We start from the raw sequence: 52,744 nt of genomic DNA on the forward strand, positions 1-52,744 counted from the left end.
GCAAGCCCGCTCCCACATTAGTTTGGTATTGCCAATTCAAGATCCAGCAATGCTGAGCCCAGGCACTTGCCATGGGCGTCCAGCGCCAGCGACCGCGTCACCCCGCCTCGCAGGATCCCCGGCAACACGAAGTTCAGTGCCTGCACATTGGGCAGTTCATAACGCCGCACCGGTGCAGCTCCCGCCTCCAGCAACGGCGCAAAAAATGCCGCCACCACCTCAGCCGTCAATTGCTCGCAGAGCAGCGGATAGTCCTCGGCCCGATACGCAATGATCGAGATGTTCGAGGTGTCGCCCTTGTCTCCCGTTCGGGAGTGGGCCAGGGTGCGCAGTTTCATGACTCGATCCTCGGGTTGACCGCGTGACGAGGCAGCAGCAACGAGGCCACCGCCACCACCTGGCGCAGGCTCTTGCTGGCGCCACCGCCGCCGGACGGGCCGTTGGTGTAGAGGGTTTCCACTTCATTGCCGACACGCACCGCCTCGCTGCGTTCTGCGCAGCGGGCGGCTATGCGCAGGCGCACTTCCCACGGTTCAACCGTGCTGCGCGGGCCGTGCAGGGAGTCGACGCCGATCAATTCGGCACGCACGTCCTGCATGCGCACACCGGTCAACTCCAGGCGTTTCAGGACCACATCGCGAGCCAGTTGCGCACGAGCGACCGCGCCCGGGCCACCGTAGGAAATCTGCCCCTCACCGATCCAGCCGTCCAGATAACCGACGCTGACTTTCAACGCTTCGGGACGTGGCCGTCCGCTCGCGCCGTGGGCACGCACCCGGTCCACGGCTTCTTCGGTAAACGCCACCTGGGAAAAATCCGCGCACACGTCCGGTGTGAGGTAGGCCGCCGGGTCGTGCACTTCGTAGATCAATTGTTCGGTGCACGTGGCACGGCTGACCCGCCCACCGGAACCTGCGACCTTGGTGATCAAGGCCTCGCCGTCTGGGTCAATCTCGGCCAGTGGAAAGCCCAGGCGTGCCAGATCGTCCACGTCCTTGAAACCCGGATCGGCAAAGTAGCCACCGCTGACCTGCCCCGCACATTCCAGTAAATGCCCCACCAGCGTGCCGCGCCCCAGCCGTTGCCAATCATCCGCAGCCCAGCCGAATTCGAACATCTGCGGCGCCAGGAACAGCGAAGGGTCTGCCACCCGGCCGGTGATCACCACGTCGGCCTCGGCGCGCAAGGCGTCGATAATGCCGTCGGCGCCCAAATAGGCGTTCGCGGAAATCAACCGCTCGCCCAACGAGCCAAGGGTCTGGCCGTTGTCGAGCAGCTGCTCCGGCTGGGCACGCAAGGTCTCAAGCACGTCGTCGCCAACCACCGCCAGCACCTTGAGGTTAAGCCCCAGTTCACTGGCAATCCGCCGCACTTCAACCGCCGCCGCCACCGGATTGGCCGCGCCCATATTGGTGATTACCCGCAGGCGCCGGCGCCCGTCGGGCTGGCCGACAAAGGGCAGCACGCGGCGCATGCGCTCACTCAACAGCGGGTCGTAACCGCCTTGTGGATCGCTGATCCGCGCCTGTTGCGCCAGGGCGATGGTGCGCTCGGCCAGGCATTCGAAGACCAGGTAATCCAGGTCGCCCTGTTCGGCCAATTCCACCGCAGGTTCGATACGGTCGCCGGAGTAGCCGGCGCCGGAACCGATGCGCAAGGTTTTCATTTCAAATCACTCCCAGGAGCAAAGCCGTCAGAGTCATCAACACCGACGCGGCAAACAGAAAGGGGATGGTGAAGCGCTGGTGATCGGCCAATTCGATCTTGCACAGGCCCACCAACAGGAAGGTCGCCGGCGTCAACGGGCTGACCGGAAAGCCGGTGGTGTGCACGCCCAGCAACGAGGCCTGGGCCACTTGCAGCGGGTCGACGCCCAAGGCCTTGCCGACTTCGGCGATCACCGGCATCACGCCGAAGTAGTAGGAATCCGGGTCAAACAGCATGCTCAGCGGCATCGACAGGAAGCCCACCACCGCCGGGATCAACTTGCCGTGGCCCGCCGGAATCTGCGCCACCGCCACTTCGGCGATGGCCTTGAGCATGCCGGTGCCTTGCATGATGCCGGTGAACACACCGGCGGCGAGCAGGATGCTGGCCATGGTCAGGGCGGTTTTTGCGTGGGCGTCGATCCGCGCGCGTTGGGCGTCGACGTTCGGGTAGTTGATGCACAGCGCCACCACGGTGCCGAGCATGAACATCACCACCGGGTCGACCCAACCGGCGATCATCACCACCATCACCAGTACCGTCAGGATCAGGTTGACCCAGAAGAGCCGCGGGCGACGCAGGGCAATGTCATCGTCGCTGAGCACCCGTTGCGGCACGGCGTCCACGCTGGAACCAGCGCCCAGGCCCAGGCGTTTTTCTTCCCGGTGGCCCAGCCACCAGGCGCAGGCGAATACAAAGACCAGGCCGACGATCTGCACCGGGATCAGCGGCTGGAACAAGTCCGCCACCGGCACGTGCAGCGCCGCCGAGGAACGCAGTACCGGGCCGGTCCACGGCAGGAAGTTGACCCCGGCCGCCATCGCCGCCACACACGCGAGGATGCGTTTATCAATTCCCAGCCGCGTGTACAGCGGCAGCATCGCCGGCACCGTCACCAGGAAGGTCACCGCGCCGGAGCCGTCGAGGTGCACCAGCAGGGCCAGGGTCGCGGTACCGACGACAATCCTTGTAGGACGCGTCCCTACCGTGCGCAGGATGCGATCAATGATTGGATCCAGCATGCCGGCATCGGTCATGATCCCGAAGAACAGGATCGCGAACACAAACATCCCCACCACGGGGGCGACGTTCTTGATGCCGGTGATGATGAAGGCGCTGGTTTGCAGGCCGAAACCGCCCAGCAGCGCGGCGATGATCGGCAAGGCAATCAGGGCCACCAGTGGCGACAGGCGTTTGCTCATGACGGCAGTGAGCAGGCACAGGATGGTGATGACACCCAGGGTAGCGAGCATGGGGTAGCTCCAGAACGGCGTTTTCGGCCGGTTATTGTTTTCCCTGGAGTATTGGAATCGCGTTAGGCTTTGTAAATTGGAATATTCGGCACTCCACATTCGAAAAAACAAAACGCTCGAGCAAAATAAAAATGAAAAATTCGATCCAGCATATCCAGGCGTTTCTCGCCGTTGCCCGCACGGGCAGCTTTACCAAGGCCGCCAACGAACTGCATTTGTCGCCCTCGGCGCTGACCGTGCAGGTGCAGCAACTGGAGGAATGGCTGGGCGTCGCGCTGCTCGACCGCAGCCCGCGCCACGTCAGCATCACCGCCGCAGGGCTGGATGCACGCGGGCCGATGGAGAAGCTGTTGCTGGACCTGGACAACATTGTCACCGGCTCCCGTGACCTGGCCGCCTTGCGCCGGGGCGTGGTGACCATCGCCGCCCTGCCCTCCGTGTGCGCCGGCGCGTTGCCTCCCGCCCTGCGCCTGTTTCGCGAGCGTTTTGCCGGGATCGAGGTGCGCTTGCATGACCTGGTTGCTCACCGCATTCATGCGCAAGTGCGTTCGGGCGAGGTGGACTTCGGTATTGGTGTGCGGGCGCGGCTGAGTCATGGACTGGCGTTTGTGCCGGTGCTGAATGATCGGTTATGTGCGTTCGTGCCGCTGGATCATCCGCTGACTCGTTTTGCAAAGTTGAGCCTGGAGCAACTGGCCGACCAGCCGATCATCCTCACCGGCCGCGACAGCAGCGTGCGGGAACAGGTGGACGCGTTGTTCGATGAAACACGCCTGACGATGCTCGCGGGGATGGAGGCCAACTACATGTCGACCGTGTTGGCGTTGGTGCGGCAGGGCTTGGGGATCAGTGTGTTGCCGGAATCGGCGGCGGACAGTCTGGAGGGGTTGAAGCGGATTACCATTGATCATCCGGGGGTGAACCGGGAGATCGGGTTGATCAGTCGCAGTGGACAGCCGTTGAGCCCAGCGGCGCAGCGCTGTTTTGAGTTGCTCAGTGAAGAATTACCTGGCGCACCGCAAAACTAAATGTGGGAGCGGGCTTGCTCGCGAAGGCGGTGGGTCAGCCAATACATGTGCTGACTGGTACACCGCCTTCGCGAGCAAGCCCGCTCCCACATTACCGCATTTCAGCCCAGCATCGGCACATGCTTGGGATGGCTGGCCACGCGCTTCAACCACGCCTGCACGCCTGGATAGGCGCTCAGGTCAAAGCCACCTTCATCCGCCACATGGGTGTAGGCATACAGCGCCACGTCGGCAATCGAGAATTGGTCGCCCACCAGATACGGTGTCAATTGCAACTGGCGCTCCATCACCTTCAGGGCTTTATAACCGCCCTTGTGCAGCTTCTTGTATTCCTCCAGGCGATCTTCCGGCAGCCCCAGGTAAAACTGGATAAACCGCGCCACCGCGATGTACGGCTCGTGGCTGTACTGCTCGAAAAACTGCCACTGCAGAACCTGGGTGCGCAGGCGCGGTTCGCTGGGCAGGAACTCGCTGCCATCGGCCAGGAAGTTGAGAATCGCATTGGACTCCCACAGGCAGGTGCCGTCTTCCAGCTCCAGCACCGGGATCTTGCCGTTGGGGTTCTTGGCCAGGAACTCCGCGGTCTGGGTGTCGCCCTTCAGGATGTCGACATCGATCCACTCATAGTCGATGCCCAACAGGCTGAGCATGAGTTTGACTTTGTAGCAGTTGCCCGATTTGTAATCGCCGTAGACCTTGTACATGGAGGCTCCCCTATGCCGCTTGCGCGTGCTGTGCTTGACGGACCACCGCAGCGAGACGCTTGAGACCTTCGTCCAAGCGCGCCGGGTCGATATGGCTGAAATTGAGCCGCAGGTGACCGTGATGATTGTCCGGCTCGGAAAAGAACGGTTCACCGGGCATGAACGCGATGTCCTGGTCGAGCGCAGGTGCCAACAAGGTGCGGGTATCGAGCGGCTGTTTCAAGGTCAGCCAGAAGAATAATCCGCCCTGGGGTATTTGCCAGTCGGCCAGGTCGCTGAAATGCCGCGCCAGTGCAGCCTGGAAAGCGTCGCGCCGGCCCCGGTAAAAGCTGCGCAACGCTACCAGGTGATGCTGGTATTTCTCGGTGCCGATCCATTGCATCGCCTGCCACTGGCCAACGCGGTTGGTGTGCAGGTCGGCTGATTGCTTGAGTTTGAGCAGGTGCGGGAACAGGTCCGGACTGGCGATCAGGTAGCCGACCCGCAGGCCGGGCAACAAGGTCTTGGATACGGTGCCGGTGTAGATCCAGCTGGCCTTTTTCAGCCGGCTGACGATGGGTTGCGCGCTGCCGCCGTCGAAGGTCAGTTCGCGGTAGGGTTCGTCTTCGATCAGGGTTACGCCAAACTCGTCCAGCAACGCGGCGACGGCCTCGCGCTTGGCATCGCTGTAGCGCACCGCCGAAGGGTTCTGGAACGTCGGGATCAGGTAGACGAAGGACGGGCGATGCTGCTCAAGGCTGCTGCGCAAGGCTCTGAGGTCCGGACCGTCCGCCTCAAGCTGTACGGTCAGGCAATCGGCGCCGAACAATTGGAAAATCTGCAATGCCGCAAGGTAAGTCGGGCCTTCCAGGAGGATTTTGGTGCCCTTGTCGATGTACAGCTTGGCCGCCAGGTCCAGGGTTTGCTGGGAGCCGCTGACCACCATGACCTGGCGCGCATCGCAGGCAATACCCAGCACCCGCGCCTCGGCCGCCAGCAATTCACGCAACTGTGGCTCGCCTTCGCTCATACCGTATTGGCCGATATTCAGCGGCATGCCTTCCCAATCCAGCGTGGGCAGCATCACTTCGGCCGGCAGGCCACCGGCGAAGGACATCACCTGCGGCTTTTGCGCCGCCGCTAGGATTTCACGGATCAGGGAGCTTTTAAGACGCGAAACACGTTCTGAGAAGGCCATAAGGGTCACCGGTAGCAAAGCCTGGGGGAAATACGTCAAACTGCTTGACCGAAATTACGACGACTTGGGCGGATACGTCAATATGCTTGACCTTAAAAACCAGACCAGCCAGCAAACCGCCATGGAAGCCTTCTTCTTCGGCTACCAGGCGTTCACCGCCAAGGCTGACGAAATGCTGGAGCGCCGCGGCTTGAGCCGGGTGCATCAACGCATCGTGTTTTTTATCGCGCGCTACCCGGCCTTGAGCGTCAAGGAGCTGCTGGAACTGCTCGGCGTGAGCAAACAGGCGCTGAACATGCCGTTGCGCCAACTGCAGGAGATGCACCTGGTGGACAGCGTGGCGTCCGAGACCGACAAGCGTAAGCGCCTGCTGGAGTTGACCGAGGAAGGCCGGCGTTTCGAACAATCGCTGCGGCGCGAACAGGTAAAGCTGCTGCAACGGGCGTTTGCCGAGGCAGGCGAGACGGCGGTAGAAGGCTGGCTGGCGGTAAACAAGGCACTCAGTGGCCAATCCTGAATTGCCTTTCATCCCCTTTCGCACACAAAATAGAAAACATTATTTGCTTTATTTGTATACAAAAGCATAATTCGCTTCGTGCGAGTTCCTGACCTATTGGTCAACAAAACCCGCTGGTACCTCAAAGCGCTGCTGCCCACTCATGTGTCCGGCGCTGGAAATAACAATAAAACTCTTGAGGAGTACTTGCTGTGGAAAGCCGCAAATCCGAAGCCCCTACGCTCGACCTCTCGCCAACCCACAACGGTTGGCTGGAACGCCTGTTCAAACTCCGCTTGCATGGCACCACAGTGAAGACCGAGCTGATCGCTGGCCTCACGACCTTTATCACCATGGCCTACATCATCTTCGTCAACCCCAACATCATGGCCGACGCCGGCATCGATCACGGCGCGGCGTTTGTCGCCACCTGCATCGCCGCCGCGCTGGGTTGCCTGCTGATGGGCCTGTACGCCAACTGGCCAGTAGGCCTGGCGCCGGGCATGGGCCTGAACGCGTTTTTCACCTACACCGTGGTCGGGACCATGGGCTACAACTGGGAGACGGCACTGGGTGCGGTGTTTATCTCCGGTGTGTTGTTCATGATCCTGACGCTCTCACGCATTCGCGAGTGGCTGCTCAACAGCATTCCGGTGAGCCTGCGCCATGCCATGGGCGCCGGCGTCGGATTGTTTCTCGGGGTGATCGGCCTGAAAACCGCCGGCATCATCGTGCAAAGCCCGGCCACCCTGATCAAGCTCGGCTCCCTGCATGAACCCGCCCCATTGCTGGCGGCCATCTGCTTCCTGTTGATTGCGATCCTCAGCTACCACCGGGTATTCGGCGCGATCCTGATCAGCATCATCGCCGTGACCCTCGCCGGTTGGGGCCTGGGCCTGGTGGAGTACCACGGCATCCTGGCCACCCCGCCAAGCCTGGCACCGACCTGGATGGCCATGGACGTGATGGGCGTGTTCAACGTCAGTATGATCAGCGTGGTGTTCGCCTTCCTGTTTGTGCACATGTTCGACACCGCCGGCACCCTGATGGGCGTGGCCCAGCGCGCAGGCCTGGTGAATGCCGACGGCAAGATCGAAAACCTCTCCCGCGCCCTGAAAGCCGACAGCGCCTCCAGCGTGTTCGGCGCCATGGTCGGCGTGCCGCCAGTCACCAGTTACGTGGAAAGCGCCGCCGGGGTTGCCGCCGGTGGCCGTACCGGGCTGACCGCCGTCACCGTGGGTGTGCTGTTTATCGCAGCGATGTTTTTTGCCCCGCTGGCTGGCATGATTCCGGCCTATGCCACCGCCGGCGCGTTGATCTATGTGGCGATGCTGATGATGAGCGGCATGGCCCATATCAATTGGGACGACGCCACCGACAGCATTCCGGCGATCGTCACGGCGATCATGATGCCCCTGACCTTCTCGGTGGCCGACGGCATCGCCCTGGGTTTCATCACCTACGTGGCGCTGAAGGCCGGCACGGGTAAACACAAGGAAATTTCCATCAGCCTGTGGGTGCTTTGCGCGATCTTCATCGCCAAGTTCGCGTTCCTGTAGGCCAACCCGCTTGACCCTGCCTCACCCCGTCGGGTGGGGCTTTTGTACGAATGGAGGAATGCAATGAGTCTGGAAACCTGGCTGCTGTTCAGCGGCGCTGCGCTGGTGGTGATCCTGATCCCCGGCCCCCTGTCCTTGCTGATGATCAGCAACAGCCTGAACTACGGCCTGCGCCGTTCGTACCCGGCCTTTCTCGGCGGGGTGATTGCTTCCATCTGCCTGCTGAGCGCCTCGGCGCTGGGTTTGGGTGCGTTGTTGCTGGCATCGGAACAGCTGTTCAGCGCCCTGAAGATCGTCGGCGCGCTGTACCTGTTCTACCTCGCCTGGCAGAGCTGGCAGCAATCCCGGCAACCGGCCCACGTCGCCGACGTACCGCAAGTGGCCGCCACCCCGCGTTTTCGTGCGCTGTTTGGCCGGGCCTTTGTGCTGGGCGCCAGCAACCCGAAGGACATCCTGTTTTTCGCCGCCTTCCTGCCGCAATTCCTCAGTGCCCAGCAGGCCTTTTTGCCGCAGTTGCTGATCATGATCGCCACCTGGACCGTGCTCGACCTGCTGTGCAAACTGGCCTACGGCCTCGGCGCCCATGGTGCCGCGCGCTACCTGCGCAGCGGCAGGGGCCAGAGCTGGTTCAACCGGATCAGTGCGGGCTTGTTCACAGGCGCCGGCGCTGCGTCGCTATTGAGCCGCTGAAGATCCAGCCCCGATCGCACTGAAGATCGGGGCCGCCTTTATGGTGCAATCAGCAGGCGAAAAAAAGCCCGCAGTGTGAGCGGGCGAAAAACCAACGAAGAGCTTTGGGGGTGTGAAGCGCGGTGACGACTCAGCTACCGCGATAGGTGGAGTAGCTGTAAGGCGAAATCAGCAAAGGCACGTGGTAGTGATCCTGTTCGGCGCTGATGCCGAAGCGCAGCACCACCACATCGAGAAATGCAGGTTCGGGCAGTTGCACACCGCGGGCGCGGTAGTAATCACCGGCGTTGAACTGCAACTGATAGACACCGCTGCGGTAGTCATCGCCTTGCAGCAGGGGTGCATCGCAGCGGCCGTCGCTGTTGGTCAGGGTGCTGGCGACCAGCTCAAGCTGTGCGCCCTCGACACGGTACAACTCAACCTTGATTGCGCTGCCAGGGCAGCCATGCGCGGCGTCCAATACGTGTGTGGTCAAACGTCCCATAGCGTCTGCGCGCCTCCCGAAGTCAGTAAAAAGTGAAAGACCGCACCTTTTCAGGTCACTGAAAAAGTCGGCGATGGCTGATTAAGACACTTTTCAAAAAAATTGTACACAATAAATTCAACAAGCCTGCGTTCCGTTGCTGACACCGATACTGTAGGAGCGAGCTTGCTCGCGAAGATCGTTAACGATAACGCAGCGCTTCAGGGTTAACGAGGCGCTCTCAGGTTTTTCGCGAGCAAGCTCGCTCCTACAGTGAATGAGGTTTTTTTCAATTTAGCTGACCAGTCAGGCAGGTTTCTTGCAGTGCTATTCTGCAAAGACCCTGCGGAAAAAATGCAGAAATACAGGCTTACAAAGTGCACACTAAGTTGTATACAATCAGTCATCGTTGTGACGCCACCCAGTCTTTCCGCTGCCCGGCCGCCACACACACCGCTACCACGAACAAGAAGGAAGACTGCAGTGAGCGCTGACTACCCACGCGACCTGATCGGTTACGGCAGTAACCCTCCTCACCCACACTGGCCGGGCAAGGCCCGTATCGCCCTGTCGTTCGTACTCAACTACGAAGAAGGTGGTGAGCGCAACATCCTGCACGGCGACAAAGAGTCGGAAGCCTTCCTGTCCGAGATGGTCTCGGCGCAACCGCTGCAAGGCGAGCGCAACATGAGCATGGAGTCGCTGTACGAATACGGCAGCCGTGCCGGCGTGTGGCGCATCCTCAAGTTGTTCAAGGAATTCGATATCCCGCTGACCATCTTCGCCGTGGCCATGGCCGCCCAGCGCCACCCGGATGTGATCCGCGCGATGGTCGCCGCCGGCCACGAGATCTGCAGCCACGGCTACCGCTGGATCGACTACCAATACATGGATGAGGCCCAGGAACGCGAGCACATGCTCGAAGCGATCCGCATCCTCACCGAACTCACCGGCGAGCGCCCACTGGGCTGGTACACCGGCCGCACCGGCCCCAACACCCGGCGGCTGGTGATGGAGGAAGGCGGCTTCCTCTATGACTGCGACACCTATGACGACGACCTGCCCTACTGGGAACCCAACAACCCGACCGGCAAGCCGCACCTGGTGATCCCCTACACCCTGGACACCAATGACATGCGCTTCACCCAGGTCCAGGGTTTCAACAAGGGCGACGACTTTTTCGAATACCTGAAAGACGCCTTCGACGTGCTGTATGCCGAAGGCGCGGAAGCACCGAAGATGCTCTCCATCGGCCTGCACTGCCGCCTGATTGGCCGCCCGGCGCGCCTGGCCGCCCTCAAGCGCTTTATCGAATACGCCAAGGGCCATGACCAGGTGTGGTTCACCCGCCGCGTCGACATCGCCCGTCACTGGCATGACGTACACCCTTTCCAGGGAGCCGCCAAATGACAGCGTTCCAGACCTTGAAACCCTCGACCCTGAGCCGCGACGAATTCGTCGCAGCCTTCGCCGACATCTACGAACATTCGCCATGGGTGGCCGAAAAGGCCTTCGACCTGGGCCAGGCCCCTTCGATCGACGAGATCGAAACCCTGCACCAGCGCATGAGCGACATCCTGTTGAGCGCCGATCACGCAAGCCAACTGGCCCTGATCAACGCTCACCCGGACCTGGCGGGCAAAGCGGCCGTCCAGGGCCAGTTGACCGAAGCCAGCACTAATGAACAGGCTGGCGCCGGTATTCACCAATGCTCGAGCGACGAGTTTTCGCGCTTCACCGAGCTGAACGACGCCTACAAGGCCAAGTTCAAGTTTCCCTTCATCATGGCGGTAAAAGGCAGCAACCGGCATCAGATCCTCGCCGCGTTTGAAACGCGCATTCACCACTCGGTGGAAGCCGAGTTCAAATGCGCGCTGGCCGAGATCAATAAAATCGCGTTGTTCCGATTACTGACCCTTTAGCAGACCTGGCCCGAGCGATTCATGAACGCCCAGGGCCTGGCGAGCATCCCAAGCCACTTACTTTAAGGCAGACAAGAAGAATGAAAGCGCAACCCGTACCTTTCGAAAAGTTCGTCAACCTGGCCGACGCCCGCCTGGGCACCAAGATCATCTCTGTCACCGATGACTGGTTCGCCGACGCCAACCGTCTGTTCCAGCCGACCCCGGCCGTGTGGAAGGAGGGCGTTTTCGATGACAACGGCAAGTGGATGGACGGCTGGGAGTCGCGCCGCAAGCGCTTCGAAGGCTACGACAGCGCCGTGATCCGCCTGGGCGTACCGGGTTCGATCAAAGGCGTGGACATCGACACTTCATTCTTCACCGGCAACTTCCCGCCATCGGCGTCCCTGGAAGCCTGCTTCCTGGCGTCCGGCGAGCCGGATGACAACACCCAATGGGTTGAAGTGCTGTCGGCGGTGGAGCTGCAAGGCAACAGCCATCACTTCCACGAGATCAACAACGACCAGGCCTTCAGCCACCTGCGTTTCAACATCTACCCGGATGGTGGCGTGGCCCGTCTGCGTGTGTACGGCATTCCGTTCCGCGACTGGTCGGCGGTGGGCGACAACGAACAGGTGGACCTGGCTGCTGCATTGAACGGCGGCCGCGCACTGGCCTGCTCCGATGAACACTTCGGGCGCATGAGCAACATCCTCAACCCGGGCCGTGGCATCAACATGGGCGACGGCTGGGAAACCGCACGTCGTCGTACGCCGGGCAATGACTGGGTGATCGTCGCACTGGGCCACCCGGGCGAGATCGAGAAGATCGTGGTCGACACCCTGCACTTCAAGGGCAACTATCCGGACACTTGCTCGATCCAGGGCGCATTCGTGAAGGGCGGCACCGACAGCCAGATCGAAACCCAATCGCTGTTCTGGCGCGAACTGCTGCCGGCGCAGAAACTGGAAATGCACGCTGAACACACGTTTGCCGAGCAGATCAAGGCGCTGGGCCCGATCACCCACATTCGTCTGAATGTGTTCCCGGATGGTGGTGTGAGCCGCCTGCGGGTTCTCGGTAAGGTCTCGAAGTAACACCCGATCATTCCCACGCTCTGCGTGGGAATGCATACCGTGACGCTCTGCGTCACAAGAGCGGACGCAGAGCGTCCAGGGCGGCGTTCCCACGCAGAGCGTGGGAACGATCCATACACAAGATTAAGAAGACAGCCATGCGCACACTGATGATCGAACCCCTGACCAAAGAAGCCTTCGCCCCTTTCGGAGACGTTATCGAAACCGATGGCAGCGATCACTTCATGATCAACAACGGGTCGACCATGCGCTTTCATAAACTGGCGACGGTTGAAACCGCCACGCCAGAAGATAACGCGATCATCAGCATCTTCCGCGCCGACGCGCAGGACATGCCGCTGACCGTGTGCATGCTGGAACGACACCCGCTGGGCAGCCAGGCTTTCATCCCGCTGCTCGGCAACCCCTTTCTGATCGTGGTCGCGCCACTTGGCGATGAACCTGTATCGGGCTTGGTCCGCGCCTTCGTTACCAACGGCAGGCAGGGCATTAATTACCATCGCGGCGTCTGGCACCACCCGGTGCTGACGATCGAAAAGCGGGATGACTTCCTGGTGGTTGATCGCAGTGGCACAGGCAATAACTGCGATGAGCATTTTTTCAAAGAGGATGAGCGGTTGATCCTCGCCCCCCACCAATAAGAGAAGGTCTGATCACTCGACGACAGAGTGACAGGCGAGAGGTAAAGACTGTGGAAGCACATTTGATGGAATGGCTGAACCTGAGCGTGCGCTGGGTTCACATGATCACTGGCGTCGCCTGGATCGGCGCTTCGTTCTACTTCGTCTGGCTGGAAAACAACCTCAACCGCGTGAACCCCAAGGACGGCCTCGCCGGTGACTTGTGGGCGATCCACGGTGGCGGTATCTACCACCTGGAAAAATACAAACTGGCCCCACCGACCATGCCGGACAACCTGCACTGGTTCAAATGGGAAGCCTACTTCACCTGGATGTCCGGCATCGCGCTGCTGTGCGTGGTGTTCTACGCCAACCCGACCTTGTACCTGCTGGCCCCGGGCAGCAGCCTCAGCGGTCCGGAAGGTGTGTTGCTGGGCCTCGGCTCGCTGCTGGCCGGCTGGTTCATCTACTCCTTTCTCTGCGACTCGGCACTGGGCAAGCGCCCCGCCCTGCTCGGCCTGATCCTGTTCGTGCTGTTGATTGCCGCCGCGTACGGCTTCAGCAAGGTGTTCAGCGGTCGTGGTGCGTACCTGCATGTGGGCGCCGTGATCGGCACCATCATGGTGGGCAACGTGTTCCGCATCATCATGCCGGCCCAACGTGCGCTGGTGGCGGCCATCGCCGAAAACCGCACGCCCGACCCGGCACTGCCGGCCAAGGGTTTGCTGCGTTCGCGCCACAACAACTACTTCACCTTGCCGGTGCTGTTCATCATGATCAGCAACCACTTCCCGAGCACCTACGGCAGCCAATACAACTGGCTGATCCTCGCAGGTATCGCGGTGGCGGCGGTGTTGGTGCGTCACTACTTCAACACCCGTCACAACAGCCAGAAATACGCCTGGACCTTGCCGGTGGGCGCACTGGCAATGATTTGCCTGGCCTACGTGACCGGCCCAAAACCGGTGGCGACTGCACCGGAAGTGGCCAAGGCGCCAGCGGCCATCGAGTACCAGCCGCTGCCGGAAACGGCGTTGGGTGGCGGGCTTAAACCGGCTGCTCCAGTGGCACCGGCACCTGCACCGGCACCTGCCGAAGCAGCACCGGCCCAGGCCTCGATTGATTTTGACAAGGTCCACGGGGTGATCCAGGAGCGCTGCGCGGTGTGCCATTCGGCCAAACCGACAAGCCCGCTGTTCAGCACCGCACCGGCCGGGGTGATGTTTGATACGCCGCAGCAGATCCAGCAAATGGCCCCGCGCATCCAGGCACAGGCCGTGGCCAGCCAGATCATGCCGCTGGGCAATATCACCCAGATGACCCAGCAGGAACGGGACTTGATTGGCACCTGGATCACTCAGGGGGCGCGTACCAACTGACTGATTAACGCAGGACTAGTGTGGGAGCGGGCTTGCTCGCGAATGCGGTGTGTCATTCAACACTTCAGGTGACTGAACCACCGCGTTCGCGAGCAAGCCCGCTCCCACATGGGATCTGCGGTGTGCTTTGACGAATGAGTTCCACCCGGCAATTGAATGCCGAACAACACAACAATAAAAAGATCCGAGGTGTTGCATGTCCCAGCTAGAAACGCAGACTCCTGCCGCGCCCGCCATGGTGCGGCTGCCCCTCTTGCAACTGATTCTGGTAGGCCTGCAACACGTCTTGCTGATGTACGGTGGCGCCGTCGCCGTGCCTTTGATCATCGGCCAGGCCGCGGGCCTGAGCCGTGAAGAAATCGCCTTCCTGATCAACGCCGACCTGCTGGTGGCGGGCATCGCAACCATGGTCCAGTCCTTCGGTATCGGCCCGGTAGGCATTCGTATGCCGGTGATGATGGGCGCCAGTTTCGCCGCTGTCGGCAGCATGGTGGCCATGGCCGGCATGCCCGGCATCGGTCTGCAGGGGATCTTCGGTGCGACCATCGCCGCCGGTTTTTTCGGCATGGTGATCGCGCCGTTCATGTCCAAGGTCGTGCGCTTCTTTCCACCGCTGGTGACCGGTACCGTGATCACCGCCATTGGTCTTTCGCTGTTTCCCGTCGCGGTCAATTGGGCCGGCGGTGGCGCAGCGGCGTCCACGTTTGGCTCACCGATTTACCTGGCGATTGCCGCGCTGGTGCTGGCCACCATCCTGCTGATCAACCGTTTCATGCGCGGCTTCTGGGTGAATATCTCGGTGCTGATCGGCATGGCCCTCGGCTACGGGCTGTGCGGGATGATCGGCATGGTCGACCTCAGCGGCCTGGCGCGCGCCCCGTGGGTGCAAGTGGTGACGCCACTGCATTTCGGCATGCCCAAGTTCGAGTTGGCACCGATCCTGTCGATGTGCCTGGTGGTGGTGATCATCTTCGTCGAGTCCACCGGGATGTTCCTCGCCCTGGGCAAGATCACCGGCCAGGAAGTCACGCCGAAAATGCTCCGCCGTGGCCTGTTGTGTGACGCCGGCGCATCGTTTTTTGCCGGGTTCTTCAACACCTTCACCCACTCCTCGTTCGCGCAGAACATCGGCCTGGTGCAGATGACCGGCGTGCGCTGCCGTTCGGTGACGATCGTGGCCGGCGCGTTCCTGATTGTGCTGAGCCTGCTGCCCAAGGCCGCCTTTTTGGTAGCGTCGATTCCACCCGCAGTGCTGGGCGGGGCGGCGATTGCCATGTTCGGCATGGTGGCAGCCACCGGGATCAAGATCCTCCAGGAAGCCGACATTGCCGACCGTCGTAACCAGTTGCTGGTGGCGGTGAGTATCGGCATGGGATTGATCCCGGTGGTACGTCCCGAATTCTTTGCACAGTTGCCGCTATGGATGAGCCCGATCACTCACAGCGGCATCGCCATGGCCACGATCAGCGCGCTGTCGCTGAACCTGTTATTCAACATCCTGGGTGGCGCCGAACGCGCTGCCCCAAGCGCTCACGCACACCCACATTGATTCCTGCGTCACAACAAAAACAATAACGATCAGGGAACACACCATGTACGCCATTCACCCGGGGCCGGCCACGCGCCGTGCCCCATTCTCGCCCCGCGCGCTCTTTAACGGCGCACTTGAGCACAGGCCTGGGAGTCAGTATTCTCGGCGCCCGCTCAAATCGACTCAAAAAAAAACAGCGAATGTAAAAGCTGACTGCAAGGCCAACTTATCCCGGCCCCACGTCCGCAGCCAACGTGTGCAAAAACTCTCCGAATTCGACTGTGTTCATCACAGCCGACGGGGATTTTTTGGCTTTTTAAACACCTTGGCGCAGCTCTTGCTAAAAGCATCAAAGCTGACCGAACAGACGATTTTTGCGGCAAGCCAAAAGACGCCACACCAGAGCGTCCGCTTAGAAAAAAAACCAGAAACCTTTACCTCGGGAGCAACCGAATGAAACGTACCGTGAACAGCCTGATGCTGGCAGGATCCCTGCTGGCCGGGGGCCAGGCCATGGCCGGTGATCTGCTGCAGTGGCAGAACAACAGCCTGACTTATCTGTGGGGCAAGAACTTCACTGTTAACCCGCAGATCCAGCAAACCGTGACCTTCGAACACGCCGATGCGTGGAAGTACGGCGACAACTTCTTCTTCCTCGACCGCATCTTTTACAACGGCAAGGAAGACGGCAATGTCGGCCCAAGTACTTACTACGGCGAGTTCAGCCCACGCTTGTCGTTCGGCAAGATTTTCGACAAGGACTTGTCGTTCGGTCCGATCAAGGACGTGTTGCTGGCGTTCACTTACGAGTTCGGCGAAGGCGACAACGAGTCGTACTTGCTCGGCCCGGGCTTCGACCTGGCAATCCCTGGTTTCGACTACTTCCAGCTGAACTTCTACCAGCGCCAGACCGAAGGCAATCGCCCGGGTGACGGCGTATGGCAGATCACACCGGTGTGGTCGTACACGATCCCGGTGGGCAACTCCAATGTGCTGATCGACGGCTTCATGGACTGGGTGGTGGATAACGACAAGAACGCCCGCGGCACTTACCACGCCAACCTGCACTTCAACCCGCAGATCAAATATGACCTGGGCAAGGCGTTGCATTGGGGCGAGAAGCAGTTGTATGTCGGTATCGAATACGACTACTGGAAGAACAAGTACGGGATCCAGGACAGCGGCGCGTTCGAGACCAACCAGGACACTGCGAGCCTGTTGGTGAAGTACCACTTCTAACCACACCGCCTATCCTCTGTATGTGGGAGCGGGCTTGCTCGCGAATACGGTGGGTCAGTCAATACATCTGGCGACTGACACACCGCATTCGCGAGCAAGCCCGCTCCCACATTCAGTCCGGTGTCAGGCCTAGAAACCGCTGCAACTCTTCGCGCTTGGCCAGCGCATCCCGCCTTCCCAATTCGATCAATTCGCTGCAATACCCCGCCTCGAACAGCAGGTAGCTGAGCACACCCGCGCCACTGGTTTTGGTCGCCCCCGGCCCGCGCAGAAACAGGCGCAATGCCGCCGGCAATTCCTGGCGGTGACGTGCCGCGATTTCGTCGATTGGCTGACTGGGAGCGATCACCAATACTTCCACTGGCGCCAAACCTTGTATCGCCGCGTTGGCCGGCAACACGTGGCTGAACTGGTTCAGGCGCTCAAGCAATTCGATATCGCTTTCCAGGCTGTCGATGAACGTGCTGTTGAGCATGTGCCCGCCGATCTGCGCCAACGTCGGCTCCTGGCCGGTGAAGGTGCGCGCCGGGTTCGATGGATCGTTGCCACGCGGGTTGCCACTGACCCCCACCACCAGCACGCGGCTGGCGCCCAGGTGCAACGCAGGACTGATCGGCGCCGACTGGCGCACCGCCCCGTCACCAAAATATTCCTGCCCGAGTTTGACCGGCGCAAACAGCAACGGAATCGCCGAGCTGGCCAGCAAATGTTCAACGGTCAATTGGGTGGGAATGCCGATGCGCCGATGCCGCAACCAGGCATCGATGGTGCCGCCGCCCTGATAGAAGGTCACGGCTTGCCCGGACTCGTATCCGAACGCGGTCACCGCCACAGCATGAAGGTGTTTCTCGCGGATCGACTGCGCGATGCCTTCCAGGTGCAGTTTGTCGCGCAACAAGTCCCGCAGCGGCGAACTGTTGAGCAGCGCCACTGGCACCTGCGCCCCCATCCCCAGCAGGCTGTGGATAAGGAATCGACTCGCCTGGCTGATCACCCCGGGCCAGTCGCTGCGCAGCACCAGGTGGCTGCGAAAGCCCTGCCAGAAGGCGGTCAGGCGCTGGATGGCGGCGGTAAAGTCCATGGCGCCACTGGCCAGGCTCACCGCATTGATCGCCCCGGCCGAGGTGCCGACGATCACCGGAAACGGATTGGCCGCGCCCGGCGGCAACAGCTCGGCTATCGCCGCCAGTACCCCCACCTGATAGGCGGCCCGCGCCCCGCCGCCGGAAAGAATCAAGCCTGTGACCGGTTCAGCTGGACGCATTGCATCACTCCATGGTGCTTGGGGACTTCAGATCAACGGCGGCGTTTTTCATACAGTTTAGGTTCACCTGGCGGCCGGCTCTTGAAGCGGCGGTGCGTCCACAGGTATTGCTCGGGGCATTCACGCACGGAGGCTTCGACCCACTGGTTGATGCGCAGGCAATCGATCTCGTCGGTTTCACCGGGGAAGTCGGTCAGCGGCGGATGGATCACCAGGCGATAACCGCTGCCGTCGGCCAGGCGTTCCTGGGTGAACGGCACCACCAGTGCCTTGCCCAGGCGGGCGAACTTGCTGGTGGCGGTCACGGTGGCGGCCTGAATGCCGAACAATGGCACGAAGATACTTTGCTTGGCGCCGTAGTCCTGGTCCGGTGCGTACCAGATCGCACGACCGGCCCGCAGCAGCTTGAGCATGCCGCGCACGTCTTCGCGCTCTACGGCCAGGGAGTCGAGGTTGTGCCGCTCGCGGCCACGGCGCTGGACGAAATCGAACAAGGGGTTGCCGTGCTCGCGGTACATGCCGTCGATGGTGTGCTTCTGCCCGAGCAAGGCGGCGCCGATTTCCAGGGTGGTGAAATGCAGGGCCATGAGGATCACGCCCTTGCCTTCCAGTTGCGCCTGCTTGAGGTGCTCCAGCCCTTCGACATGGGCCAGGCGCGCCAGGCGCGGCTTGGACCACCACCAGCTCATGGCCATCTCGAAGAACGCGATGCCGGTGGAGGCAAAGTTTTCCTTGAGCAAATGTTTACGCTCTTTAGCGGACTTTTCCGGGAAGCACAGTTCCAGGTTTCGTGCGGCGATACGTCGACGTTCACCGGCCACCCGGTACATTCCCGCCCCCAAGGCACGGCCAATCCCCAGTAAAGCCCGGTACGGCAACTGCACAATCAGCCACAGCAAACCCAGCCCCAGCCATAACAGCCAGAAGCGCGGATGAAAAAATACAGCTCGAAAACGCGGGCGATCCATTCAAGATTCCGGTAAAGACAACGGCCGCGCATTCTACAACGGTTCGACCCGGCTTGCGGCTAGCGGATGTTCTCGTTATAAGTCTCGACACTTTTCGTGACAAGCCGCTTTGCCGACCATGAGCCAAACCGAACCGCTAGACCAAGATCCCGTGTTCCAGTTGAAAGGCAGCATGCTCGCCATTACCGTGCTGGAACTGGCCCGCAACGACCTTGATGCCCTGGACCGCCAGCTCGCCGCCAAGGTCGCCCTGGCGCCGAACTTCTTCAACAATGCACCGCTGGTGCTGGCCCTGGACAAGCTCCCGGCCGGCCAGGGCGCGGTCGACCTGCCCGGGCTGATGCGCGTGTGCCGCCAGCATGGCCTGCGCACCCTGGCGATCCGTGCCAGCCGGATCGAAGACATTGCTGCGGCAATCGCTATTGAACTGCCAGTACTGCCGCCGTCGGGTGCCCGCGAGCGTCCGCTCGACCCGTTGGTCGGCGAAGAGAAGAAAAAACCGGAGAAACCGCCGGAGCCGACGATCAAGCCGACAAAGATCATCACCTCTCCCGTACGGGGCGGGCAGCAGATTTACGCCCAGGGTGGCGACCTTGTCGTCATCGCCCCGGTCAGCCCGGGGGCGGAACTTCTCGCCGATGGAAACATCCATGTATACGGCCCCATGCGTGGTCGTGCCCTGGCCGGCATAAAAGGTGACACCAAGGCCCGTATTTTTTGCCAGCAGTTGACCGCTGAGCTAGTGTCCATCGCAGGCCAGTACAAGGTTTCGGAAGATTTGCGCCGCGATCCGCTGTGGGGGGCCGGGGTACAAGTCAGCCTGTCGGGCGATGTGTTGAACATCGTTCGTCTTTAACGGATACTGCCGCATTTTCCAAGCATCTCTGGACTCTGATAGCACAGCGAAAACGGCAAAACTTGTGTAGGAATAATTTTAAGGTGGGGTTTGCCCAGGCAAACCGTGCTTTCTCCTACAAGAGCTGCCCGCCTGCAGCGAGTGACAAGAGATGTTTTTCAGGGACTAAAAAGTCCTTTTTCCTTAGGGGTGAAACACCTTGGCCAAGATTCTCGTGGTTACATCCGGCAAGGGTGGTGTGGGTAAGACCACCACCAGCGCCGCTATCGGTACCGGCCTCGCTCTGCGCGGCCACAAGACAGTTATCGTCGACTTCGACGTCGGCTTGCGTAACCTCGACCTGATCATGGGCTGTGAACGCCGCGTGGTTTACGACTTCGTCAACGTCGTCAATGGCGAAGCCAACCTGCAACAGGCCCTGATCAAGGACAAGCGCCTTGAGAACCTGTATGTACTGGCCGCCAGCCAGACCCGCGACAAAGACGCGCTGACCAAGGAAGGCGTGGGCAAGGTCCTCGCCGAACTGAAGGAAACCTTCGAATACGTGGTGTGCGATTCCCCGGCGGGTATCGAGACCGGTGCTCACCTGGCGATGTACTTCGCCGACGAAGCCATCGTCGTGACCAACCCTGAAGTCTCCTCGGTACGTGACTCGGACCGCATGCTCGGCCTGCTGGCCAGCAAGTCCCAGCGCGCCGAGAAAGGTGAAGATCCGATCAAGGAACACCTGCTGCTGACCCGCTACAACCCTGAGCGCGTCAGCAATGGCGAAATGCTCGGCGTTGAAGACGTGAAGGAAATCCTCGCCGTGACCCTGCTGGGTGTGATCCCGGAATCCCAGGCCGTCCTGAAGGCATCCAACCAAGGTGTGCCGGTGATTCTTGACGACCAGAGCGACGCCGGCCAGGCGTACAGCGATGCGGTAGATCGCTTGCTGGGCAAGACCGTGGAACATCGCTTCCTCGATGTTAAGAAGAAGGGATTCTTCGAGCGTATCTTTGGAGGCAACTAAACAATGAAATTTCTCGACTTCTTTCGCGCCAACAAAAAGCCAAGTACCGCGTCGGTAGCGAAAGAGCGTCTACAGATCATCGTGGCGCACGAACGCGGCCAACGCAGCACCCCGGATTACCTGCCAGCCCTGCAGAAGGAACTGGTGGAAGTGATCCGCAAGTACGTCAACATCGGTAACGATGACGTGCATGTCGCCCTGGAAAATGACGGCAGCTGCTCGATTCTGGAACTCAATATCACCCTGCCTGATCGTTGATCGAAAAGGCGGTCGCCACGGCGGCTCGGTTACCTGGCTCCCCTCACGGGGCCGGGTGAGCGAGCCGCCGTTGGCGTTTGTTACGAGGCTGTTTTAATGCCGTTGTCCAATGTCCATATCCTTCATCAGGACGCTGCTGTCCTGGTGGTGAACAAGCCTACCCTGCTGCTCTCGGTGCCCGGTCGCGCCGACGACAACAAGGACTGCCTGATCACCCGCCTGCAGGAAAACGGCTACCCTGAAGCCCGCATCGTCCATCGCCTGGACTGGGAAACGTCCGGGATCATCCTGCTGGCCCGAGACGCGGATACCCACCGTGAACTGTCCCGCCAGTTTCATGACCGGGAAACCGAAAAGGCCTACACCGCACTCTGCTGGGGCCAACCGGAACTGGACAGCGGCAGCATCGACTTGCCCTTGCGCTACGACCCACCGACCAAGCCACGGCACGTGGTGGACCACGAGTTCGGCAAGAACGCGCTGACCTTCTGGAAAGTCCTGGAGCGTTGCGGCGACTGGTGTCGGGTTGAGCTGACACCGATCACCGGCCGCTCCCATCAACTGCGCGTGCATATGCTGTCCATCGGGCATCCGTTGCTGGGCGATGGCTTGTATGCCCACGAACAGGCCTTGGCTGCCTGGCCACGTCTGTGCCTGCACGCCAGCATGCTGAGCTTCACCCATCCCCAGAGCGGCGAGCGTCTGCGCTTCGAGTGCCCCGCGCCGTTTTAACCTGTAAACGCAATTAAAATGTGGGAGCGGGCTTGCTCGCGAATGCGGTGGATCAGTTAGCCCATTCGGCGACTGACACACCGCATTCGCGAGCAAGCCCGCTCCCACATTTGTTCTGTGCACTTATCCCGTCGGACGGTAAACTCGCGCCATTGCTGTCTGGAGCTACTTATGCGCGAAGAGTTGAACCAAGGCCTGATCGACTTCCTCAAGGCCTCCCCTACCCCGTTCCATGCCACCGCCGCCCTTGCACAGCGCCTGGAAGCGGCCGGTTTCCAGCGTCTTGACGAGCGCGAGACCTGGACCACCGAGGCCAACGGGCGCTACTACGTGACCCGCAACGACTCCTCGATCATCGCCTTCAAGCTCGGCCGCCACTCGCCCCTGCAAGGCGGCATCCGCCTGGTCGGCGCCCACACCGACAGCCCGTGCCTGCGGGTCAAGCCACAGCCTGAACTGCAACGCCAGGGCTTCTGGCAACTGGGTGTGGAAGTGTACGGCGGCGCGCTGCTGGCGCCGTGGTTCGACCGCGATCTGTCCCTGGCCGGCCGCGTCACTTTCCGCCGCGACGGCAAGGTCGAAAGCCAGCTGATCGACTTCAAGCTGCCCATCGCGATCATCCCCAACCTGGCCATTCACCTGAACCGTGAAGCCAACCAGGGTTGGGCGATCAATGCCCAGACCGAACTGCCGCCGATCCTTGCGCAGTTCGCCGGTGACGAGCGCGTAGACTTCCGCGCAGTGCTGACCGAGCAACTGGCTCGTGAACACGGGTTGAACGCCGATGTGGTGCTCGACTATGAGCTGAGCTTCTATGACACCCAGAGCGCGGCCGTGATCGGCCTCAATGGCGACTTTATCGCCGGTGCCCGCCTCGACAACCTGCTGTCGTGCTACGCCGGCCTGCAAGCCCTGCTCACCGCCGAAACCGATGAAACCTGCGTGCTGGTATGCAACGACCACGAAGAAGTCGGCTCGTGCTCCGCCTGCGGTGCCGACGGCCCGATGCTGGAGCAGACCCTGCGTCGCCTGCTGCCCGAGGGTGATGAATTCGTACGCACTATCCAGAAGTCGCTGTTGGTGTCTGCCGACAACGCCCACGGCGTGCACCCCAACTACGCCGAGAAGCACGACGCCAACCACGGCCCGAAACTCAATGCCGGCCCGGTGATCAAGGTCAACAGCAACCAGCGCTACGCCACCAACAGCGAAACCGCCGGGTTCTTCCGCCACCTGTGCATGGCCGAAGAAGTGCCGGTGCAAAGCTTTGTGGTACGCAGCGACATGGGTTGCGGCTCGACCATCGGCCCGATCACCGCCAGCCACCTGGGCGTGCGCACCGTGGATATCGGCTTGCCGACGTTTGCGATGCACTCGATTCGCGAGCTGTGCGGCAGCCACGACCTGGCGCACCTGGTGAAGGTGTTGAGTGCGTTTTACGCGAGTCGCGACTTGCCGTAATTGCAGGATGAACACAAATCAAATGTGGGAGCGGGCTTGCTCGCGAATGCAGAGGGTCAGTCAATACATCGGGTGACTGATCCACCGCTTTCGCGAGCAAGCCCGCTCCCACATTTTGATCTTCATTGTTTGATAGATCGGGCTCAGTTCAACACTTCACTCAGCGGAATGAAGTTGACCCGGTCACCGATCTCCAGCGTCGTCCCCTCCAGCACTTCTACCAAACCTTCGGCCCACGCCGCGCTACGCAGCACACCCGAGCTCTGGTTGCGGTAGATGATCGCCTTGCCCTGCTCCAGCCGCCCGCGCAAATACTCGCGGCGATTCCCCGGCTTGGGCCAGACAAATCCCACGGGCACTTCAATGCGCAGCGGCTGCACGTCTTCCACGCCCTGGCGGCGCAACAGGTAAGGCCGCGCCAGCAAGGCAAAGGTCACCAGCGTCGACGCCGGATTGCCCGGCAAACCGATCACCGGTACACCACGGAAATGCCCGAACGTCAGCGGCTTGCCCGGCTTGATCGCCAGCTTCCACAGCGCCAGCTCCCCTTCTTCCCGCAGCGCAATCCCGAGAAAATCCGCCTCCCCCACCGACACACCGCCGGTGGACAGAATCAGGTCTACCGAGCCCAATGCGCCCAGGCGTTCGCGGGTTTGTTCCAGGTCGTCCGGCAGGATCCCGGCATCCACCACTTCGCAGCCCAGGCGCTCCAGCCAGCTGCACAGCACCCGGCGATTACTGTTGTAGATCTGCCCGGGGCCCAGCGGCAGGCCCGGCTCGATCAACTCGTCGCCGGTGGACAGCACAGCCACGCGGGCGCGTCGTACCACCTCCAGCCGATCACGACCCAGCGAAGCCGCCAGGCCCAACTCGATCGGGCCCAGGCGTGTACCTGCTGGCAACACCCACTCGCCCACCGTGGTTTCCTGGCCTTGGGGACGGATGTTTTGATCCACCTGCAACGCTTCGGTGAAGTTCACCCGCTGATCGGCATGGACCACGGCGTTTTCCTGCATCTCGACGCAGTCCGCGCCCTCCGGTACCGGGGCTCCGGTGAAGATCCGCGCGCAGGTACCGGCAGCCAAGGGCTCGGGTGCCGTGCCCGCAAAAATGCGCTGGCTGACTACCAGTGGCTCACCGGTCCAGTCCGCCAGGCGCAGGGCGTATCCGTCCATGGCGCTGTTGGGCCAGGGCGGCAAGTCCAGCGTGGAGATCAACGCCTGGGCCAGCACCCGACCATCACACTCGGCCAGCGGCAACGTTTCCGGCTCGCGAATCGGCGCTGCCTCGGCCATCGCCAGCAATTGTTCGAGAGCGTCTTCCACCGGCATCAACGCGCCGGTCTTGCCCGGCTTACCCACGGGATTCACAGGGCTCGGCCTGTTTCAAATGCGGGACGAAGTTGCACGGGCGGTGACGGTTATCCAGTTGCTCGGCGAGAATCCCGTCCCAACCGGTGCGCACCGCGTTGGTGGAGCCCGGCAGGCAGCACACCAGTGTGCCGTTGGCCAGGCCGGCCAGGGCACGGGATTGCACGGTGGAGGTGCCGATATCGGCCACGGAGATTTGCCGGAACAGTTCGCCGAAACCATCCACCTGTTTATCCAGCAGGCAGCTCACCGCTTCCGGGGTGCTGTCGCGGCCGGTGAAGCCGGTGCCGCCGGTGATCAACACCACCTGCACCACGTCTTCGGCAATCCAGTGCGCCACTTGCGCACGGATTTTGTACAGATCATCTTTAAGCAAAACTCGCTCGGCCAGCAGGTGACCGGCGGCGGTCAGGCGGTCGACGAAGACCTGGCCCGAGGTGTCGGTTTCCAGGGTGCGGGTGTCGCTGACCGTCAATACAGCGATATTCAGGGGTACAAAGGGCGCATCAGCCTTGGCTTTCATGGCTCGGTCCGGTTGTCGAAGGAACAGCCCGATGTTATATCACAGCCCCCCATTTCACTGCCCGCAGGAGCCGTCATGCCAAGCCGTTCTTCCCCACTGCCCTGCTCGATCCTTTTGCTGGCCGGCGGTCGTGGCCAGCGCATGGGCGGCCTCGACAAGGGCCTGCTGGACTGGCACGGGCAGCCGCTGATCGCGCACCTGCATCGCCTGGTGCGGCCGTTGACCGACGACCTGATCATCTCCTGCAATCGCAATCAGGCGCAGTACGCGGCCTACGCCGACCGATTGGTCTGCGATGACAGCCCCGACTTTCCAGGGCCACTGGCCGGCATTCGCGCGGGACTGGCGGTGGCGCAGCATGGGCATCTGCTGGTATTGCCGTGCGATGTGCCGCAGATCGATGCACGATTGCTCGCCGACCTGCGCAGCACGGCGCAGCAAAACCCGTTGCTGCCGGTGATGGTGCGCCACGGCGATTTCTGGGAACCGCTGCTCTGCGTGATCCCCACTTCGCTGCGCGAGCCCTTCGAACGGGCCTGGGCAGCCGGCGAGCGCAGCCCGCGCCAGATCATGCAGGCGCTGGGGGCCAAGGCCCTGGATTGCCCCGCCGACGATCCGCGCCTGGCCAACCTCAATACACCGGAGTTGTTGCACCGCCCGCCCAGCGTGTCAGAATGAGCGTCGAACAAGGAACTTTGCCGACGTTACACACGTCACAAGGTCAGTACTCAACAAAGCATTCTCTCGGAGACAAACTCATGACTCAACGGACCATCGCCGCTCTCATGCTTGCACTGGGCCTCGCTACCCTTGCCGGTTGCGCCTCGCCGACAGTGATCACCCTGAATGACGGTCGCGAAATCCAGGCCGTCGACACTCCTAAATTCGACAAGTCCACCGGCTTCTACGAATTCGAACAGCTGGATGGCAAGCGCACCCAGATCAACAAGGATCAGGTTCGCACCGTTAAAGACCTGTAAGTCTTAACGCCAGATACAAAAAAGCCCGCGTAATGCGGGCTTTTTCGTTGCTGGGATTTACCAGTCCAGGCTGATCTCGCTGCGAAAGTCGCGCTCAAGGCCGGTGACCGGGTCGATGAAACGCACCCCCTGGGCCAGCAGCTTGAGCGGGTTGGCGTAGTCGTCCTCGGCATCCTTGATAACGTCGGGGTAGAACGGATCGTTGCAGATACTCGCGCCCAGGGCCGTCATGTGCACCCGCAACTGATGCTTCTTGCCGGTCACCGGAAACAGGCCATAGCGCCACAGGTCGCCATTCTTTTCCCGCACCTCGACCGCCGTCTCGGTGTTGCTCGCCCCCTCGCCTTCCTGCATGCGAAAGAACGGCTCGCCATCCACCAGCCGGCTTTTGTGCACCAGCGGAAAGGTCAGCCCAGGCAATGCAGGGGCAATGGCTTCGTAGAACTTGTCGATCTTGCGCGTGGGAAACAGCTGTTGATACGCCGAGCGCGTCTGGGGGTTGGCCGAAAACAGCACCAGCCCTGCGGTATGCCGATCAATGCGATGCAGCGGCACCAGCGCCGGGTTGTCCAGGCGACGGATCAAACGCCGCAACAGGGTCTGCTCGACGTATTCACCGGCAGGCGTGACCGGCAGGAAATGCGGCTTGTCGGCTACCACCAGGTGTTCATCGGCGTACAGGATCGTCTCCTGCACCGGGATTACTTTCTCGTTCGGTACTTCGCGAAAGTAGTAGATGCACAGGCCTTCGCGGTAGGCGAGGTCCTGATTGATGGGAGTGCCATTGATGTCCAGCACCCTGCCCCGGGCGATGCGGTCCAGCCATTGCTCACGGCTGATGGCCTGGAAGTGCTCACACAGGCAATCCAGCACGGTGGCCCAGGCGCCTGGCGGCAGGTACAAGGTGCTGGCTTGGTGCTGGGCAGCGGAAAAAACGGACATGGCAGGCTCAAGACGTGGACATACAGGCGCACATTATCCCGCATGCACCCGGATCAGGCCCAGCACAGATTCAGGCCTTGGCCAATTCCACGCGCAACACCGGTGAAGCACTGGCCGCCTCGGTGAACTCCTTGAGCCAGCGCAGCACATCCACCGCTTCCCAGCGGCCCGGGTCGTAAAGCGCATACAGCAAGCCCTGGTAACCCACCACATCCAGCTGCTTGTGATAACCCGCGCGCTGGAACAGCGCCTCGATCTCGGCAAAGCAGGTGTTGAAATGCACTTTGTTAAACGGCGTCTTGCCTTCCGTGACTAGGCCATCGAGGCGCAGCTCGTTCACCGCGTCGCGCACGACGTCGGCGGACATGCGATTGACGCTGCTTTTCAGTTGTTCAACATTCACCACGGGCGTTCCCTCTCATTCAATCGCTGTACAAACATACAGTAACCGAATAATCGGGAACTCGCCATCGCCGAGTGCTAGCTAAGAAAGTTCACTATCTGCGCTTCGTCGAACGGCCACTCCAGCTCCGCGCCCGTGTCTACCCGGCGCAGCACCGGAATACGCAGGCCGTAGGCTTCATACAGGGCCTCGGAATCGGCGATATCCACCAACTCCACCAGCAGGCCGTGTTCGACCAACGGCATGATTTCGGCTTCGGCAATCTCACACAGATGGCAGCCCAGGGTGCCGAACAACTGACATTCAGGAAGCATGGCAAAGGGTCCGAGAAGAATCAGGCACCTATTCTAACAGCGTCGGGACACTGCAAAAGCCTGACCCAGATCAGCATGGCGTATAACTGATTCAGTGACTCTCGCGACTTTTTTCCCGTAATACCTGCAATGGAGCTGCATGTGTTTGCCAACCTGCTGATTATCCTGGCCTCCTCCCTGGTGGTGATTGCGCTGTTTCGTCGCCTGCAACTGCCGCCAGTGCTGGGCTATCTGTGTGTTGGCCTGGCCGTGGGCCCCACCGCCCTCGACTGGGTCAATGACAGCGAAGAGTTGCCAGACCTTGCCGAACTGGGTGTGGTGTTCCTGCTGTTTTCCCTGGGCCTGGAATTCTCCCTGAGCAAAATGCTCAGCCTGCGCCGGGTGGTGTTTGGCTTGGGCAGCCTGCAGGTACTGTGCTGCGGGTTGCTGCTGGGCGGTTTGCTGGCACTGTTCGGCCTGTCGCCGACCACCGCGCTGTTGCTCGGTGCGGGACTGGCACTGTCGTCCACCGCCATCGTCAGCAAGGAGCTGACCAGCCTCGGCGAAATCTTCAGCAGCCATGGCCAGAATGCGATTGGGGTATTGCTGTTCCAGGATGTAGTGGCCGTATTGCTGCTGACCCTCGTGCCAGTGTTCGCCGGTAACAGCGAGCAAGCCTGGTACTGGGCATTGCCACTGACCCTGGGCAAAACCGTGGTGCTGTTCCTCGGCCTGCTGCTGGCCAGCCGCTGGTTGCTGCCGCGTTTGTTCCGTGAGGTGGCGGCGTCCCATTCGGCCGAATTGTTCGTGCTGCTGGCACTGGTGATCGTACTGCTCACCGCCTGGCTGACCCACTTGCTGGGCCTGTCCCCGGCACTCGGTGCGTTTCTCGCCGGCATGCTGCTGGGGGAAAGCCATTACCGCCATCAGATCGAAGCCGATATCCGGCCGTTTCGCGACATCCTGCTAGGACTGTTTTTTGTCAGCATCGGCATGCTGATCGACCTGCAACTGTTCGTCAGTCATAGCCTGTTGATTCTCGGCCTGACCCTCACGCTGATGTTGATCAAAGGCTGTGTGGTCGCGCTATTGGTGCAACTGCGCGGCAGCGACGGTGAAACCGCCTGGCGCAGCGGCCTGGCGCTGGCCCAGGGCGGCGAGTTCTGTTTCGCCTTGATGGCGCAAATGCAGCAAAGCCGCCTGATGCCCGCCGACATCAGCGGCCTGCTGCTGGCTGCCACCTTCTGCTCGATGCTATTGACTCCGCTGTTGCTCAGGGCTGCACCCGCGATTGCCCTGCGCCTGCACCGCAAGCCCAACCAGCAAGTACAGCTTGAAGAGATTACGGCCCTGAATGCCGAGCTGCGCGACCACGCGGTGATCTGCGGCTACGGCCGGGTTGGCCAGTCCATCGGGCGCTTCCTGCACCGTGAACAACAGGCGTTCATTGCCCTTGATGACGACCCGGAGCGAGTCCAGGAAGCGTCTACCGAAGACAGCGCCGTGCATTACGGCGACTGCCGCCGTGGCGCCCTGCTCAGCGCGGTCGGCCTGGAACGTGCGCGCCTGGTGGTGATCGCGGTGGACAACAGCGACGTCGCCCTGGCCGTGCTCAACGAAGCGCGGCGGATCAACCTGACCGTGCCGATCCTGGTACGCACCCGCGACGACAGTCAGCTGGCCGAACTGAAAGCCGCCGGCGCCACTGAAGTGGTGCCCGAGTTGCTGGAGTCGAGCCTGATGCTCGCCTCCCATGCGTTGATCCTGCTGGGGTTGTCGGAGCAGCAGGTGCAAGGCCGTGTCGATGAAGTGCGCCAGAGCCGGTATCGGCTGTTACATGGCTGCAACCAGAACGAAGGGGACGCGCCCCTCAATCCTGACTGACCGCGCCAATCTTGTGGATCGACAAATCCGCGCCGTAATACTCCTCTTCCTGACTCAAGCGCAGGCCATGCACGCGTTTGATCACGCCATATACCAGGAAGCCACCGGCCAGCGCCACCACCACACCCAGCGCGGTGCCGATCAACTGGCTGATCAGACTGACGCCGCCCAAACCGCCCAGGGCGGTCTGGCCGAAGATCCCGCAGGCAATCCCGCCCCACACGCCGCACAGCCCGTGCAACGGCCATACACCCAGCACATCGTCGATTTTCCAGCGATCCTGGGCGGCAATGAAGAACCAGACGAACAAGCCGCCCGCCACCACGCCGGTCACCAACGCGCCCACCGGGTGCATAAGGTCGGAACCGGCACAGATCGCCACCAACCCGGCCAATGGACCGTTGTGCAAGAAGCCTGGGTCGTTACGGCCGATCACCAATGCCGCTACCGTGCCACCGACCATCGCCATCAACGAATTGACCGCCACCAGCCCGCTGACCCCGGACAGGGTTTGCGCACTCATGACGTTGAAGCCGAACCAGCCGACGATCAAGATCCACGAGCCCAACGCGAGAAATGGAATGCTCGACGGCGCGAACGCCACCAGGCGCCCTTCCCGATAACGCCCCTGCCTTGGCCCCAGCAACAGCACCGCCGCCAGCGCCAGCCAGCCGCCCATGGCGTGCACCACGACGCTGCCGGCAAAGTCATGGAAGCTGGCGCCGAAGGTGGCCAGCAACCAGGCTTGCAGGCCGTAGTTGCCGTTCCACACCATGCCTTCGAAAAACGGGTAGATGAAGGCTACGATCAACGCAGTGGCACACAGTTGCGGAACAAACCGTGCACGCTCGGCGATTCCCCCGGAAATGATCGCCGGGATCGCCGCCGCGAAGGTCAGCAGGAAGAAGAACTTCACCAGGCCGTAGCCGTGGTCGGCGCTGATCACCGCCGCCGGTTGCATGAAGGTCACGCCGTAGGAGATCCAATAGCCTATAAAGAAATAGGCCAGTGTTGAAATCGCGAAGTCACTGAGGATTTTCGACAGGGCATTGACCTGGTTCTTCTGGCGCACCGTGCCGACTTCCAGGAAGGCAAAGCCGGCGTGCATGGCCAGGACCATGACCGCACCAATCAGAATGAACAGCGTGTTGGAGCTGTGGACGAGGGTGTCCACCGCGCTTTGCAAATTTTCCATGGAGGATGGCAGGCCTGCACATGCAGAAAAAAGCACCAAAGCAGTTCATGACCTTCATGATGCGCACTAAATTGGCACCAGCGGTCCGACCCTCGTTTGAGGCCGTGAACCGCTTTGGCGCAGCGATCATTGAAAAAGGCAGAATCCGACAGGGTTTTTCCGCGAGTTTTTAGTTATTTAGGGTAAGGTTTTTCAGGGTTTGAGCCCCAACCGCCCGGATTCAGCGCAAGGCCCCGGGCCTGCGCACCAAGGCAAAGCAAAAGCTGTACCAGACAATTGCAGTGAACCTTCACCGACACCGGTGACTCGAAACCAGAAGTAAACAGACCAGCCACTCACGGAGATAACCATGGCCAGAAAAACGGCAAAGACTGCTCAAGAAATACTGATGGCGGATTTTCAAACCCTGGTCAGCGATACCGAGAAGCTGCTGGACGACACGGCGATCCTCGCCGGTGACCAGGCTGACGAGCTTCGCAGCAAGATTCACGAAAGCCTGCTCAAGGCCCGTGAAACCCTGCAACTGACCGAAGACTCCCTGCGCGAACGCGGCCAGGCGGCGGTCACGGCCACTGAAGACTATGTGCAGGCCAACCCCTGGCAGTCCGTCGGCATTGCGGCCGGCGTGGGCTTTTTGATCGGCCTGCTGGCTACAAGGCGCTAATCATGTCTATCGGCGAATCCGGCTCGTCCACGGGCCCAAGTTCTACTTCACGGCGCCTGGGCGCGGCTGTTCTGGGTTTGCTGCACAGCCATGTCGAGCTGTTCGGCATCGAGTTGCAGGAGCAGAAAGCCCGCACCGTCAGCCTGTTGCTGTTCGCCGGCCTGGCGCTGGTGTTTGCCTTGCTGTTGCTGGTGGGTTTGTCGGCGCTGGTGATGATCCTGGTGTGGGATACCTACCGTCTGACCGGGATTATCAGCCTGTGTGTGTTCTACATACTGGCCGCAGCATTCTGCGGGTTGCGCCTGAAGGCGGCGGTGTTCGATGAGTCCACGCCGTTCCACGCCACCCTCGAAGAGCTGGCCAACGACCGGGAGCGCCTGCTGCCATGAGCATGACTGAATTGCCGCAAAACACTTCCCGGCGAGAAATGCGCAAGGCGTTGATCCGCCTGCGCATGGAAATGCACCGCCAGGAAATCCGTCACGAGTCCCAGCAACTGATGCTGCCGCTGCAAAAGGTCCGCAACATGGGCCAGAGCTGGCAGGACGGTTTTGGCATCAAGCACGCGCCGCTGTGGGGCGTGGGCGTGGTGACGCTGCTGGGGTTTCTCACCGGCAAAGGCGCCAAGGGCGGCGGAATCGGCACCATGACCCGCCTGGTGCGGCTGGGTGCCGGCCTGATCCCGCTGATCAAACTGGCCATGCAAGGTGCTTCGCGCAAAAGTTGAGCGTGCTGGCTGCATTCTTGCAAACAGATCAGGCCCGGCCCTCTCCATTGAGGGCCGGGCCTTTTTTATTTCCGGTCTTTTAAGGAGGCCCCGTGATCGACGGGCAACCGCTCGCCTGCTTCCAGCCATTCATCGACACCGCCACCGGCCGCATCGCCGGCGTAGAAGCCCTGGGCCGCCTACGCCAGGCGAATGGCCAACTGCGCTCGGTGGGTCCGCTGTTCGCCGACCCGCGCACGCCCTCGGTGGCCTTGCGCCGCCTGGACCGGCAGATCCGTGACAATGCCCTGAGCCGCCTGCATGAAGCCCCGCAGGAGTGGTTCCTCAGCCTGAATATCTCGCCACGCTGGATCACCCGCCTGCGCCCGGGCCAGGCACTGCCGAGCCTGAAGCAATTGCAACTGCATAACGTCGACCCGCGCCGCATCGTGTTCGAGATCACTGAACTGGGCGGCGATATCCTGCGCCTGGCCGAAGTCGTCGAGCGCTACCGCGAGGCCGGCGCGCGGATTGCCATTGATGACTTCGGCGCCGGCTATTCGCAGCTGGACCGGGTGCTGGCCTTGCAGCCGGACATTCTCAAGCTGGACATGCGCCTGTTCCAGGCCGCGGCCCGCGGTGGCCCGAGCGGTGAGGTGGTACGGGCACTGGCGCAAATGGCGGAAAAAACCGGCTGCTGGATCATCGCCGAAGGGGTGGAAACCGAGGCCCAACTGAATTTCGCCCTGGAATGCGGTTCGCGTTATGTCCAGGGCTACCTGTTCGCCCAGGCCCAACTGGACTGGTTCGACACCGACGCATTCGTGCCGCGCTTCGCCCAGTTGCGCACCGGCTATGTCCAACAGAAGCTCGCCGAACGTGGCCGGATCATGCAACTGCGCCAGCAACTGGCGGAGCTGATGCAGATCCTGCAAACCTGGGCCCACACCCGTGCACCGCTGAGCCACCTGCCGCAATTGCCGGCGTTTCCCTGGCTGCTGCGTTTTTACCAGTGCGACCGGCATGGCACGCAACTGACACCCAACTTCGAATGGCACCAGGGCGCCTGGCAAGCCGACAGCCGCTACCTGGGCCACAACTGGTCATGGCGTCCGTATTTTTATCATTTGCTGGCCGAAGGTTGGGAGGAGCGGCGGCTGACCCTATCCTCAACCTATCGCGATGCCACGACCAACCAGTACTGCCTGACTGCCGGACAATTCTTTGATAATGGTCAGCGCCTGCTGTTAATCGATATCGACGCCGCCGGCCTGTAGTTTTTCGCTTGCGAAGGCCTGGCTGAACCGGGAAGCTGGGAGCAGTCATTCACCGCACGGAGAGTACCCGCCTTGGATTGGCCCACCCTGCTTACCCGCGAACGCCTTGGAAAACCCCTGCACAGCCCGGAAGAACTGGGGCGCAGTCCGTTTCACAAAGACCATGACCGCATCATCTTTTCCGGTGCGTTTCGCCGCCTGGGCCGCAAGACGCAAGTGCACCCGGTGACCAGCAACGATCATATCCATACGCGGCTGACCCACTCCCTGGAAGTCAGTTGCGTGGGACGATCCCTGGGCATGCGCGTAGGCGAGACCATCCGCAGTGCCCTGCCCGACTGGTGCGACCCGAGCGACCTGGGCATGGTGGTGCAGTCGGCCTGCCTGGCCCATGACATCGGCAACCCACCCTTCGGCCATTCCGGCGAGGACGCGATCCGGCACTGGTTCCAGCAAGCTTCAGGCCGTGGCTGGCTGGATGACATGAGCAGCGCCGAACGCAATGACTTCCTCAACTTCGAAGGCAATGCCCAGGGCTTCCGGGTACTCACGCAACTGGAATACCACCAGTTTGATGGTGGCACCCGCCTGACCTACGCCACCTTGGGCACCTACCTGAAATACCCCTGGACCGCCCGCCACGCCGACTCCCTGGGCTACAAGAAACACAAGTTCGGCTGCTACCAGAGCGAACTGCCGATCCTGGAGCAGATCGCCCAGAAGCTCGGCTTGCCGCAGTTGGAAGAACAACGCTGGGCCCGGCACCCGCTGGTGTACCTGATGGAGGCAGCTGACGATATCTGCTACGCGTTGATCGACCTCGAAGACGGCCTGGAAATGGAGCTGCTGGAATACGCCGAGGTCGAGTCACTGCTGCTGGACCTGGTGGGCGACGACTTGCCGCAAACCTATCGGCAACTCGGCCCGCTGGATTCCCGGCGACGCAAGCTGGCGATCCTGCGAGGCAAGGCCATCGAACACCTGACCAACGCCGCGGCCCGGGCGTTCGTCGAACAACAGGACGCGCTGCTGGCCGGCACCCTGCCGGGGGACCTGGTGGAACATATGCACGGCCCGGCCAAGCGCTGCGTGCTGGATGCCAAGGACATGGCCCGCAAGAAGATTTTCCAGGACAAGCGCAAGACCCTGCATGAGATCGGCGCCTACACCACCCTGGAAATCCTCTTGAATGCCTTCTGCGGCGCGGCCCTGGAACAACATGGCGGTCGCACCCCGTCGTTCAAGAACCGACGCATCCTCGACCTGTTGGGCAATAGCGCCCCGGATCCCTCCTGGTCATTGCACGCGTCCTTCCTGCGCATGATCGACTTTATCGCCGGCATGACTGACAGCTACGCCAGCGAGATGGCCCGCGAGATGACCGGCCGCTCCAGCCCGCAATAAATCGGAGCCCTGGCTGATGGCCAGGGCGACTTTTCAAAGAATCGCCCTACGCACGGAACAGAGCGGCCTGATCGAAGTTCTTCCCCGCCGCGATGAATAATCGCGCGCCCTGACCGCAGTCTTTCGACCTGCTCCTGCGCCCGATAGCTGGCGGGCCCATTAACTTCTTACTACACGCCCTGGTGGAGCGTCTTCAGGGCTCTTGTCCATTCCATGGAAAAAACCATGCTCGAACAACTTCGCATCCTGTTGGTGGAGGATCACCCCTTTCAATTGCTGGCCACCCAATGCCTGCTACGAAACTATGGCTACCACGACCTGGCACTGGCCGAGAATGCAGAACAGGCAATGCGGCTGATGACACAAACCGACGTGCCATTCGATATTCTGCTCTGTGATCAATGTTTGCCCGACTTGCCCGGGCTGGAGTTGATTGAAATTGCCAACCGCAGAGGCTTTATAAGGTCCGCGATATTGCTCAGCGGCCTGCCCGTCAATGAACTGGAACACCTGATGGCCCAGGCATCCCGACGCAACTTTCCATTACTTGGCTATTTGTCGAAGCCGTTAAGCCACCTTGAGCTGAATGAACTCATACGCCAATCACGCCTTACTCGCTCAACAGAAAAGTAGGAAGTTAAACACCCGGGCAATCCGAAAACGCCTCTTTATAACGCTGCCCTCTCACGACCAGTTACTTTTAAATTCCACCCACGCAAAACTCTTACACCCAAACAACAAACACCTCACAGAGCGTAATCCCTTGCTTTTTTTGATGTAGGATTATTCTTGTTTTACGTTTGTTCCACATCAAGTTCATCCTCCTTCATTGCCATGTGAGCTAATGTGCCGACTTTATTTTCGCCTGTATGGAATTTGATCATGAACTCAGTTTTTATTATTGACGACCACCCCGTCATCCGACTTGCCATTCGGATGTTGTTAGAACACGAAGGCTATAAAGTAGTGGGAGAAGCCGATAACGGTTGTGATGCGATACAAATGGTCAAGGAGTGTCAGCCTGACCTGATTATCCTTGATATCGGCATTCCGAAACTCGATGGCCTGGAAGTGCTGTGCCGGTTCAACGCAATGAGTACGCCGACCAAGACGTTGATACTCACTGCCCAGACCCCCAAGCTCTTTGCTACCCGGTGCATGCGCTCCGGCGCGGATGGCTATGTGTGCAAGGAAGGTGACTTGAGCGAACTGCTCAGTGCCATCAGGGCGGTCTTGTCAGGTTACAACTACTTCCCGAGCCAGGCCCTTAACGGCAGCACTAACGAAACGGATAACAATGAAGAGCTTGAACTGTTCAAAGTCGTCAACGATCGTGAACTCATGGTATTACAACTTTTTGCCCAAGGCCGGACAAACAAGGAAATCGCCAAGGGCATGTTTCTCAGCAACAAAACCGTCAGCACTTACAAAAAAAGGCTCATGCAAAAACTGAAAGCCAAATCCTTGGTAGAACTTATCGAGATGGCAAAACGTAACGCGCTAGTGTGAGAAATCGGATGCCCAGGCGATTAAAGGACTATCTAATCATATTGAGTATCGGGGTGTGCCTCAGCACTTCCGTGCCTGCCGAACAAACTGTTCCCGAGCAATATGCCCTGCTGGGGCGTGCCGGTGCCGTTCAACTGGACACCCCCCTGAACAAGACACAGCGCCAGTGGCTGCAGAACAAACGGGAACTGATACTGGGCACCTCTGCACCCGACTATCCGCCCTTCGACATCACCTCCAGCGGGCGTGATTATGAAGGGCTGACTGCCGATTACGCCGGGCTGCTGGCCAGGACACTGGCGATACCGCTCACCGTGTTGCGCTACTCCTCCCGTGAAGCCGCGATCCAGGCGCTGGCAAACGGCGAAATCGATTTTCTGGGGTCTGCCAACGGTTTTGAAGCGGCGAATCCCGACATCGTCCTGTCACTGCCCTACGCAGTGGATCAGCCGGTACTGGTGACCCGTGAAGGTGAGAACCGCGACCTTGGCGACGGCCTGGCCGGCCTGCGCCTGAGTCTTGTCTACCATTACCTGCCCATGGACGAAGTGCAGGCGCTGTACCCCAAGGCGACCATCCACGCCTACCCGTCCTATCAAAATGCCTTGAATGCCGTGGCATTCGACCAGGCTGACGTATTCCTGGGCGACACCATTTCCACTCACTACATGATCAACAAGGGCTACCTGAAAAATATCCGCATGGCCAACTTCGGCAAGCACGAGGCCCACGGGTTCAGCTTCGCCTTGCGCAAGGATCAACCCATTCTCCTGAGTATCATCGACTCAGTGCTCGATGGCGTATCAACCTATGAACGTGACAGCATCGCCAAGCGCTGGAGTGCGGGCAGCGACATTCTGCTGACCGACCGCAAGCTGCAACTGAGCCTGCGCGAAGAGCGCTGGCTCAAGGACAACCCCGTGGTGAAGGTGGTGGTCAATGAAACCCTCGCCCCCCTGACGTTCTTTGATACCGACGGCAACTTCCGAGGCATCACCGCCGACCTGCTGGAGCTGATCCGCCTGCGAACCGGCCTGCGCTTCGAGATTCAACACGTGCGTGACGTCGCCAACATGATGGAACTGGTGCAGACCGGCGCAGCCGACATCATCGGCGCAATTACCCCCAGTACCGGGCGCGAGTCCCAGTTGAACTTCAGCCGCCCCTACCTGGAAAACTCCTACGTATTACTGACCCGTAAAGAGCCGGGCGCGCCCACAAGCCTTCAAGAACTGGCCGGCAAGCGCCTGGCGATTACCCAGGGCAATCAGCTGGAAAAATTCCTGCAGCAGGCATTTGCCCAGATAAACCTGGTGGAAACCGGGGATACCTTCAAGGCATCGGAATTGCTGGCACAGGGGCAAGTCGACGGCGCAGTGAACCCTTTGGTGATCGCCAACTACCTGCTTTCTTCTCCGGCATTCCAGGACAAACTGCAGATCAGTTCCAGCATCGGCACGTTGCCTGCGACGTTTGCCCTGGCGACGTCCCGACACGCCACGGAGCTGAGTTCGATCCTGGACAAGGCACTGCTGAGTATCGCCCCGGATGAGATGGCGGCGATCAACAGCCGCTGGCGCGGCTACAACGCAGCGTCCGATGGCTACTGGCGCAATTACCATCGCCTGATTGCCCAGATCATCATCGGCACCGGGCTGCTGCTGTTGATTTCCCTGGCCTGGAACGGCTACCTGCAGCGCCAGATCAAGCACCGAAAACTGGCCGAGCGCGCCCTTAACGACCAGTTCGAGTTCATGCGGGCGCTGGTCAATGAAACGCCCCATCCGATCTACGTACGCGACCACAACGGCTATCTGCAGACCTGCAACGACAGCTACCTGCAGACGTTCGACATCAAGCGTGAAGACGTCATCGGCAAAAGCATCACGCAGATGAGCATGGCCCTTGAGACGGAGGCGGCGCAGTACCATGCCGACTACCAGCGGGTAGTGGCCGAGGGTAAACCGTTGATCCTTGATCGCACCCTGCACGTGCACGGGAAAAAACTCACGATCTACCACTGGATCCTCCCCTACCGCGACTCCGTGGGCGAGGTCCAGGGCATCATTGGCGGCTGGATCGATATCAGCGAACGGCGCCAGTTGTTCGACGAGTTGCGCGCCGCCAAGGAACGCGCCGACGAGGCCAATCGCGCGAAAAGCACGTTCCTGGCCACCATGAGCCACGAAATCCGCACGCCGATGAACGCCGTCATTGGCATGCTGGAATTGACACTCAAGCGCGCCGATCAGGGTCATCTTGATCGCCCTGCGATCGAGGTCGCCTACAACTCGGCCAAGGACCTGCTGGAGTTGATCGGCGACATTCTGGACATTGCACGTATCGAGTCCGGTCGATTGAGCCTGGCCCCGGAGCGGGTCAACCTGCGCGAAGTCATCGAGTCGGTGGTCCGCGTGTTCGATGGCCTGGCGCGCCAGAAAACCCTGAGCCTGGTGCTGGAGTTCACCCCCGATGTCGAGGATACCGACGTACTGATCGACCCTCTGCGGTTCAAGCAGGTGCTCTCGAACCTGGTGAGCAATGCGATCAAGTTCACTGAACGCGGGCAGGTGAAGATCAAGGTGCAGCTGAAGGCGACCGGGCAACCTCAACAGATCGAGATGAAACTGGTAGTGGAGGACACCGGCATCGGGATCAATCGCGAAGACCAGCTACGCCTGTTCGAGCCGTTCGCCCAGGCCGACAACTCCGGGCACCTGGCCAGGAGCGGCGCCGGCCTGGGCCTGGTGATCTGTCGCAGCCTGTGCGCCATGATGGGCGGGCAATTGAGCCTGAGCAGCGTGCCCATGGTAGGCACCCAGGTCCACGTCAGCCTGAAGATGACCAGCCTGCCGCCGGTCAAGGCCGTAGACAAGCTCGAACCGGCCGCGGCCACGCCGGCGCCAGTGCTCAACGTGCTGGTGGTGGATGACCATCCGGCCAACCGCTTGCTGATGTGCCAGCAACTGGGTTTCCTGGGGCATCAGTTCACCGCGGCCCATCATGGTGCTGCGGGGTTCCAGGCCTGGCGCCAGGAACACTTCGACCTGGTCATTGCCGACTGCAATATGCCGATCATGAACGGCTACGAATTGAGTCACTCCATTCGCGAGTATGAGGAGCGCGAGCAGAAAACTCCGTGCGTGATACTCGGCTTCACCGCCAACGCGCAGCCCGAGGAGAAACAACGCTGCTTTGACGCCGGCATGAATGACTGCCTGTTCAAACCCATCAGTCTTACTGCGCTGGAACAGCACCTGGCGCAGGTCGATCCGCTGCCCACCCGCAACGTGTTTACCCTGCAAAGCCTGGACGCGATGACGGGCGGTGACCCACAATTGAGCCGGCGTTTGCTCGAGGAGTTGCTCAGCAGCAGCCGGAATGATCGGGTCGAGCTGATGGCCATGCTGGCACGGCAAGCCGCGCCCGGCGACCTGATCGACCAGGCCCACAAGATCAAGGGCGCCGCCCGGATCATCCAGGCCGATACCTTGTCCGGACAATGCGAAGCGTTGGAGCAGGCGTGTGGCGAACGCGAGACACCACACGTTATCGAGGCGGGCATCAAGGCAATAGAGAAATCCATGCTTGAGCTGGAGAGGATGCTGCAGATGCAACTGGACGTGCTGGACTGTCGATAGCCTGCAGGAGCGAACTTGCTCGCTCCTGCAGGAGACTCACCCCATCAACAATCGGTCAACCGCAGGAAAATCGCCGCCAACTGCTCGATGCCGGCCTGATCCTGCGGGGTAAACCGCGACAGCGATGGGCTGTCCAGGTCGAGCACACCAATCAAGCGCCCGTCCTTGACCAACGGGACGACCAACTCGCTGTTGGACGCACTGTCACAGGCGATATGCCCCGGGAACGCGTGCACGTCTTCCACCCGCTGGGTTTGCCGCGAGGCCGCTGCCGCGCCGCACACACCGCGACCGAACGGAATGCGCACACAGGCGATCTGCCCCTGGAACGGCCCGAGCACCAGCTCTTCATTGCGGTTGAGGTAGAAGCCTGCCCAGTTCAAATCATCCAGCTGGTTGAACAGAAACGCAGAAAACTGCGCGGCATTGGCAATGAAATCCCGCTCATCCGCCAACAGCGATTCCAGCTGCGCATGCAGCATGGCGTAGCCATCGAGGCCGGTTCCAGCCTGTTGCAAATCAATCATGGTTGACGCTCCAACAACTTGAGGCCCACCCAGTAGCGGGCGAACTGATAGGCACAACGGCCGTTGCGATTACCGCGCCCGGTGGCCCAGCGCACGGCGAGGATGTCCAACTCTTCATCGCGTTGCCACTGCAGACCGGCCTTACTCGCCAACTCACCGATCCAGTGCTCGACCACATCCAGGAAGTGCTCCTGATTGAACGGGTAAAACGACAGCCACAAACCGAAACGGTCAGACAGGGCAATCTTGTCCTCCACCGCTTCGTTGGGATGCAGCTCGCCGTCTATGGTCTTCCAGTTCTCGTTATCGCTCTGGTTCTCGGGCACCAGGTGACGACGGTTGGAGGTGGCATACAACAGGACGTTTTCCGGCGCCTGCTCCAGGGAGCCGTCGAGTACGCTCTTGAGTACACGATAATCGCTCTCGCCGGCTTCGAAAGACAGGTCATCGCAGAACAACACAAAGCGTTGTGGCAATTTGATCAGTTGCTCGACCACCCGCGGCAAGTCCGCCAGGTGATCGCGCTCGATTTCGATCAGGCGCAGCCCGGCCTTGGCGTGCTGGGCCAGCAAGGCGCGCACCATGGACGATTTACCGGTGCCGCGCGAGCCCCAGAGCAGCGCATGGTTGGCCGGCAGGCCGTCGAGAAACTGTTGGGTGTTACGGGCCAATTGTTCGCGCTGTTTATCCACGCCGATCAGGTCGGACAGGCGCATATCCAGGCTGACTTCCAGTGGCAATAAAAAGCCGCTGCGACCTTCGCGCTGCCAACGGGCAGCCAGGCAATGGTTCCAGTCAACGGCTTCACGCGGGGCAGGCAACAAGGGCTCCAGGCGAGCCAGTACCGCGTCGGCACGCTCAAGAAAGGCATTCAATCGAGAATCCACGACTATTCCTCTGGCAAGTTCTTGTAAAAGATGGCGTATTGGCAACCCTGAGGCAGACCGTGCAGGGCTGCACCGAATAAAATCGATTCATGCCGGGCAAGTTTGAGCCTGTGGATGTTCAGCTATGCTTGCCGGGCGAAAGGAAACGTAAAGTGGTACAGCACCCGATGGATATCAAGTTCGCCCACCGCTTGTCTTATAAACAAGCCAGACTGACAGTGCTGGTCGGATTCGTCTTGGGAACCTTGCTCAGCCTGATACAGATTGGGATTGATTATGCCAGCGAAGACGCTTCCATCAACCGGGAAATACGTGCGCTGATTGAAATCAGCCATAACCCGGCTTCGCGCATCGCCTACAACATCGACGCCGAGCTGGCCCAGGAACTGACGCTGGGCCTGCTGCACTCCCCCGCCATCACCCATGCACAACTGGTCGACAACAATGGTTTGGTGCTGGCCGATGTCCATCGCCCGCGCAAGGAAAGCACCTACCGGCCCATCAGCGACTTCCTGTTTGGCGCCAACCGCCAATTCGAAGATCGGCTCTACCTCGCCCACATGCCCAACGATTCCCTCGGTGTACTGCGTCTTGACGTAGACACCTACGCGTTCGGCAGCCGCTTCCTGCACCGCGCCGAGATCACCCTGCTCAACGGCTTCGCCCGCAGCCTGATCCTCACCGGCATTCTGTTGGCGCTTTTCTACGTGATGCTGACCAAGCCGCTGGTGCGCATTATCCGCGAGCTGAGCTCACGCAAGCACGAGCGCCTGGACTGCCCGCCGGGGCACGAGCACGACGAGATCGGCGTACTGGTCAACGTCGCCAACCAACAGTTTGAAAACATGGAGACTGAAATCCAGCAACGCCGGCATGCTGAAAATCGCCTGACCGAATACCTCGGCCAACTGGAAGACATCGTCTCCGCCCGCACCACCGAGCTCAAGGCGATCAATCATCGGCTGACGCTGTCGAACGACGAGCTGGAAGCGGCGAAGATGACGGCCCTGGGCATGGCCCAGGCACGGGCGGCGTTCCTGGCCAACATGAGCCATGAAATCCGTACACCGCTGAACGGCCTGCTGGGGATGATCGCCCTCTCCCTCGACAGCCCGCTGAACGCCGAGCAACGCCAGCAACTGTCGATCGCCCATGACTCCGGCAAAGTACTGGTGGAGCTACTCAACGATATCCTCGACCTGTCGAAGTTCGACGCCGGCCAACTGGAACTGGAAAGCATCCCGTTCGACCTCGGTTCACTGGTGGAAGACACCGCCAACCTGCTCTCGCAAAACGCCGCGCCCAGCGTGGAGCTGACGTGCCTGATCGACCCGCAGTTTCCCGCCCAGGTGCTGGGCGACCCGACGCGGGTACGGCAGATTGTCAGCAATTTGCTGTCCAACGCCCTGAAGTTCACGCGTTTCGGCCGGGTGGATGTACGCCTCAGTGCCCAGGCCGGCCGGGTCAGGATCGAGGTGTGCGACACCGGTATCGGGATCGCCCAGGATGCCCAGGTCAAGATTTTCCAGCCGTTCACCCAAGCCGGTGCGGGCATCACCCGCCAGTTCGGCGGGACAGGCCTGGGCCTGGCGCTGACCCACAACCTGTGCGAAGCCATGAAGGGCCGCCTGAGCATCAGCTCGGAAGCTGGCTTTGGCAGCCAGTTCTGTGCCGACCTGCCCTTGCCGACCCACTTGCCGGCGGTGCGCCTGGCGCCTTTGGCTGGAGATGTAATCGCCATCACCAGCACCAGCAGCGGGCTGGCAGAACTCCTCACCAGCCTGCTGCCGAGTTGGGGCCTGGCTCCGCGCTGTTATTCCATCGACGATGACTTGAGCGGGCAGAATCCCGACCTGCTGATCACCGACTGCCCCGAATGCCTGTTCCGCCTGCGCCCGATGATCACCGCCCCGATCCTGGTGGTAACCGCCTACGGCAACTTCATGCCCAGCGAAGAAGTCGCGGCCCTGGCCCCCTTGCAGCAACAGGCCCGCCCCCTGAGCCGCACCGCGCTGTACCAGGTCCTGCAACGCAACTTGCGCACCGATCCGGACCTGGTCCTGGACCTGATCCAGCTGGAAACCGGCCCCCTCGCCCACCGGGCGCGCATCCTGCTGGTGGAGGACAACCCGGTCAATCAACTGGTGGCCAAGGGCATGCTCGGCAAGCTCGGGTGCGAGGTAATCGTCGCCGCCCACGGTGGTGAAGCCCTCAAGCTGCTGGAAGAGCAAAGCTTCGACATGGTGTTGATGGACTGCAATATGCCGGTGATGGATGGCTATGAGGCCAGTCGGCAGATCCGCCGCAGCGGGCGCTGGCCGGACTTGCCGATCGTCGCCTTGACGGCCAACGCCATGTCCGAGGAACGCGAGCGCTGCCGGGCTGCGGGCATGAACGATTACCTGGCCAAGCCGTTTCGCCGGGAAGAACTCAAGGCCTTGCTCGATCTGTGGGTGCCGACTACGACAAGTCTTTGATCTGGCGCAACAGCTGATCCAGACCGTCACGCAAGGCATCGGCCTGGTTCAGATCAACGCCGCTGTCACACAACAGGCGGGCCTTCAGCGGCTGCACCCGGTCGCGCAGGTGCCGGCCTTCATCGGTCAGGCTCAGGTGCACTTCACGCTCATCCAGCGCACTGCGCTGACGCCGCACCAGGGTAAGCTGCTCCAGGCGCTTGAGCAGTGGCGTCAGCGTGCCGGAATCCAGCAGCAGGCGCTCGCCCAGGGCCTTGACCGTAGGCTGCGACACCGCTGCAGCCTGCCATTCCCACAGCACCAGCATCACCAGGTATTGCGGATAGGTCAGGCCCAACTGATCGAGCATCGGCTTGTAGGCCCGGGTGACTGCGCGGGAGGCGGCGTAGAGCTTGAAGCACAGTTGGTCGTCGAGGGCCAGGGACAGGTCGGTCATTTGAGCAGGGCTTCGATCTCTTGGGTCAGGTCCTGGGGCTTGGTGGTCGGGGCGAAGCGCTTGACCACCTGGCCGTCGCGACCGATCAGGAACTTGGTGAAGTTCCACTTGATGCCCTTGGAGCCCAGCAATCCCGGGGCCTGCTTTTTAAGCTGTACGAACAATGGGTGGGCATCGCTGCCGTTGACGTCAATCTTCTTGAACAGCGGGAAACTGACACCAAAGTTCAGCTCGCAAAACTCCGAAATGGCGCCTTCGTTGCCCGGCTCCTGCTTGCCGAACTGGTTGCAGGGAAAGCCCAATACCACCAGGCCCTGGTCCTTGTAATGCTGCCAGAGCTCCTCAAGCCCCTTGTATTGCGGGGTGAAGCCGCACTTGCTGGCAGTGTTGACCACCAGAATCGCCTTGCCGGCGAAATCGGCCAAGGTCTTTTGCTCACCCTTGATGGTGGTGCAAGGGATGCTCAGCAGGTTGTCGCTCATGGCAGTGCCTCTACAGAGATAAGAAAGACTGAACGATAGTAGGCAATTCAATTGTGTGCAATTTAATTGGCGGGACTTATGCCTTGATATAACGGCCCCTGCGGGCACGAAGCCCGCAGGAGCCTGACGGCTCAGCGCGGTACCAGGTCCAGGCACACCGAGTTGATGCAGTAACGCAAACCGGTCGGTGGCGGCCCGTCCGGGAACACATGGCCCAGGTGCGCATCGCACTTGGCGCAGGTGACTTCGGTGCGGATCATGCCGTGGCTGATATCCCGAATCTCGACCATGGCCTGCTCGGCGATCGGCTCGTAGAAGCTGGGCCAGCCGCAGCCGGAGTCAAACTTGGCCCTGGAATCGAACAGCGGCTCATTGCAGCAGATGCAGTGGTAGACGCCGTCGGTCTTGGTGCCGTTGTACTTGCCGCTGAACGGTCGCTCGGTGCCTTTGAGGCGGCACACGTTGTACTGCTCCGGGTCGAGCATGGCTTTCCATTCTTCAACGGTTTTCTGCAACTTTTCCATCGGTACACCTCGGCAACTGAAAAAGCCTGATCTGTGTCTTTTCCATGGATCAGGCGGCACGTATGATTGCGCCTCTTCAAAGCGCCAGTCTGGCACCCGCGTTACCGGCATTCAAACGTATTTATGGGTCAGGCCAACGCAGGATTCTCAGCACGGTAGTCTTCACACCGTCTGGATCGTTCATTTTCAGGATCACATCGCCATGCAGGTCAGCAAATCGAACAAGCTCGCCAACGTCTGCTACGACATTCGCGGCCCGGTGCTCAAGCACGCCAAACGCCTGGAAGAGGAAGGCCATCGCATCCTCAAGCTGAACATTGGCAACCCGGCACCCTTTGGTTTCGAAGCGCCGGACGAAATCCTCCAGGACGTGATCCGCAACCTGCCTACCGCCCAGGGCTACAGCGACTCCAAAGGCCTGTTCAGCGCGCGCAAGGCCGTCATGCAGTACTACCAGCAGAAGCAGGTTGAAGGTGTCGGCATCGAAGACATCTACCTGGGCAACGGCGTGTCCGAGCTGATCGTCATGTCCATGCAGGCCCTGCTCAACAACGGCGACGAAGTGCTGGTTCCGGCTCCCGACTACCCGCTGTGGACCGCCGCCGTAACCCTGGCCGGTGGCCATCCGGTGCATTACCTGTGTGACGAAGGTGCCGACTGGTTCCCGGACCTGGCCGACATCAAGGCCAAGATCACCCCGAACACCAAGGCCCTGGTGATCATCAACCCGAACAACCCCACCGGCGCCGTCTACTCCAGGGAAGTGTTGCTGGGCATGCTCGAACTCGCGCGCCAGCACAACCTGGTGGTGTTTTCCGATGAGATCTACGACAAGATCCTCTACGACGACGCCGTGCACATCTGCACCGCCTCCCTGGCGCCGGACCTGTTGTGCCTGACCTTCAACGGGCTGTCTAAATCCTACCGGGTGGCGGGCTTCCGTTCCGGCTGGATCGCCATTTCCGGCCCCAAGCACAATGCCCAGAGCTACATCGAGGGCATCGACATGCTGGCCAACATGCGCCTGTGTGCCAACGTGCCGAGCCAGCACGCCATCCAGACCGCACTGGGCGGCTACCAGAGCATCAACGACCTGGTGCTGCCACAAGGCCGCCTGCTGGAGCAGCGCAACCGCACCTGGGAACTGCTGAACGCGATTCCCGGCGTCAGTTGCGTCAAGCCGATGGGGGCGCTGTATGCGTTCCCGCGGATCGACCCGAAAGTGTGCCCGATCCTCAACGACGAGAAGTTCGTGCTCGACCTGCTGCTGTCGGAAAAGCTGCTGGTGGTCCAGGGTACGGCGTTCAACTGGCCGTGGCCGGATCACTTCCGGGTGGTCACCCTGCCGCGGGTGGATGACCTGGAGATGGCCATCGGTCGCATCGGCAACTTCCTGAAGTCCTATCGCCAGTAATGGGCATTGCGCTGTACGGCCCACCCGTGGTCGTACAGCGATTATCTGGCAACACTTCTCTGCCCTGCGCGGGCGGTATCGCCTTTTACGCCTGCCGGCTCCACCCTTGCTCGGGCATCACCCTATAATTACAGGGCTGCAAGGTAATGGGGCGAGGCTGCCGAGCCACACCAGGCCTCGGAAATTCCCTTCAAGGCTCTACATTCAGGCTGTAGGACACAGTTTGAAATAGTCCCCCGGTTGAATAGCCCCATGCCGCACCTTATATACCCCGCAGTACGCGACATATTAAGCATGAGGAGAATTCTACAACCATGATGCGCATTCTGCTGTTCTTGGCCACTAACCTGGCGGTCGTGCTGATTGCCAGCATCACGCTGAGCCTTTTCGGCTTCAATGGGATCATGGCGGCCAACGGGGTTGATCTGAACCTCAATCAGCTGCTGATCTTCTGTGCGGTCTTTGGTTTTGCCGGGTCGATTTTCTCGCTGTTCATCTCCAAGTGGATGGCGAAGATGAGCACCAGCACCCAGATCATTACCCAGCCACGCACCCGTCATGAGCAATGGCTGCTGCAGACCGTCGAGCAACTGTCCCGCGAAGCCGGGATCAAGATGCCTGAAGTCGGGATCTTCCCGGCCTATGAAGCGAACGCCTTTGCTACCGGCTGGAACAAGAACGACGCCCTTGTGGCCGTCAGCCAGGGCTTGCTGGAGCGGTTCTCGCCCGACGAAATCAAGGCGGTGCTGGCCCACGAGATCGGCCACGTGGCCAACGGTGACATGGTCACCCTGGCGCTGGTCCAGGGCGTGGTGAACACCTTCGTGATGTTCTTCGCGCGGATCATCGGCAACTTCGTCGACAAGGTGATCTTCAAGAACGAACAGGGCCAGGGCATGGCCTACTACGTGGCGACCATCTTCGCCGAACTGGTACTGGGCTTCCTCGCCAGCTCGATCGTGATGTGGTTCTCGCGCAAACGGGAATTCCGCGCAGACGAAGCCGGCGCACGCCTGGCCGGTACCGGCGCGATGATCAGCGCCCTGCAGCACCTGCGCTCCGAACAGGGCTTGCCGGTGCACATGCCGAACACCCTGACCGCCTTTGGCATCAACGGTGGCATCAAGCAGGGCATGGCTCGCCTGTTCATGAGCCACCCGCCACTGGAAGAGCGAATTGACGCACTGCGTCGTCGCGGCTGATAGCGACAAGAAGAAGGGGCGATTCAATCGCCCCTTTTTTGTGGGCGCTCTTCAGCGCCTGGCCAACCGGTACACCCGCTCGTCCAGGCGCGTGACGCCGCCCTGAACAAACTTCCAGCTGTCCCCCAGGATGTCCTGCTCCTGCAGCACATCCAGGCTCCACCGGCCGCCCAGGAGCAATTGCACTTCCTCATCGCTCACCGCGAACGGCGGGCCGGCCTTCTGCGATTGTTCATAGTCGAGGGTGATCAACAGGCCACGACTGCCTCCCGCCAGAATCCCATTCAAGTGCGCCGCATACTGCTCGCGCATCAACGGTGGCAGGGCAATCAGCGCCGCCCGGTCGTAAAGCGCTGTGCAACCAACCACGGCACCGGCATCCAGGGCGAAGAAATCCCCGCACCACAGCTCGATGGAACCCGCCTGGAAAACTTTGAAAGCGCCGCGCTGGCTGACCTGCGGCATCAGCTCCTGCTCGCTGAAAAACTCTTCAACGGCCTTTTCCGACAACTCGACCCCGATCACCCGATGCCCGATGCTCGCCAGCCACACCAGGTCCAGGCTCTTGCCGCACAACGGCACCAGCACCTGCGCCCCGTTCGCCACGCCCAGGCCGGGCCAGTGACGCAGCAGGTAAGGATTCACTTCGGGCAAGTGGAAACCCGTCTGATTGCGCGCCCAACGCTCATGCCAAAATCCAGGTTCCATGATTCACCCTAAAACTTGATCAAATAGCGCTAAAACTTATATTAGATTTAGATCAATGATCTGATTGAAGATGGTCCCATCTTAACCCTCAGGACCCTACTCATGCTGCCCAGCCTGTTTATCTCCCACGGTTCGCCCATGCTTGCCCTGCAACCCGGTGCCAGTGGCCCGGCACTCAAGCGCCTGGCAGCCGAGCTGCCACGCCCCAAGGCCATTGTGGTGGTCTCGGCGCACTGGGAAAGCCAGGGGCTGCTCGTGACTGGCAGCGCCGCACCAGAGACCTGGCACGACTTTGGCGGCTTCCCACGGGAACTGTTCGCGGTGCAGTACCCGGCACCCGGTGACCCGCAGTTGGCCGCCCAAATCGTGCAGTTGCTCAAGGCTGACGGCCTGGAAGCGCGCATTGATGATCAGCGCCCCTTCGACCACGGCACTTGGGTGCCCCTGTCGCTGATGTACCCGGCGGCCGATATCCCGGTGGTGCAGGTATCGCTGCCAAGCCGCATGGGCCCTGCCCTGCAAACCCGTGTCGGCCACGCACTGGCGAGCCTGCGGGAACAGGGCGTGCTGCTGATCGGCTCCGGCAGCATTACCCACAACCTCGGCGAACTGGACTGGCATGCCGGGCCGGAGAGCATCGAGCCTTGGGCGCGGGATTTTCGCGATTGGATGGTCAGCAAACTGGCAGCCAACGATGAAGCCGCGCTGCACGACTATCGTCGCCAGGCACCTCATGCCGTGCGCAGCCACCCCAGCGACGAGCATTTGCTGCCGCTGTATTTCGCCCGGGGCGCCGGCGGTGAATTCAGCGCAGCCCACCAAGGCTTTACCATGGGTGCGCTGGGCATGGACATCTACCGTTTCGCCTGATTGCAGGCAAAAAAAATCCCCGAACCAGTCGGGGATTTTTTATGTTCGATCAATCAGCCCAAGGGCGGATCAATCTTCGCGGTAGCGACGCAGCTTCAACTGCTTACCGGCAACGCGGGTGTCCTTCAGCTTGGTCAGGAGTTTCTCCAGGCCATCTTCCGGCAGTTCCACCAGGGAGAAGCTGTCACGCACCTGGATGCGACCGATTGCTTCACGTGCCAGGCCACCCTCGTTGAGGATAGCGCCCAGCAGGTTCTTGGCAGCGATGCCATCACGCGCGCCCAGCGCGGTACGGCAGCGAGCACGGCCTTCAGCCAATGGAACCGGAGCACGACGCTCACGATCACCACGGTCCGGACGGTCGCCAGTACGCTCTGGACGATCACCGCGCGGAGCGTTGTTCGGCACCAGTGGACGTTCTTTCTCGATGGCAGCCAGGGTCAGGGCCTGACCGTTGGTAGCCTTGCGCAGCAGGGCTGCAGCCAGGGCACGCGGGGTGCAACCGATATCGGCAGTCAGGCGGTCCAGCAGATCGCCGTGGGTCGATTCAGCATCAGCCACCAGTGGCGACAGGCTGTTGGTCAGTTTCTTGATGCGCGCATCGAGAACGGCCTGGGCATCCGGCAGGCGGACTTCGGCAACTTTCTGACCGGTTACACGCTCGATCACTTGCAGCATGCGGCGCTCACGTGGAGTCACCAGCAGCAATGCACGACCTTCGCGACCAGCACGGCCGGTACGGCCGATACGGTGAACGTAGGACTCTGGATCGTAAGGCATGTCAACGTTGAACACGTGGGTGATACGTGGAACGTCGAGGCCACGAGCGGCAACGTCGGTCGCCACAACGATGTCCAGACGGCCATCCTTGAGGGAGTCGATCACGCGCTCACGCTGGTTCTGGGCAATGTCACCGTTCAGCGCAGCGGCTTTGTAGCCTTTGGCTTCCAGGGCGCTGGCCAGGTCCAGGGTCGCTTGCTTGGTGCGCACGAACATGATCAGGGCGTCGAAGTCTTCGACTTCCAGCAGGCTCAATACAGCCGAGGTCTTCTGGTCAGCGTGAACCAACAGGTGAGCCTGTTCGATCGCGGTAACGGTCTGAGTCTTGGTCTGGATCTTCACGTGTTGCGGATCGCGCAGATGGCGTTCGGCAATGGCACGGATCGACTGTGGCAGGGTAGCCGAGAACAGTACGGTCTGACGGGTTGCTGGCAGTGCCTTGAAGATGACTTCCAGGTCGTCCATGAAGCCCAGCTTGAGCATTTCGTCAGCTTCGTCCAGAACCAGGTGGTTCACGGTCGACAGCACTTTTTCGTCGCGACGCAGGTGGTCGCACAGACGGCCCGGAGTGGCGACAACGATCTGTGCGCCGTTACGGATTGCTTTCAGTTGTGGGCCCATAGGCGCGCCGCCGTAAACGGCCACAACGGTAACGCCCGGCATTTGCTTGGCGTAGGTTTCGAAAGCGGTTGCTACTTGCAGCGCCAACTCACGGGTTGGCGCCAGGATCAGGGCTTGCGGCTCGCGCTTGGCAGGATCGATGCAGTGCAGGATTGGCAGGGCGAACGCGGCGGTTTTACCGGTACCGGTTTGCGCTTGGCCAATCATGTCTTGGCCGGCCATGATGATCGGGATCGATTGCTGCTGAATAGCCGAAGGTTCTTCGTAGCCAGTCGCGATGACGGCAGCAAGAATGTTCGGGTTAAGATTAAAAGCGGCGAAGCCGCCGGTTTCCTGGGTCATGGGTCTGCCTCTAAGTGCATCCGCAAAGACCCATGCTCCAAAGCTGCGCATGCCGTGTTGAGACTCAAGAGTCGCCCTGGCTGCTTTGTCGGCGGGGATTTGCGAAAACGAATGAATGAAAAAGATTCGTCAAGGAAGAGTCCGCTGTGCGGACGTGCAGCCGAAGCTGACTTCGGGGAATTGCGCTACCTAAACGCGGCCCGGTTAAAGGCCGGCGCGCACTATACCGGAAATCGCTGAAAAAGGGAGCTTTTTTTATCGCAAACCGCAGGTAAACGCCTCTGCATCAAAGGCTTTGCGCATCCAGGCAGCAGGGTCTATTTTTCAAAGGCCCGGCCCTGTTGGTCATGACGCTTAAACGGTTCACCCTTAACAGCGGGCCCTTCGGTCCGAAACCTCCCTTTGCGCCCGAGGGCACACCCCATGAACCAAGCCACCAACAGCCGCGTCAGCCGTGAACAGCAGGGTCATATCCTGTTGCTGGGGCTGGATCGCGTGGCCAAGCGCAATGCGTTCGACCTGGAATTGCTCAATGATTTGAGCCTGGCGTATGGCGAATTTGATCGCAATGAGCAAGCGCGGGTGGCCATTGTCTTCGGGCATGGCGATCACTTTACCGCCGGATTGGACCTGGCCAATGTGGGGCCCACGATGGCACAAGGCTGGCAACCGCCGTTGGGTGGTTGTGATCCGTGGGGCGTTTTCGCGGGGCCCCGGGTCAGTAAGCCGGTGATTGTTGCGGCTCAGGGGTACTGCCTGACCATTGGTATCGAGTTGATGTTGGCGGCGGATATCAATCTGTGTGCCAGCAATACCCGGTTTGCGCAGATGGAAGTGCAGCGCGGGATTTTTCCTTTTGGGGGCGCGACGTTGCGCTTTCATCAGATCGCGGGGTGGGGGAATGCCATGCGCTGGTTGCTCACGGGGGATGAGTTTGATGCCCATGAAGCGCTGCGGTTGGGGTTGGTGCAGGAGGTGATGGCCAGCGAGGATTTGTTGCCCCGGGCGGTGGCGCTGGCAAACCGCATTGCCCAGCAGGCGCCGCTGGGGGTGCAGGCCACGCTGATGTCGGCGCGCCAGGCACGGATCGAGGGGGAGACCGCGGCGGCGGCCGGGTTGCCCGTTTTGGTGGAGAAACTGCTGAATAGTGAGGATGCCAAGGAAGGTGTACGGGCGATGATCGAGAAGCGGCCTGGGGTTTTTAAAGGCTGTTGATTGTGGAGGGGGGCTTGGGGCGGGGTACATATCCGTTATTTAGGTAACGGCCACTATTGGTTCCGCTCTTACA

54 protein-coding genes are annotated in these 52,744 nt (G+C 60.9%); 33 read left to right on the forward strand and 21 right to left on the reverse strand.

Annotated elements, in window-relative coordinates; all coding sequences use genetic code 11:
* Window positions 1-17: 17 nt before the first annotated feature.
* Genes HX815_RS22565 through HX815_RS22575 form a run of 3 tightly spaced genes read right to left on the reverse strand, consistent with a single transcriptional unit; the run spans window position 18 to window position 2,960 of the window.
* Window positions 18-338 (reverse strand): hypothetical protein, encoded by a 321-nt coding sequence (locus tag HX815_RS22565; protein ID WP_177028915.1) that lies wholly within the window; start codon window positions 336-338, stop codon window positions 18-20.
* The gene (locus HX815_RS22570; RefSeq protein WP_177028916.1) at window positions 335-1,666 is read right to left on the reverse strand and encodes an acyclic terpene utilization AtuA family protein; all 1,332 of its coding nucleotides are present in this window, start codon (window positions 1,664-1,666) and stop codon (window positions 335-337) included. Before HX815_RS22570 ends, HX815_RS22565 begins: the two co-directional genes overlap by 4 nt.
* A 1-nt stretch (window position 1,667) precedes the next feature.
* A complete protein-coding gene (locus HX815_RS22575; RefSeq protein ID WP_087694787.1) occupies window positions 1,668-2,960 on the reverse strand; it encodes a CitMHS family transporter in 1,293 nt (430 codons plus the stop codon).
* A gap of 131 nt (window positions 2,961-3,091) precedes the next feature.
* Between HX815_RS22575 and HX815_RS22580 the strand changes: the two genes are divergently transcribed.
* Window positions 3,092-3,988, forward strand: coding sequence for a LysR family transcriptional regulator (locus tag HX815_RS22580; RefSeq protein WP_003213144.1), 897 nt, complete (start codon window positions 3,092-3,094; stop codon window positions 3,986-3,988).
* A 101-nt stretch (window positions 3,989-4,089) separates the two neighbouring features.
* Here the strand turns inward: HX815_RS22580 and HX815_RS22585 are convergent, their stop codons facing one another.
* Window positions 4,090-4,692: a glutathione S-transferase family protein gene (locus HX815_RS22585; RefSeq protein ID WP_008432197.1), complete on the reverse strand. Its 603-nt coding sequence runs from the start codon at window positions 4,690-4,692 to the stop codon at window positions 4,090-4,092.
* A 10-nt stretch (window positions 4,693-4,702) separates the two neighbouring features.
* Window positions 4,703-5,869, reverse strand: a complete 1,167-nt coding sequence (locus HX815_RS22590) for a PLP-dependent aminotransferase family protein (protein WP_134326011.1) — start codon at window positions 5,867-5,869, stop codon at window positions 4,703-4,705.
* Between the two features lie 82 nt (window positions 5,870-5,951).
* Between HX815_RS22590 and HX815_RS22595 the strand changes: the two genes are divergently transcribed.
* From HX815_RS22595 to HX815_RS22605, 3 genes are all read left to right on the forward strand, one after another.
* Complete coding sequence (locus tag HX815_RS22595) at window positions 5,952-6,386, forward strand: MarR family winged helix-turn-helix transcriptional regulator (RefSeq protein WP_003212841.1); 435 nt, start codon at window positions 5,952-5,954, stop codon at window positions 6,384-6,386.
* A 191-nt stretch (window positions 6,387-6,577) separates the two neighbouring features.
* Window positions 6,578-7,924 (forward strand): NCS2 family permease, encoded by a 1,347-nt coding sequence (locus tag HX815_RS22600; protein ID WP_003212843.1) that lies wholly within the window; start codon window positions 6,578-6,580, stop codon window positions 7,922-7,924.
* A 63-nt stretch (window positions 7,925-7,987) separates the two neighbouring features.
* Complete coding sequence (locus HX815_RS22605) at window positions 7,988-8,614, forward strand: LysE family translocator (RefSeq protein ID WP_008432192.1); 627 nt, start codon at window positions 7,988-7,990, stop codon at window positions 8,612-8,614.
* A gap of 130 nt (window positions 8,615-8,744) precedes the next feature.
* On the opposite strand, the gene uraH is transcribed toward HX815_RS22605, so the two are convergent.
* The gene (gene uraH / locus HX815_RS22610; protein ID WP_134326010.1) at window positions 8,745-9,098 is read right to left on the reverse strand and encodes a hydroxyisourate hydrolase; all 354 of its coding nucleotides are present in this window, start codon (window positions 9,096-9,098) and stop codon (window positions 8,745-8,747) included.
* A 462-nt stretch (window positions 9,099-9,560) separates the two neighbouring features.
* Here uraH and puuE point away from each other — a divergent pair, with 462 nt between their 5' ends.
* The 8 genes from puuE (at window position 9,561) to HX815_RS22650 (ending at window position 16,844) form a co-directional block, all read left to right on the forward strand.
* The gene (gene puuE / locus HX815_RS22615) at window positions 9,561-10,487 is read left to right on the forward strand and encodes an allantoinase PuuE (protein WP_093200029.1); all 927 of its coding nucleotides are present in this window, start codon (window positions 9,561-9,563) and stop codon (window positions 10,485-10,487) included.
* Window positions 10,484-10,999 (forward strand): 2-oxo-4-hydroxy-4-carboxy-5-ureidoimidazoline decarboxylase, encoded by a 516-nt coding sequence (gene uraD, locus HX815_RS22620; RefSeq protein WP_177028917.1) that lies wholly within the window; start codon window positions 10,484-10,486, stop codon window positions 10,997-10,999. Before puuE ends, uraD begins: the two co-directional genes overlap by 4 nt.
* Window positions 11,000-11,079: 80 nt before the next feature.
* Window positions 11,080-12,075, forward strand: coding sequence for an allantoicase (gene alc / locus HX815_RS22625; protein WP_003209112.1), 996 nt, complete (start codon window positions 11,080-11,082; stop codon window positions 12,073-12,075).
* A 137-nt stretch (window positions 12,076-12,212) separates the two neighbouring features.
* Window positions 12,213-12,716: an ureidoglycolate lyase gene (locus tag HX815_RS22630; RefSeq protein ID WP_003209110.1), complete on the forward strand. Its 504-nt coding sequence runs from the start codon at window positions 12,213-12,215 to the stop codon at window positions 12,714-12,716.
* A 50-nt stretch (window positions 12,717-12,766) separates the two neighbouring features.
* A complete protein-coding gene (locus tag HX815_RS22635; RefSeq protein WP_102606292.1) occupies window positions 12,767-14,074 on the forward strand; it encodes a urate hydroxylase PuuD in 1,308 nt (435 codons plus the stop codon).
* Window positions 14,075-14,270: 196 nt separating this feature from the next.
* Window positions 14,271-15,623: a nucleobase:cation symporter-2 family protein gene (locus HX815_RS22640; protein WP_087694784.1), complete on the forward strand. Its 1,353-nt coding sequence runs from the start codon at window positions 14,271-14,273 to the stop codon at window positions 15,621-15,623.
* A gap of 43 nt (window positions 15,624-15,666) precedes the next feature.
* The gene (locus tag HX815_RS22645; RefSeq protein WP_134326009.1) at window positions 15,667-16,062 is read left to right on the forward strand and encodes a hypothetical protein; all 396 of its coding nucleotides are present in this window, start codon (window positions 15,667-15,669) and stop codon (window positions 16,060-16,062) included.
* Window positions 16,059-16,844 (forward strand): outer membrane protein OmpK, encoded by a 786-nt coding sequence (locus HX815_RS22650; RefSeq protein WP_003209104.1) that lies wholly within the window; start codon window positions 16,059-16,061, stop codon window positions 16,842-16,844. The genes HX815_RS22645 and HX815_RS22650 overlap by 4 nt, the downstream gene beginning before the upstream one ends.
* 112 nt (window positions 16,845-16,956) lie before the next feature.
* Here the strand turns inward: HX815_RS22650 and HX815_RS22655 are convergent, their stop codons facing one another.
* Window positions 16,957-18,108 (reverse strand): patatin-like phospholipase family protein, encoded by a 1,152-nt coding sequence (locus HX815_RS22655; RefSeq protein WP_087694783.1) that lies wholly within the window; start codon window positions 18,106-18,108, stop codon window positions 16,957-16,959.
* Window positions 18,109-18,140: 32 nt separating this feature from the next.
* Window positions 18,141-19,076: a lipid A biosynthesis lauroyl acyltransferase gene (locus HX815_RS22660; protein ID WP_003209101.1), complete on the reverse strand. Its 936-nt coding sequence runs from the start codon at window positions 19,074-19,076 to the stop codon at window positions 18,141-18,143.
* Window positions 19,077-19,194: 118 nt separating this feature from the next.
* Between HX815_RS22660 and minC the strand changes: the two genes are divergently transcribed.
* The 5 genes from minC to HX815_RS22685 all read left to right on the forward strand — a co-directional run bounded on the left by minC (window position 19,195) and on the right by HX815_RS22685 (window position 23,395).
* Window positions 19,195-19,932: a septum site-determining protein MinC gene (minC, locus tag HX815_RS22665; RefSeq protein ID WP_003209099.1), complete on the forward strand. Its 738-nt coding sequence runs from the start codon at window positions 19,195-19,197 to the stop codon at window positions 19,930-19,932.
* A 199-nt stretch (window positions 19,933-20,131) separates the two neighbouring features.
* Window positions 20,132-20,944, forward strand: a complete 813-nt coding sequence (gene minD, locus HX815_RS22670; protein WP_003209098.1) for a septum site-determining protein MinD — start codon at window positions 20,132-20,134, stop codon at window positions 20,942-20,944.
* A 3-nt stretch (window positions 20,945-20,947) separates the two neighbouring features.
* Complete coding sequence (minE, locus tag HX815_RS22675) at window positions 20,948-21,202, forward strand: cell division topological specificity factor MinE (RefSeq protein WP_003175252.1); 255 nt, start codon at window positions 20,948-20,950, stop codon at window positions 21,200-21,202.
* Between the two features lie 96 nt (window positions 21,203-21,298).
* Window positions 21,299-21,934: an RluA family pseudouridine synthase gene (locus tag HX815_RS22680; RefSeq protein ID WP_008432172.1), complete on the forward strand. Its 636-nt coding sequence runs from the start codon at window positions 21,299-21,301 to the stop codon at window positions 21,932-21,934.
* A 171-nt stretch (window positions 21,935-22,105) separates the two neighbouring features.
* Window positions 22,106-23,395, forward strand: coding sequence for a M18 family aminopeptidase (locus HX815_RS22685; RefSeq protein WP_003209095.1), 1,290 nt, complete (start codon window positions 22,106-22,108; stop codon window positions 23,393-23,395).
* A gap of 143 nt (window positions 23,396-23,538) precedes the next feature.
* Here the strand turns inward: HX815_RS22685 and glp are convergent, their stop codons facing one another.
* Both glp and moaB read right to left on the reverse strand, forming a co-directional pair.
* A complete protein-coding gene (glp, locus tag HX815_RS22690; RefSeq protein WP_177028918.1) occupies window positions 23,539-24,765 on the reverse strand; it encodes a gephyrin-like molybdotransferase Glp in 1,227 nt (408 codons plus the stop codon).
* Window positions 24,749-25,288 carry a molybdenum cofactor biosynthesis protein B gene (gene moaB, locus HX815_RS22695; RefSeq protein ID WP_003209092.1) on the reverse strand — a complete coding sequence of 180 codons (540 nt, stop codon included), beginning with the start codon at window positions 25,286-25,288 and terminating at the stop codon, window positions 24,749-24,751. The genes glp and moaB overlap by 17 nt, the downstream gene beginning before the upstream one ends.
* Window positions 25,289-25,363: 75 nt before the next feature.
* Between moaB and mobA the strand changes: the two genes are divergently transcribed.
* A complete protein-coding gene (mobA, locus tag HX815_RS22700) occupies window positions 25,364-25,966 on the forward strand; it encodes a molybdenum cofactor guanylyltransferase MobA (protein ID WP_177028919.1) in 603 nt (200 codons plus the stop codon).
* Window positions 25,967-26,046: 80 nt separating this feature from the next.
* Window positions 26,047-26,268, forward strand: a complete 222-nt coding sequence (locus HX815_RS22705) for a YgdI/YgdR family lipoprotein (RefSeq protein WP_003209090.1) — start codon at window positions 26,047-26,049, stop codon at window positions 26,266-26,268.
* A gap of 57 nt (window positions 26,269-26,325) precedes the next feature.
* Here the strand turns inward: HX815_RS22705 and HX815_RS22710 are convergent, their stop codons facing one another.
* The 3 genes from HX815_RS22710 to HX815_RS22720 form a co-directional block, all read right to left on the reverse strand.
* Entirely contained in the window at window positions 26,326-27,210 is an 885-nt protein-coding gene (locus HX815_RS22710) for a pseudouridine synthase (protein ID WP_177028920.1), read from the reverse strand.
* Between the two features lie 70 nt (window positions 27,211-27,280).
* On the reverse strand, window positions 27,281-27,616 hold the full coding sequence (locus HX815_RS22715; protein ID WP_177009498.1) for a transcriptional regulator: 336 nt from the start codon (window positions 27,614-27,616) through the stop codon (window positions 27,281-27,283).
* Window positions 27,617-27,690: 74 nt separating this feature from the next.
* Window positions 27,691-27,927, reverse strand: a complete 237-nt coding sequence (locus HX815_RS22720; RefSeq protein ID WP_177020698.1) for a glutaredoxin family protein — start codon at window positions 27,925-27,927, stop codon at window positions 27,691-27,693.
* A gap of 141 nt (window positions 27,928-28,068) precedes the next feature.
* On the opposite strand from HX815_RS22720, the gene HX815_RS22725 reads away from it, so the two are divergent.
* Window positions 28,069-29,790, forward strand: a complete 1,722-nt coding sequence (locus HX815_RS22725) for a monovalent cation:proton antiporter-2 (CPA2) family protein (RefSeq protein ID WP_177028921.1) — start codon at window positions 28,069-28,071, stop codon at window positions 29,788-29,790.
* Here HX815_RS22725 and HX815_RS22730 read toward each other — a convergent pair.
* On the reverse strand, window positions 29,777-30,985 hold the full coding sequence (locus HX815_RS22730; RefSeq protein ID WP_003209083.1) for an ammonium transporter: 1,209 nt from the start codon (window positions 30,983-30,985) through the stop codon (window positions 29,777-29,779). The two genes, HX815_RS22725 and HX815_RS22730, sit on opposite strands and share 14 nt — an antisense overlap.
* A 349-nt stretch (window positions 30,986-31,334) precedes the next feature.
* On the opposite strand from HX815_RS22730, the gene HX815_RS22735 reads away from it, so the two are divergent.
* The 8 genes from HX815_RS22735 (at window position 31,335) to HX815_RS22770 (ending at window position 40,186) form a co-directional block, all read left to right on the forward strand.
* Entirely contained in the window at window positions 31,335-31,649 is a 315-nt protein-coding gene (locus HX815_RS22735; RefSeq protein WP_003209080.1) for a YqjD family protein, read from the forward strand.
* A gap of 2 nt (window positions 31,650-31,651) precedes the next feature.
* Window positions 31,652-32,038, forward strand: a complete 387-nt coding sequence (locus HX815_RS22740) for a phage holin family protein (RefSeq protein ID WP_003209078.1) — start codon at window positions 31,652-31,654, stop codon at window positions 32,036-32,038.
* Window positions 32,035-32,376, forward strand: coding sequence for a hypothetical protein (locus HX815_RS22745; protein WP_008432159.1), 342 nt, complete (start codon window positions 32,035-32,037; stop codon window positions 32,374-32,376). Before HX815_RS22740 ends, HX815_RS22745 begins: the two co-directional genes overlap by 4 nt.
* 92 nt (window positions 32,377-32,468) lie before the next feature.
* Window positions 32,469-33,632, forward strand: a complete 1,164-nt coding sequence (locus HX815_RS22750) for an EAL domain-containing protein (RefSeq protein WP_008432158.1) — start codon at window positions 32,469-32,471, stop codon at window positions 33,630-33,632.
* Between the two features lie 72 nt (window positions 33,633-33,704).
* Complete coding sequence (locus HX815_RS22755; protein ID WP_003209075.1) at window positions 33,705-35,036, forward strand: deoxyguanosinetriphosphate triphosphohydrolase; 1,332 nt, start codon at window positions 33,705-33,707, stop codon at window positions 35,034-35,036.
* A 225-nt stretch (window positions 35,037-35,261) separates the two neighbouring features.
* Window positions 35,262-35,669 carry a response regulator gene (locus HX815_RS22760; RefSeq protein ID WP_003209073.1) on the forward strand — a complete coding sequence of 136 codons (408 nt, stop codon included), beginning with the start codon at window positions 35,262-35,264 and terminating at the stop codon, window positions 35,667-35,669.
* Between the two features lie 249 nt (window positions 35,670-35,918).
* Window positions 35,919-36,545 carry a response regulator transcription factor gene (locus HX815_RS22765; RefSeq protein WP_003209072.1) on the forward strand — a complete coding sequence of 209 codons (627 nt, stop codon included), beginning with the start codon at window positions 35,919-35,921 and terminating at the stop codon, window positions 36,543-36,545.
* 8 nt (window positions 36,546-36,553) lie between these two features.
* Complete coding sequence (locus tag HX815_RS22770; RefSeq protein WP_177028922.1) at window positions 36,554-40,186, forward strand: transporter substrate-binding domain-containing protein; 3,633 nt, start codon at window positions 36,554-36,556, stop codon at window positions 40,184-40,186.
* Window positions 40,187-40,230: 44 nt separating this feature from the next.
* Here the strand turns inward: HX815_RS22770 and HX815_RS22775 are convergent, their stop codons facing one another.
* Together HX815_RS22775 and HX815_RS22780 are read right to left on the reverse strand one after the other, a co-directional pair.
* Entirely contained in the window at window positions 40,231-40,713 is a 483-nt protein-coding gene (locus HX815_RS22775; protein ID WP_003209067.1) for a GAF domain-containing protein, read from the reverse strand.
* Window positions 40,710-41,600 carry an ATP-binding protein gene (locus HX815_RS22780; protein WP_003209065.1) on the reverse strand — a complete coding sequence of 297 codons (891 nt, stop codon included), beginning with the start codon at window positions 41,598-41,600 and terminating at the stop codon, window positions 40,710-40,712. The genes HX815_RS22775 and HX815_RS22780 overlap by 4 nt, the downstream gene beginning before the upstream one ends.
* 167 nt (window positions 41,601-41,767) lie before the next feature.
* On the opposite strand from HX815_RS22780, the gene HX815_RS22785 reads away from it, so the two are divergent.
* Window positions 41,768-44,077, forward strand: a complete 2,310-nt coding sequence (locus tag HX815_RS22785; RefSeq protein WP_177028923.1) for a response regulator — start codon at window positions 41,768-41,770, stop codon at window positions 44,075-44,077.
* Here the strand turns inward: HX815_RS22785 and HX815_RS22790 are convergent.
* The 3 genes from HX815_RS22790 to msrB all read right to left on the reverse strand — a co-directional run bounded on the left by HX815_RS22790 (window position 44,061) and on the right by msrB (window position 45,519).
* Window positions 44,061-44,513, reverse strand: coding sequence for a MarR family winged helix-turn-helix transcriptional regulator (locus HX815_RS22790; protein WP_087694772.1), 453 nt, complete (start codon window positions 44,511-44,513; stop codon window positions 44,061-44,063). The genes HX815_RS22785 and HX815_RS22790 overlap by 17 nt on opposite strands.
* Window positions 44,510-44,995 carry a glutathione peroxidase gene (locus HX815_RS22795; protein ID WP_003209061.1) on the reverse strand — a complete coding sequence of 162 codons (486 nt, stop codon included), beginning with the start codon at window positions 44,993-44,995 and terminating at the stop codon, window positions 44,510-44,512. Before HX815_RS22795 ends, HX815_RS22790 begins: the two co-directional genes overlap by 4 nt.
* A 131-nt stretch (window positions 44,996-45,126) precedes the next feature.
* On the reverse strand, window positions 45,127-45,519 hold the full coding sequence (gene msrB / locus HX815_RS22800) for a peptide-methionine (R)-S-oxide reductase MsrB (RefSeq protein WP_087694771.1): 393 nt from the start codon (window positions 45,517-45,519) through the stop codon (window positions 45,127-45,129).
* Window positions 45,520-45,721: 202 nt separating this feature from the next.
* Between msrB and HX815_RS22805 the strand changes: the two genes are divergently transcribed.
* On the forward strand, window positions 45,722-46,933 hold the full coding sequence (locus tag HX815_RS22805; RefSeq protein WP_003209058.1) for a pyridoxal phosphate-dependent aminotransferase: 1,212 nt from the start codon (window positions 45,722-45,724) through the stop codon (window positions 46,931-46,933).
* Between the two features lie 314 nt (window positions 46,934-47,247).
* A complete protein-coding gene (htpX, locus tag HX815_RS22810) occupies window positions 47,248-48,135 on the forward strand; it encodes a protease HtpX (protein ID WP_003209055.1) in 888 nt (295 codons plus the stop codon).
* A 51-nt stretch (window positions 48,136-48,186) separates the two neighbouring features.
* On the opposite strand, the gene HX815_RS22815 is transcribed toward htpX, so the two are convergent.
* Complete coding sequence (locus HX815_RS22815; protein WP_177028924.1) at window positions 48,187-48,843, reverse strand: thiopurine S-methyltransferase; 657 nt, start codon at window positions 48,841-48,843, stop codon at window positions 48,187-48,189.
* Between the two features lie 102 nt (window positions 48,844-48,945).
* Here HX815_RS22815 and HX815_RS22820 point away from each other — a divergent pair, with 102 nt between their 5' ends.
* The gene (locus tag HX815_RS22820) at window positions 48,946-49,713 is read left to right on the forward strand and encodes a class III extradiol ring-cleavage dioxygenase (protein ID WP_003209052.1); all 768 of its coding nucleotides are present in this window, start codon (window positions 48,946-48,948) and stop codon (window positions 49,711-49,713) included.
* 69 nt (window positions 49,714-49,782) lie between these two features.
* Here HX815_RS22820 and HX815_RS22825 read toward each other — a convergent pair whose 3' ends face one another.
* Window positions 49,783-51,456, reverse strand: a complete 1,674-nt coding sequence (locus tag HX815_RS22825) for a DEAD/DEAH box helicase (protein ID WP_003209050.1) — start codon at window positions 51,454-51,456, stop codon at window positions 49,783-49,785.
* 423 nt (window positions 51,457-51,879) lie between these two features.
* Here HX815_RS22825 and HX815_RS22830 point away from each other — a divergent pair, with 423 nt between their 5' ends.
* The gene (locus HX815_RS22830; RefSeq protein WP_102368446.1) at window positions 51,880-52,671 is read left to right on the forward strand and encodes a crotonase/enoyl-CoA hydratase family protein; all 792 of its coding nucleotides are present in this window, start codon (window positions 51,880-51,882) and stop codon (window positions 52,669-52,671) included.
* Window positions 52,672-52,744: the final 73 nt, after the last annotated feature.

It is taken from the genome of Pseudomonas sp. E6002 (assembly GCF_013385565.1).
In the GTDB taxonomy this organism is placed as follows: Bacteria; Pseudomonadota; Gammaproteobacteria; order Pseudomonadales; family Pseudomonadaceae; genus Aquipseudomonas.

Coding starts and splice junctions, on each gene's coding strand:
- HX815_RS22640 (WP_087694784.1), top strand. CDS start 14,271: ATGTCCCAGCTAGAAACGCAGACTCCTGCCGCGCCCGCCATGGTGCGG.
- HX815_RS22645 (WP_134326009.1), top strand. CDS start 15,667: ATGTACGCCATTCACCCGGGGCCGGCCACGCGCCGTGCCCCATTCTCG.
- HX815_RS22595 (WP_003212841.1), top strand. CDS start 5,952: ATGCTTGACCTTAAAAACCAGACCAGCCAGCAAACCGCCATGGAAGCC.
- HX815_RS22760 (WP_003209073.1), top strand. CDS start 35,262: ATGCTCGAACAACTTCGCATCCTGTTGGTGGAGGATCACCCCTTTCAA.
- mobA (WP_177028919.1), top strand. CDS start 25,364: ATGCCAAGCCGTTCTTCCCCACTGCCCTGCTCGATCCTTTTGCTGGCC.
- HX815_RS22575 (WP_087694787.1), bottom strand. CDS start 2,960: ATGCTCGCTACCCTGGGTGTCATCACCATCCTGTGCCTGCTCACTGCC.
- HX815_RS22815 (WP_177028924.1), bottom strand. CDS start 48,843: ATGGAACCTGGATTTTGGCATGAGCGTTGGGCGCGCAATCAGACGGGT.
- HX815_RS22785 (WP_177028923.1), top strand. CDS start 41,768: ATGGATATCAAGTTCGCCCACCGCTTGTCTTATAAACAAGCCAGACTG.
- HX815_RS22680 (WP_008432172.1), top strand. CDS start 21,299: ATGCCGTTGTCCAATGTCCATATCCTTCATCAGGACGCTGCTGTCCTG.
- uraD (WP_177028917.1), top strand. CDS start 10,484: ATGACAGCGTTCCAGACCTTGAAACCCTCGACCCTGAGCCGCGACGAA.
- HX815_RS22745 (WP_008432159.1), top strand. CDS start 32,035: ATGAGCATGACTGAATTGCCGCAAAACACTTCCCGGCGAGAAATGCGC.
- HX815_RS22580 (WP_003213144.1), top strand. CDS start 3,092: ATGAAAAATTCGATCCAGCATATCCAGGCGTTTCTCGCCGTTGCCCGC.
- HX815_RS22650 (WP_003209104.1), top strand. CDS start 16,059: ATGAAACGTACCGTGAACAGCCTGATGCTGGCAGGATCCCTGCTGGCC.
- HX815_RS22805 (WP_003209058.1), top strand. CDS start 45,722: ATGCAGGTCAGCAAATCGAACAAGCTCGCCAACGTCTGCTACGACATT.
- HX815_RS22570 (WP_177028916.1), bottom strand. CDS start 1,666: ATGAAAACCTTGCGCATCGGTTCCGGCGCCGGCTACTCCGGCGACCGT.
- HX815_RS22720 (WP_177020698.1), bottom strand. CDS start 27,927: ATGCTTCCTGAATGTCAGTTGTTCGGCACCCTGGGCTGCCATCTGTGT.
- HX815_RS22830 (WP_102368446.1), top strand. CDS start 51,880: ATGAACCAAGCCACCAACAGCCGCGTCAGCCGTGAACAGCAGGGTCAT.
- HX815_RS22585 (WP_008432197.1), bottom strand. CDS start 4,692: ATGTACAAGGTCTACGGCGATTACAAATCGGGCAACTGCTACAAAGTC.
- HX815_RS22605 (WP_008432192.1), top strand. CDS start 7,988: ATGAGTCTGGAAACCTGGCTGCTGTTCAGCGGCGCTGCGCTGGTGGTG.
- HX815_RS22775 (WP_003209067.1), bottom strand. CDS start 40,713: ATGATTGATTTGCAACAGGCTGGAACCGGCCTCGATGGCTACGCCATG.
- HX815_RS22790 (WP_087694772.1), bottom strand. CDS start 44,513: ATGACCGACCTGTCCCTGGCCCTCGACGACCAACTGTGCTTCAAGCTC.
- HX815_RS22795 (WP_003209061.1), bottom strand. CDS start 44,995: ATGAGCGACAACCTGCTGAGCATCCCTTGCACCACCATCAAGGGTGAG.
- minC (WP_003209099.1), top strand. CDS start 19,195: ATGAGCCAAACCGAACCGCTAGACCAAGATCCCGTGTTCCAGTTGAAA.
- HX815_RS22820 (WP_003209052.1), top strand. CDS start 48,946: ATGCTGCCCAGCCTGTTTATCTCCCACGGTTCGCCCATGCTTGCCCTG.
- HX815_RS22765 (WP_003209072.1), top strand. CDS start 35,919: ATGAACTCAGTTTTTATTATTGACGACCACCCCGTCATCCGACTTGCC.
- moaB (WP_003209092.1), bottom strand. CDS start 25,288: ATGAAAGCCAAGGCTGATGCGCCCTTTGTACCCCTGAATATCGCTGTA.
- HX815_RS22770 (WP_177028922.1), top strand. CDS start 36,554: ATGCCCAGGCGATTAAAGGACTATCTAATCATATTGAGTATCGGGGTG.
- HX815_RS22705 (WP_003209090.1), top strand. CDS start 26,047: ATGACTCAACGGACCATCGCCGCTCTCATGCTTGCACTGGGCCTCGCT.
- HX815_RS22685 (WP_003209095.1), top strand. CDS start 22,106: ATGCGCGAAGAGTTGAACCAAGGCCTGATCGACTTCCTCAAGGCCTCC.
- minE (WP_003175252.1), top strand. CDS start 20,948: ATGAAATTTCTCGACTTCTTTCGCGCCAACAAAAAGCCAAGTACCGCG.
- HX815_RS22825 (WP_003209050.1), bottom strand. CDS start 51,456: ATGACCCAGGAAACCGGCGGCTTCGCCGCTTTTAATCTTAACCCGAAC.
- HX815_RS22660 (WP_003209101.1), bottom strand. CDS start 19,076: ATGGATCGCCCGCGTTTTCGAGCTGTATTTTTTCATCCGCGCTTCTGG.
- HX815_RS22735 (WP_003209080.1), top strand. CDS start 31,335: ATGGCCAGAAAAACGGCAAAGACTGCTCAAGAAATACTGATGGCGGAT.
- HX815_RS22590 (WP_134326011.1), bottom strand. CDS start 5,869: ATGGCCTTCTCAGAACGTGTTTCGCGTCTTAAAAGCTCCCTGATCCGT.
- alc (WP_003209112.1), top strand. CDS start 11,080: ATGAAAGCGCAACCCGTACCTTTCGAAAAGTTCGTCAACCTGGCCGAC.
- msrB (WP_087694771.1), bottom strand. CDS start 45,519: ATGGAAAAGTTGCAGAAAACCGTTGAAGAATGGAAAGCCATGCTCGAC.
- HX815_RS22740 (WP_003209078.1), top strand. CDS start 31,652: ATGTCTATCGGCGAATCCGGCTCGTCCACGGGCCCAAGTTCTACTTCA.
- HX815_RS22730 (WP_003209083.1), bottom strand. CDS start 30,985: ATGGAAAATTTGCAAAGCGCGGTGGACACCCTCGTCCACAGCTCCAAC.
- HX815_RS22710 (WP_177028920.1), bottom strand. CDS start 27,210: ATGTCCGTTTTTTCCGCTGCCCAGCACCAAGCCAGCACCTTGTACCTG.
- HX815_RS22655 (WP_087694783.1), bottom strand. CDS start 18,108: ATGCGTCCAGCTGAACCGGTCACAGGCTTGATTCTTTCCGGCGGCGGG.
- HX815_RS22630 (WP_003209110.1), top strand. CDS start 12,213: ATGCGCACACTGATGATCGAACCCCTGACCAAAGAAGCCTTCGCCCCT.
- HX815_RS22565 (WP_177028915.1), bottom strand. CDS start 338: ATGAAACTGCGCACCCTGGCCCACTCCCGAACGGGAGACAAGGGCGAC.
- htpX (WP_003209055.1), top strand. CDS start 47,248: ATGATGCGCATTCTGCTGTTCTTGGCCACTAACCTGGCGGTCGTGCTG.
- uraH (WP_134326010.1), bottom strand. CDS start 9,098: ATGGGACGTTTGACCACACACGTATTGGACGCCGCGCATGGCTGCCCT.